54 protein-coding genes, 1 tRNA gene and 1 pseudogene (1 of these 56 cut by a window edge) are annotated in these 56,558 nt (G+C 62.5%); 35 read left to right on the top strand and 21 right to left on the bottom strand.

What is annotated here, in order from left to right; translation table 11 throughout:
* A protein-coding gene (locus CQ12_RS29455; RefSeq protein WP_057838787.1) for a hypothetical protein crosses the window boundary here: on the bottom strand, window positions 1-760 show its 5' portion. 47 nt of this gene lie to the left of the window's left edge; the window shows 760 of its 807 coding nt (coding positions 1-760); its start codon is at window positions 758-760; the stop codon falls past the left edge of the window.
* Between the two features lie 318 nt (window positions 761-1,078).
* On the opposite strand from CQ12_RS29455, the pseudogene CQ12_RS29450 reads away from it, so the two are divergent.
* Window positions 1,079-1,580 (top strand): annotated as a pseudogene (locus CQ12_RS29450) (adenylate/guanylate cyclase domain-containing protein); the annotation flags it as partial.
* A gap of 537 nt (window positions 1,581-2,117) precedes the next feature.
* On the opposite strand, the gene CQ12_RS29445 reads toward CQ12_RS29450, so the two are convergent.
* The 5 genes from CQ12_RS29445 to CQ12_RS29425 all read right to left on the bottom strand — a co-directional run bounded on the left by CQ12_RS29445 (window position 2,118) and on the right by CQ12_RS29425 (window position 7,686).
* On the bottom strand, window positions 2,118-3,134 hold the full coding sequence (locus CQ12_RS29445) for an NAD-dependent epimerase (RefSeq protein WP_057838802.1): 1,017 nt from the start codon (window positions 3,132-3,134) through the stop codon (window positions 2,118-2,120).
* A gap of 51 nt (window positions 3,135-3,185) precedes the next feature.
* On the bottom strand, window positions 3,186-4,505 hold the full coding sequence (locus CQ12_RS29440) for a UDP-glucose dehydrogenase family protein (RefSeq protein ID WP_057838786.1): 1,320 nt from the start codon (window positions 4,503-4,505) through the stop codon (window positions 3,186-3,188).
* Window positions 4,506-4,569: 64 nt separating this feature from the next.
* Window positions 4,570-5,358, bottom strand: coding sequence for an FkbM family methyltransferase (locus tag CQ12_RS29435; RefSeq protein ID WP_057838801.1), 789 nt, complete (start codon window positions 5,356-5,358; stop codon window positions 4,570-4,572).
* An 87-nt stretch (window positions 5,359-5,445) separates the two neighbouring features.
* A complete protein-coding gene (locus CQ12_RS29430) occupies window positions 5,446-6,885 on the bottom strand; it encodes a mannose-1-phosphate guanylyltransferase/mannose-6-phosphate isomerase (RefSeq protein WP_057838785.1) in 1,440 nt (479 codons plus the stop codon).
* Between the two features lie 36 nt (window positions 6,886-6,921).
* Window positions 6,922-7,686 (bottom strand): sugar transferase, encoded by a 765-nt coding sequence (locus CQ12_RS29425; protein WP_057838784.1) that lies wholly within the window; start codon window positions 7,684-7,686, stop codon window positions 6,922-6,924.
* A 451-nt stretch (window positions 7,687-8,137) separates the two neighbouring features.
* Between CQ12_RS29425 and CQ12_RS29420 the strand changes: the two genes are divergently transcribed.
* The 10 genes from CQ12_RS29420 (at window position 8,138) to CQ12_RS29375 (ending at window position 19,993) form a co-directional block, all read left to right on the top strand.
* Window positions 8,138-8,368, top strand: a complete 231-nt coding sequence (locus tag CQ12_RS29420; RefSeq protein WP_057838783.1) for a hypothetical protein — start codon at window positions 8,138-8,140, stop codon at window positions 8,366-8,368.
* Window positions 8,369-8,431: 63 nt separating this feature from the next.
* Window positions 8,432-9,166 (top strand): metallophosphoesterase family protein, encoded by a 735-nt coding sequence (locus tag CQ12_RS29415; RefSeq protein ID WP_057838782.1) that lies wholly within the window; start codon window positions 8,432-8,434, stop codon window positions 9,164-9,166.
* Window positions 9,167-9,316: 150 nt separating this feature from the next.
* Window positions 9,317-9,907: a polysaccharide biosynthesis/export family protein gene (locus CQ12_RS29410; protein ID WP_057838781.1), complete on the top strand. Its 591-nt coding sequence runs from the start codon at window positions 9,317-9,319 to the stop codon at window positions 9,905-9,907.
* 354 nt (window positions 9,908-10,261) lie between these two features.
* Window positions 10,262-11,632, top strand: a complete 1,371-nt coding sequence (locus tag CQ12_RS29405) for an outer membrane beta-barrel protein (protein ID WP_057838780.1) — start codon at window positions 10,262-10,264, stop codon at window positions 11,630-11,632.
* Window positions 11,613-13,925: an AAA family ATPase gene (locus tag CQ12_RS29400; RefSeq protein WP_057838779.1), complete on the top strand. Its 2,313-nt coding sequence runs from the start codon at window positions 11,613-11,615 to the stop codon at window positions 13,923-13,925. Before CQ12_RS29405 ends, CQ12_RS29400 begins: the two co-directional genes overlap by 20 nt.
* A 2-nt stretch (window positions 13,926-13,927) precedes the next feature.
* Window positions 13,928-15,322 carry a VpsF family polysaccharide biosynthesis protein gene (locus CQ12_RS29395; protein ID WP_057838778.1) on the top strand — a complete coding sequence of 465 codons (1,395 nt, stop codon included), beginning with the start codon at window positions 13,928-13,930 and terminating at the stop codon, window positions 15,320-15,322.
* Window positions 15,323-15,340: 18 nt separating this feature from the next.
* Window positions 15,341-16,414 (top strand): glycosyltransferase, encoded by a 1,074-nt coding sequence (locus CQ12_RS29390; RefSeq protein ID WP_057838777.1) that lies wholly within the window; start codon window positions 15,341-15,343, stop codon window positions 16,412-16,414.
* Complete coding sequence (locus tag CQ12_RS29385; protein ID WP_057838776.1) at window positions 16,407-17,504, top strand: acyltransferase family protein; 1,098 nt, start codon at window positions 16,407-16,409, stop codon at window positions 17,502-17,504. The genes CQ12_RS29390 and CQ12_RS29385 overlap by 8 nt, the downstream gene beginning before the upstream one ends.
* On the top strand, window positions 17,501-18,550 hold the full coding sequence (locus tag CQ12_RS29380; protein ID WP_057838775.1) for an acyltransferase family protein: 1,050 nt from the start codon (window positions 17,501-17,503) through the stop codon (window positions 18,548-18,550). Before CQ12_RS29385 ends, CQ12_RS29380 begins: the two co-directional genes overlap by 4 nt.
* Window positions 18,551-18,553: 3 nt before the next feature.
* On the top strand, window positions 18,554-19,993 hold the full coding sequence (locus CQ12_RS29375; RefSeq protein WP_057838774.1) for a lipopolysaccharide biosynthesis protein: 1,440 nt from the start codon (window positions 18,554-18,556) through the stop codon (window positions 19,991-19,993).
* A 22-nt stretch (window positions 19,994-20,015) separates the two neighbouring features.
* On the opposite strand, the gene CQ12_RS29370 is transcribed toward CQ12_RS29375, so the two are convergent.
* Window positions 20,016-21,116 carry an endo-1,4-beta-xylanase gene (locus tag CQ12_RS29370; RefSeq protein ID WP_057838773.1) on the bottom strand — a complete coding sequence of 367 codons (1,101 nt, stop codon included), beginning with the start codon at window positions 21,114-21,116 and terminating at the stop codon, window positions 20,016-20,018.
* 203 nt (window positions 21,117-21,319) lie between these two features.
* Between CQ12_RS29370 and CQ12_RS29365 the strand changes: the two genes are divergently transcribed.
* Genes CQ12_RS29365 through CQ12_RS29350 form a run of 4 tightly spaced genes read left to right on the top strand, consistent with a single transcriptional unit; the run spans window position 21,320 to window position 24,984 of the window.
* Entirely contained in the window at window positions 21,320-22,114 is a 795-nt protein-coding gene (locus CQ12_RS29365; RefSeq protein WP_057838772.1) for a WecB/TagA/CpsF family glycosyltransferase, read from the top strand.
* Window positions 22,111-23,388 carry a glycosyltransferase gene (locus CQ12_RS29360; protein WP_057838771.1) on the top strand — a complete coding sequence of 426 codons (1,278 nt, stop codon included), beginning with the start codon at window positions 22,111-22,113 and terminating at the stop codon, window positions 23,386-23,388. The genes CQ12_RS29365 and CQ12_RS29360 overlap by 4 nt, the downstream gene beginning before the upstream one ends.
* A gap of 10 nt (window positions 23,389-23,398) precedes the next feature.
* Window positions 23,399-24,574 carry a glycosyltransferase family 4 protein gene (locus CQ12_RS29355; RefSeq protein WP_083519529.1) on the top strand — a complete coding sequence of 392 codons (1,176 nt, stop codon included), beginning with the start codon at window positions 23,399-23,401 and terminating at the stop codon, window positions 24,572-24,574.
* Window positions 24,571-24,984 (top strand): hypothetical protein, encoded by a 414-nt coding sequence (locus CQ12_RS29350; protein WP_245310227.1) that lies wholly within the window; start codon window positions 24,571-24,573, stop codon window positions 24,982-24,984. The genes CQ12_RS29355 and CQ12_RS29350 overlap by 4 nt, the downstream gene beginning before the upstream one ends.
* Before the next feature lie 23 nt (window positions 24,985-25,007).
* On the opposite strand, the gene CQ12_RS29345 is transcribed toward CQ12_RS29350, so the two are convergent.
* Window positions 25,008-25,811, bottom strand: a complete 804-nt coding sequence (locus CQ12_RS29345) for a class I SAM-dependent methyltransferase (RefSeq protein WP_245310225.1) — start codon at window positions 25,809-25,811, stop codon at window positions 25,008-25,010.
* Between the two features lie 548 nt (window positions 25,812-26,359).
* Here CQ12_RS29345 and CQ12_RS29340 point away from each other — a divergent pair.
* Window positions 26,360-26,704 carry a hypothetical protein gene (locus CQ12_RS29340; protein ID WP_063799837.1) on the top strand — a complete coding sequence of 115 codons (345 nt, stop codon included), beginning with the start codon at window positions 26,360-26,362 and terminating at the stop codon, window positions 26,702-26,704.
* Window positions 26,705-26,722: 18 nt separating this feature from the next.
* On the opposite strand, the gene CQ12_RS29335 is transcribed toward CQ12_RS29340, so the two are convergent.
* On the bottom strand, window positions 26,723-27,259 hold the full coding sequence (locus CQ12_RS29335; protein ID WP_057838768.1) for a PAS domain-containing protein: 537 nt from the start codon (window positions 27,257-27,259) through the stop codon (window positions 26,723-26,725).
* A 153-nt stretch (window positions 27,260-27,412) separates the two neighbouring features.
* Between CQ12_RS29335 and CQ12_RS29330 the strand changes: the two genes are divergently transcribed.
* Window positions 27,413-28,474: an AraC family transcriptional regulator gene (locus CQ12_RS29330; RefSeq protein ID WP_083519528.1), complete on the top strand. Its 1,062-nt coding sequence runs from the start codon at window positions 27,413-27,415 to the stop codon at window positions 28,472-28,474.
* Here the strand turns inward: CQ12_RS29330 and CQ12_RS29325 are convergent.
* The 4 genes from CQ12_RS29325 to CQ12_RS29310 form a co-directional block, all read right to left on the bottom strand.
* On the bottom strand, window positions 28,471-29,664 hold the full coding sequence (locus CQ12_RS29325) for an ABC transporter substrate-binding protein (protein WP_057838767.1): 1,194 nt from the start codon (window positions 29,662-29,664) through the stop codon (window positions 28,471-28,473). The genes CQ12_RS29330 and CQ12_RS29325 overlap by 4 nt on opposite strands.
* Before the next feature lie 51 nt (window positions 29,665-29,715).
* Entirely contained in the window at window positions 29,716-30,453 is a 738-nt protein-coding gene (locus CQ12_RS29320; protein ID WP_057838766.1) for an SDR family oxidoreductase, read from the bottom strand.
* Window positions 30,454-30,498: 45 nt separating this feature from the next.
* Window positions 30,499-32,088, bottom strand: coding sequence for a class I adenylate-forming enzyme family protein (locus CQ12_RS29315; RefSeq protein WP_057838765.1), 1,590 nt, complete (start codon window positions 32,086-32,088; stop codon window positions 30,499-30,501).
* A 62-nt stretch (window positions 32,089-32,150) separates the two neighbouring features.
* Entirely contained in the window at window positions 32,151-32,816 is a 666-nt protein-coding gene (locus CQ12_RS29310; protein ID WP_057838764.1) for a 2-hydroxychromene-2-carboxylate isomerase, read from the bottom strand.
* A gap of 209 nt (window positions 32,817-33,025) precedes the next feature.
* Here CQ12_RS29310 and CQ12_RS29305 point away from each other — a divergent pair, with 209 nt between their 5' ends.
* Both CQ12_RS29305 and CQ12_RS29300 read left to right on the top strand, forming a co-directional pair.
* Complete coding sequence (locus CQ12_RS29305) at window positions 33,026-33,499, top strand: winged helix-turn-helix transcriptional regulator (protein ID WP_057838797.1); 474 nt, start codon at window positions 33,026-33,028, stop codon at window positions 33,497-33,499.
* A 226-nt stretch (window positions 33,500-33,725) separates the two neighbouring features.
* Window positions 33,726-34,631 carry an amino acid ABC transporter substrate-binding protein gene (locus CQ12_RS29300; protein ID WP_057838763.1) on the top strand — a complete coding sequence of 302 codons (906 nt, stop codon included), beginning with the start codon at window positions 33,726-33,728 and terminating at the stop codon, window positions 34,629-34,631.
* Here the strand turns inward: CQ12_RS29300 and CQ12_RS29295 are convergent.
* Window positions 34,628-35,701: a Gfo/Idh/MocA family protein gene (locus CQ12_RS29295; RefSeq protein ID WP_057838762.1), complete on the bottom strand. Its 1,074-nt coding sequence runs from the start codon at window positions 35,699-35,701 to the stop codon at window positions 34,628-34,630. The two genes, CQ12_RS29300 and CQ12_RS29295, sit on opposite strands and share 4 nt — an antisense overlap.
* Window positions 35,698-36,558: a sugar phosphate isomerase/epimerase family protein gene (locus tag CQ12_RS29290; RefSeq protein WP_057838761.1), complete on the bottom strand. Its 861-nt coding sequence runs from the start codon at window positions 36,556-36,558 to the stop codon at window positions 35,698-35,700. Before CQ12_RS29290 ends, CQ12_RS29295 begins: the two co-directional genes overlap by 4 nt.
* Before the next feature lie 80 nt (window positions 36,559-36,638).
* Here CQ12_RS29290 and CQ12_RS29285 point away from each other — a divergent pair, with 80 nt between their 5' ends.
* A complete protein-coding gene (locus CQ12_RS29285) occupies window positions 36,639-37,352 on the top strand; it encodes a TetR/AcrR family transcriptional regulator (RefSeq protein WP_245310223.1) in 714 nt (237 codons plus the stop codon).
* 91 nt (window positions 37,353-37,443) lie between these two features.
* Here the strand turns inward: CQ12_RS29285 and CQ12_RS29280 are convergent.
* Window positions 37,444-37,520, bottom strand: a tRNA-Met gene (locus tag CQ12_RS29280).
* A 326-nt stretch (window positions 37,521-37,846) separates the two neighbouring features.
* On the opposite strand from CQ12_RS29280, the gene CQ12_RS29275 reads away from it, so the two are divergent.
* From CQ12_RS29275 to CQ12_RS29260, 4 genes are all read left to right on the top strand, one after another.
* Window positions 37,847-39,454, top strand: coding sequence for a GMC family oxidoreductase (locus CQ12_RS29275; RefSeq protein ID WP_057838760.1), 1,608 nt, complete (start codon window positions 37,847-37,849; stop codon window positions 39,452-39,454).
* A gap of 294 nt (window positions 39,455-39,748) precedes the next feature.
* The gene (locus tag CQ12_RS29270; RefSeq protein WP_057838759.1) at window positions 39,749-40,264 is read left to right on the top strand and encodes a CvpA family protein; all 516 of its coding nucleotides are present in this window, start codon (window positions 39,749-39,751) and stop codon (window positions 40,262-40,264) included.
* Window positions 40,265-40,384: 120 nt separating this feature from the next.
* Window positions 40,385-41,167 (top strand): SDR family oxidoreductase, encoded by a 783-nt coding sequence (locus tag CQ12_RS29265; protein WP_057838758.1) that lies wholly within the window; start codon window positions 40,385-40,387, stop codon window positions 41,165-41,167.
* A 10-nt stretch (window positions 41,168-41,177) separates the two neighbouring features.
* Window positions 41,178-42,167, top strand: a complete 990-nt coding sequence (locus CQ12_RS29260) for an NADPH:quinone reductase (protein ID WP_057838757.1) — start codon at window positions 41,178-41,180, stop codon at window positions 42,165-42,167.
* Here CQ12_RS29260 and CQ12_RS29255 read toward each other — a convergent pair whose 3' ends face one another.
* Complete coding sequence (locus CQ12_RS29255; RefSeq protein ID WP_057838756.1) at window positions 42,168-42,581, bottom strand: DUF3775 domain-containing protein; 414 nt, start codon at window positions 42,579-42,581, stop codon at window positions 42,168-42,170. It lies immediately after the preceding gene.
* A gap of 117 nt (window positions 42,582-42,698) precedes the next feature.
* Between CQ12_RS29255 and CQ12_RS29250 the strand changes: the two genes are divergently transcribed.
* From CQ12_RS29250 to CQ12_RS29225, 6 genes are all read left to right on the top strand, one after another.
* A complete protein-coding gene (locus CQ12_RS29250) occupies window positions 42,699-43,547 on the top strand; it encodes an MBL fold metallo-hydrolase (RefSeq protein ID WP_057838755.1) in 849 nt (282 codons plus the stop codon).
* A 143-nt stretch (window positions 43,548-43,690) separates the two neighbouring features.
* Window positions 43,691-44,533, top strand: coding sequence for a fumarylacetoacetate hydrolase family protein (locus tag CQ12_RS29245; protein WP_057838754.1), 843 nt, complete (start codon window positions 43,691-43,693; stop codon window positions 44,531-44,533).
* A gap of 164 nt (window positions 44,534-44,697) precedes the next feature.
* Complete coding sequence (locus CQ12_RS29240) at window positions 44,698-45,312, top strand: glutathione S-transferase family protein (RefSeq protein ID WP_057838795.1); 615 nt, start codon at window positions 44,698-44,700, stop codon at window positions 45,310-45,312.
* A 22-nt stretch (window positions 45,313-45,334) separates the two neighbouring features.
* The gene (locus tag CQ12_RS29235) at window positions 45,335-46,528 is read left to right on the top strand and encodes a serine hydrolase domain-containing protein (protein WP_057838753.1); all 1,194 of its coding nucleotides are present in this window, start codon (window positions 45,335-45,337) and stop codon (window positions 46,526-46,528) included.
* Between the two features lie 17 nt (window positions 46,529-46,545).
* Complete coding sequence (locus CQ12_RS29230) at window positions 46,546-47,415, top strand: MBL fold metallo-hydrolase (RefSeq protein ID WP_057838752.1); 870 nt, start codon at window positions 46,546-46,548, stop codon at window positions 47,413-47,415.
* Window positions 47,412-48,215, top strand: a complete 804-nt coding sequence (locus CQ12_RS29225) for an enoyl-CoA hydratase/isomerase family protein (protein WP_057838751.1) — start codon at window positions 47,412-47,414, stop codon at window positions 48,213-48,215. Before CQ12_RS29230 ends, CQ12_RS29225 begins: the two co-directional genes overlap by 4 nt.
* A 6-nt stretch (window positions 48,216-48,221) precedes the next feature.
* Here CQ12_RS29225 and CQ12_RS29220 read toward each other — a convergent pair whose 3' ends face one another.
* On the bottom strand, window positions 48,222-48,764 hold the full coding sequence (locus CQ12_RS29220) for a methylated-DNA--[protein]-cysteine S-methyltransferase (protein WP_057838794.1): 543 nt from the start codon (window positions 48,762-48,764) through the stop codon (window positions 48,222-48,224).
* 187 nt (window positions 48,765-48,951) lie between these two features.
* Between CQ12_RS29220 and CQ12_RS29215 the strand changes: the two genes are divergently transcribed.
* Entirely contained in the window at window positions 48,952-49,776 is an 825-nt protein-coding gene (locus CQ12_RS29215; RefSeq protein ID WP_057838750.1) for an alpha/beta fold hydrolase, read from the top strand.
* Between the two features lie 4 nt (window positions 49,777-49,780).
* The gene (locus tag CQ12_RS29210) at window positions 49,781-50,605 is read left to right on the top strand and encodes an alpha/beta fold hydrolase (RefSeq protein WP_057838749.1); all 825 of its coding nucleotides are present in this window, start codon (window positions 49,781-49,783) and stop codon (window positions 50,603-50,605) included.
* Between the two features lie 10 nt (window positions 50,606-50,615).
* Here CQ12_RS29210 and CQ12_RS29205 read toward each other — a convergent pair whose 3' ends face one another.
* Both CQ12_RS29205 and CQ12_RS29200 read right to left on the bottom strand, forming a co-directional pair.
* The gene (locus tag CQ12_RS29205; RefSeq protein WP_057838793.1) at window positions 50,616-52,349 is read right to left on the bottom strand and encodes an adenylate/guanylate cyclase domain-containing protein; all 1,734 of its coding nucleotides are present in this window, start codon (window positions 52,347-52,349) and stop codon (window positions 50,616-50,618) included.
* Window positions 52,350-52,509: 160 nt separating this feature from the next.
* On the bottom strand, window positions 52,510-52,965 hold the full coding sequence (locus tag CQ12_RS29200) for a carboxymuconolactone decarboxylase family protein (RefSeq protein WP_057838792.1): 456 nt from the start codon (window positions 52,963-52,965) through the stop codon (window positions 52,510-52,512).
* Window positions 52,966-53,081: 116 nt separating this feature from the next.
* Here CQ12_RS29200 and CQ12_RS29195 point away from each other — a divergent pair, with 116 nt between their 5' ends.
* Window positions 53,082-53,939: a sigma-70 family RNA polymerase sigma factor gene (locus CQ12_RS29195; RefSeq protein WP_057838748.1), complete on the top strand. Its 858-nt coding sequence runs from the start codon at window positions 53,082-53,084 to the stop codon at window positions 53,937-53,939.
* Window positions 53,940-53,945: 6 nt separating this feature from the next.
* Here the strand turns inward: CQ12_RS29195 and CQ12_RS29190 are convergent, their stop codons facing one another.
* On the bottom strand, window positions 53,946-54,758 hold the full coding sequence (locus CQ12_RS29190; RefSeq protein WP_057838747.1) for a class I SAM-dependent methyltransferase: 813 nt from the start codon (window positions 54,756-54,758) through the stop codon (window positions 53,946-53,948).
* Between the two features lie 139 nt (window positions 54,759-54,897).
* Here CQ12_RS29190 and CQ12_RS29185 point away from each other — a divergent pair, with 139 nt between their 5' ends.
* Both CQ12_RS29185 and CQ12_RS29180 read left to right on the top strand, forming a co-directional pair.
* Entirely contained in the window at window positions 54,898-55,572 is a 675-nt protein-coding gene (locus CQ12_RS29185) for a GntR family transcriptional regulator (protein WP_057838746.1), read from the top strand.
* A 139-nt stretch (window positions 55,573-55,711) separates the two neighbouring features.
* The gene (locus CQ12_RS29180) at window positions 55,712-56,512 is read left to right on the top strand and encodes a phytanoyl-CoA dioxygenase family protein (RefSeq protein WP_057838745.1); all 801 of its coding nucleotides are present in this window, start codon (window positions 55,712-55,714) and stop codon (window positions 56,510-56,512) included.
* Window positions 56,513-56,558: the final 46 nt, after the last annotated feature.

Genomic DNA, 56,558 nt, shown 5'->3' with positions numbered 1-56,558 from the left:
CCGCCTTGGCATTGGCTTCGATGTTGCGGCCCCACCATGCGCCATAGATGCGATCGAACGCCAGCGGCTCGACCGCGCGCGCAATACGATGCACCGCTGTGGCATTGAGCGGAATGTAGTTCGGATAGCTGTACATGAAGCTGAGGGAGCGGCGGTCCATCGCCACCATCGCGACGTCGCCGGTGAGCAGCGCGCCCTTCCCTTGCGCGCCCGCGCGCCAGTGCAGGATCGTGCCGCCGGCGAAATGTCCGCCGGTTCGCACCAGCAGGATGTCGTCCGAAATCCGATGGCTGTCGCCGGTCCATGGCACGATGGCGGAATGCGGCCGCGTGACGAAGGCGCGATCGTCGCCATGCAGGTAGACAGGCACGCCGCCGAACGCCTCGCTCCAGTCGGCGACCGCGCCATAGTAATGCGGATGCGAGACGGCGATCGCCTTAAGCCCGCCGAGCGAACGAACGTAATCGATGCCCTCCCCTGTAGCCAGCGGCACGCAATCCCACATCACGCAGCCATCGGCCTCGGGCACCAGCAGCGCGCGCTGCCCGATCGCGAAACCCGGCTGCATGCTGATCCCGGGAATGCCGAGATCGTCACGCCAGACGAGCTTGTAGCGTTGCGCCAGTTTCTCGCGAGCGATCCACGTCTGGCCGTTCCAGTTCACATACTGCCGCTCATCCTCGCAGACGGGGCAAGCGGCCGGCGGCTCAGCAGTTTCGGGAAACTGGGCGCCACATTGTTCGCAGGTCCATAGCGGCATCGGCGTACTCCCATCTGATGGAGTGGTAACGCAAATGAAGCGATCGACCAACGGCCAGCCAGGGAGGGGCAAATCGCCGCCCTGCCGCTGTCGTACGCTTCGCCGCGCGCGATGCGATCGGGCAAAAACCGCAGCATTTCGGGTAGCTTACGGGAGGGTTCGGTATTGCGGCCTGGATGGACGGCGGATAGGCTTCGCGTGACGCCAACCGGATTGACGGGTTCCGCGAGTTATTTGCGCCGGCACCGCCGTCATATCCCGGTTGTCCTAACCTGGGAGCATTCTGCTGCGACCGATTTTGTTCGGGATGCCATCTTCATGAGGCGCAAGCTCGCCGCAATTCTGGTAGCCCACATTGCCGACTACGGCAGGTTGGTCGCCGATGACGAAGAAGAGACGCTGCGGCGATTGGCGTCCTGTCGATCCACCACCGACGACCTCATTGCGACGGGAGGCGGCCGCATTTTCAATACCGCAGGTGATGCGCTTCTTGCAGAATTCTCCAGCGCAGTCGAAGCGGTACGCTGCGCCATCGATATCCAGGAAAGCCTGCGCACGCGGAATCTTGCTTATCCGGGCAGCCGGCAGATGAGCTATCGCATCGGCATTGGCATCGGCGACGTGGTTGAGCGCGAGGGCGATCTGCTCGGCGATGGCGTCAATATCGCCGCTCGCCTTGAGGGCCTGGCGGAAGTTGGCGGCATCTGTATTTCACGCGCGGTGCACGAGCAGGTCGCCAACAAGCTGTCCACGCGATTTATCGACATCGGCGCGCGGAAGGTGAAGAATATTCCGGAGCCCGTTCATGCCTATATCGTACCAACATGGGACGATGGCCACGCTTATGGAGCGCCGCGGCCGGCAAAAACAAGATCAGCCAGGTGGCTTTCGGTCGCCCTCATTGGCGCCTTCACGCTATGCACTGCAGTCTTTGCTTTCCTTCTTGCAACCCAGAGGCCCGACGGCGGCGCTTTGCCGAACTCAACTGCTGCCGCGGCATTGCCGCCGGTATCGACGACACAACCTCCGATATCGTCATCACCTCCAGCATCGCCAACGCCTGCCCCAGCCATCCGTCGCACCAGTTCGACCAAAAACGAATCGGAAGTCACAAAGCGTTCCTTTCAATCCTGCAAGGATCTTGCAGCTCAACGCGGCTGGGGTAACAACGAGACGCCCGGAAAGACGGCTTTTATCGCCGCGTGCATGAAAGGCGATCTTGATTGAGATCGACGCTCGCCTCCGTTTCCGTCCAACGGCTCTGCCAAAATCTCGCCAGGTGCTTGAGCGCGCCGTTGCACTTGCGCATATGCCTAAGGTGACAGATCACACTGGTTCAGGCCTTCAGCATCATGCTCTAAGCCGCGCGATAGCCGCGGTACCAGGCCGCGAACTTCTGGATGCCGTCCTCGATCGGCGTCGCCGGGCGAAAGCCGACATCACGCACGAGGTCATCGACATCGGCATAGGTCGTCGGCACGTCGCCGGGCTGCATCGGCAGCAATTCCTTGTTGGCCTTGCGCCCAAGCTCCTGTTCGAGGACATCGAGCACATGCAGCAATTGCTGCGGCTTGTTGTTGCCGACATTATAGATCCGCCAGGGCGCGGCGCTCGATCCCGGGTCCAGGGCCCCGCCGAGGCCGATCTGCCCGCCTTGCGGTGCGCGATCGATCAAGCGAACCAGCGCTTCCGTTACATCGTCGATATAGGTGAAGTCGCGAAGCATCCGCCCGCCGTTGAACAACTTGACGGGATCGCCGCGGACGATCGCGTCCGCAAATACGAACAGCGCCATGTCGGGCCGATACCACGGGCCGTACACCGTGAAGAACCGCAGGCCGGTGCATGGAATACGGTAGAGATGGCTGTATGAATGAGCCATCAGCTCGTTGGCCTTCTTGCTCGCGGCGTAGAGGCTGATCGGATGATCAACGTTGTCATGTACCGAGAACGGCAGCTTCCTGTTGGCGCCGTAGACGGATGAGGAGGACGCGAACAGCAGATGACGGCAGCCATTGTGCCGGCATCCCTCCAGCACATTGGTGAAGCCGACCAGATTGGCGTCGACATAGGCATGCGGATCCTTCAGCGAGTACCGCACGCCCGCCTGCGCAGCCAGATGAATGACGACGGGAAACCGATGGCGCGCGAACAGCGCCGGTATCGCCACGCGATCCGCCACATCGAGCTCTTCGAACTGAAAGCGCGGATCGCTGCGGAGGATCGCGAGCCGGGCCGCCTTCAGTTGCGGATCGTAGTATGAATTGAGGTTGTCGATCCCGACCACGCGGTGGCCGGACTGCAGCAACCGCTGCGCCACGTGGAATCCGATGAATCCCGCAGCCCCCGTTACCAGAATTGCCTGATCCGCAATCATCATATGCGTGTATCCCTAGTCAGCCGATGCCATGACGGCTCGTGTCCTTCAGTACGCTACCGATTTCGGCCGCCCTACGCCGCAATACAGAAAGCCGTTCCGCTCCACTTCCTCCGGAGAGTAGATGTTGCGCAGATCGACGATGACGGGACAGGCCATCATGGCGGCCAGCTCCCTGAGGTCCAGCGCCCGGAATTGCTCCCATTCCGTGACGATGACGAGCGCGTGGCACCCTTTGGCGCAGCGGTAGGCGCTGTCGCAGAAGGTGACGTTCTCAAACACCTTCTTTGCCTGCTCCATGCCGACCGGATCGAACACGCGCACCTCAGCGCCCATGTCTTGCAGCGCCGTGATCAATGGGATCGACGGCGCGTCGCGCATGTCGTCGGTCTCGGGCTTGAAGGTGACGCCGAGCACCGCGATCGATTTGCCGCGGATGTTGCCGCCGAACGCGCCTGCAACCTTGCGCGCCATCGCCCGCTTGCGCTGGTCGTTGACGGCAACCACCGTCTCCACGATGCGCAGCGGCGATTCATTGTCCTGACCGGTCTTGATCAGCGCCATTGCGTCCTTTGGAAAGCAGGAGCCGCCGAAGCCCGGCCCGGCATGCAGGAATTTCTGGCCGATCCGATTGTCGAGACCGATCCCGCGCGCGACTTCCTGCACATTGGCGCCCACCTTTTCGGCGAGATCCGCGATCTCATTGATGAAGGCGATCTTGGTGGCGAGAAAGGAGTTGGCGGCATACTTCGTCAGCTCCGCGGTGCGGCGGTCGGTATAGAGGATCGGGGAAGCGTTGAGGTGGAGCGGCCGGTACACCTCGCCCATCACGCTGCGGGCGCGCGCATCATCCGTTCCGATGACGATCCGGTCGGGATGCTTGAAATCGCGGATCGCCGCCCCTTCACGCAGGAATTCGGGATTGGAGACGACGGCAACGCTAGCGGCCGGATTCTCTTCGCGGATGATGCGCTCAACCTCGTCACCCGTTCCAACCGGAACCGTCGACTTGGTGACCACCACCGCCCGATCGGGAAGAGCGCCCGCAATCTCGCGCGCTGCCGTGTAGACATAGGACAAATCGGCATGGCCGTCGCCACGGCGCGACGGCGTGCCGACCGCGATGAATACCACTTCTGCTTCGTTGACCGCGGATTTCAGATCGCTCGCGAACGACAGGCGGCCCTGGTCGACATTTCGCGCCACCAGCTCGGCAAGCCCGGGCTCATGGATCGGCATCTCTCCGTTGTTGAGGCTTGCAACTTTCTCCGCGTTGCTATCAATACAGACGACCTGATGCCCAAAATCGGAGAAACACGCGCCTGACACCAGCCCGACATAGCCGGCGCCGATCATTGCTATATGCATTAGGATTCCTGTCTGAACAGCTACGCGGCCAAGGCCGCGCCGGCGGGATAGGCGAAACGAGGAGCTAGCTGCTCAATATCGATTCGCCGTCGAGATGGCGGGGAAAGAAAAAGAAGTTGTTGACGTAGAACTGACCGTCCTTGCGACCGCCATCCGGCCGTAACGCATCGGCATCCTGAAGCGTTCCAGGATCGAACGCCTCGACGTCAATCACTTCATTGTCCTTCAGGAAGAATCCCCGATAGGACCTGCTGCGAAAGAACTCGAACACCGAGCGCGTCGCCGCGGCACGATGGCGGTCCTCCGCCTCCACCAAGAATACCGGCTGGCACCGGTCCAGGAGTTCGACGGCGCCGTTGAGGACGTTCAACTCGTGGCCTTCGACGTCGATTTTCACGAACGCCACGTCCTGATTGATCACCGCGTCGAGCCGCGCGATCGGCACCTGGGCGGAGACCATTCTGGCCGATGGCTCAGCTCGCGTTTCCAGCGAGGCAAGGCCATAGACCAGGCCGTCTTCGCCTTGCGGAATGAACAATTCGGCATCGCCGTCATGGTCCGACAGCGCAATCTCGTGGACACTGACGTTCCGCGCCGAGGTCCGACGCAACAGCCTCGCCATTTCCTGCGAGGGCTCGAAGGCATGGACCTGCCGGGAAAGGCGCGCCAGCCGCCTTGTGTAGAGGCCGCAATTCGCGCCGACGTCGACCGTCACCGCGTCATCGGGGATCACTTTTTCGAGATAGGACAGTTCCCGCTCCGCCGATTTCGGGCGCTTCATGAAATGCCACTGCAGCCAGATCGAGGGAAACGCGTCCTTCACCAGCTCCTTCACTTGCTGTTTTGCACTCATGGCCGCCTCCTTTGGTGTCGCGCGCATACCCTGTGCTGCGGCGCGCGCCGTCCCCGATGCGGATGTTGCCTCTCATCCGGCCGCGCCTCAGACGCGATCATAGATATCCTGCACGCGAACGATGTCGTCCTCGCCGAGATAGGCGCCCGACTGGACCTCGATCAGATTGAGCGGAACCTTTCCGGGATTCTCCAGCCGATGCATGCATCCCAGGGGAACGAAGATCGACTCGTTCTCGCGCAGCAGAATCTCTTCGTCGTCGCGCGTGACGATCGCGGTGCCGTTCACCACGACCCAGTGTTCGGCACGGTGATAATGTTTCTGCAGCGACAGCTTGGCGCCGGGATTGACGGTGATGCGCTTGACCTGAAACCGCTCGCCGGCGTGGATCGACTGATAGTAGCCCCAGGGACGATGGACGCTGTGGGTCTGCGTCGCCGAACGATGGCCGTTTGCCTTCAGGCGCTCGACCAGTTTTCCGACATCCTGATCGCGCTTGCGGCTGGTCACCAGCACCACATCAGGCGAAGTGGCAATGACGAGATCCTCGACGCCGAGCGCCGCGACCAGTTGTCCGTCACCACGGACATAGCAACCCGATGCATCCTCGACGACTGCGTCGCCGATGACGACGTTGCCTGATTGATCCTTATCGGCCATCGACCACAGCGCCGACCAGCTGCCGACATCGCTCCAGTCGAACGTGGCGGGAACGACCACCGCGTTTTCGGTCTTTTCCATGATCGCGTAGTCGATCGAGATCGCCGGGCAGGCCTCGAAGGCGCGCTCGTCGAGGCGAAGAAAATCGAGGTCGCGGGTGGCGCCCGTCAGCGCCTTACGGCAGGCGGCCAGGACTTCCGGCGCGCGCTGCGCCAATTCGTCGATGAACCGACGCGCCGGCAGCAGAAATATCCCGCTGTTCCAGACATGTTCGTCGCACGCCAGCAGGCGCTCGACCGTCACCAGGTCGGGTTTCTCGACAAAGCCGGCGACGCTACGAATGGGGGACGCGGCATCCAGCTCATCGCCCATCCGGATATAGCCGAACCCGGTCGCCGCCGACGACGGCCGAACGCCGAACAGGACGAAGCGGCCGTAACGCGCGGCGGCAATGCCTGTCGAGATGGCGGCGCGGAACGCAGCGTGGTCACTCACCCAGTGGTCGACCGGCATTGCCAGGATCACAGCGTCAGGATCGGATTCGCTGGCGAGCAATGCGGCAATCGCCACCGCGGGCGCGGTGTTTCTGCCGAACGGTTCCAGCACGATGGTTGGACGATCGACGCCGACGGCGCGCAACTGCTCGCCGATCGCGAAGCGATGCTCGGCGTTTGCGATCACCATCGGATCGGTAAACAGCGCGCGATCCTCGACCCGCAACGCCGTTTGCTGCAGCAGGGTGTTTTCGCCGAGCAGCGAGAGCAATTGCTTGGGGTAGGTTTCGCGCGAGAGCGGCCATAGCCGCGAGCCGGCGCCGCCTGACAGGAGAACGGGTACGATACGGCCGCGCCGCTCGATCGTCGCCATTGCATGGTCCTTCGATGTTTCTTGAGTGAGGGATGATCAGAATCCGCTTCCCGACAGGAATTCCTTACGGATCGTGCGGATGATGATCATGATGTCCATGCGCAGCGACCACCGCTCGATGTAATCGAGGTCGTAATCGATCCGCGAAACCGCAGGCCCGAACTCGGCCGTGCTTCCCCTGCAGCCGCTGACCTGCGCCAGCCCCGTGATGCCCGGCCGCGCGGTGTGCCGCTGAAAATAGTAGGGCACGAGGTCTTCGTAAGGCAGATCAGCCGCCAGCATTCCCGGCACATGTGGCCGCGGCCCGACCAGCGACATATCGCCCTTGAGAACGTTGATGAGTTGCGGAATTTCGTCGAGGCTGGTCTTTCGCAAAATTCTACCAACCGCCGTCACGCGCGCGTCGCCCTGCACGGTCTGCTTTACGCCGCGGACATCGCCGGCGTCGTTGCGCATCGTGCGGAACTTGTAGATCTTGAAACGACGGTTGCGATACCCGTAGCGGTACTGAAAGAACAGCACCGGGCCCCGCGACGTCGCCTTGATCGCCACGGCGATCGCAATCAACAGCGGCGCAAAGAACAGCAATGCGCCGCTTGCTGCCGCAATATCGAAGATCCGCTTTGCGATCGAGGACGACGGTTCGATCCGCGCTCGCTTGCGCGAACGCCGGCGCGCTCGATACGCGCCATGCGTACTGCCGCCGGCAAATTCGACAGGACGGACCGATATCTGAGTTCGCTCTCTTCGAATCGGCGTAACGTTGTTCCGATCGAAGCTCGCTGTCACAATGGAGGCCATGCGTCTCCTTTCTTCTGGAACCAAACTGTGATCGAGCATCTCGAGTTGCTCGACAACGAGCGTGACGATTTCGCAGCAGCGAATGTCCGCACTTCGCGGTCGCTAACACTTTCCAGAATCTTGAACGAAATTTGGCGAGAACGCGAAAGCGCTTTCGCAGACGTGCGGAACTGACTCGTTAATGAAGTTTGTGCGACGCGATATTCCGGTTTGTTCGGAGACGCTTAGAGTCGATTTGCCTGGTTAATGATCTGCGCGTCGTTTGACGCTGCCATGCATAATCAAAAATCACGGAACAAAATCCATTGTCCGGTTCTGGACATATAGTTGAACACACTCGGCGCTACCGCGCGGGCAACAAATGCCCGTCACGTCGTTATTTTGAACGAGATTGTTCATCGAAAGCTGAAGCGATCAGCCACAGCCTGTCGAAAGGCAGTGATTGAGGCGCATGATGATTGCCAAGCTTCGGAAGGAAACAGAGACGGCAGCGATTCGCCAGCCGTCCACTTCGCGGAACAGTTCCGGGGAGGCGCCCATGATGGCCGAACGTCTGGAGAGCCGCGCGCTGGTGCAACACGACAGACTGTTGCCCGACCGCAAACTCAGAAACCGCATCATCATCGGGAACATGATTGCGTGGGTGACGATCGCGGTTCTTGTTCGTCTGATCTTCTTCTAGACGTATCGACGCACCGAGTCGTGGATTGACCGTCGCCTGGTTCCATGATCGACATCTTGTATCATGCACCGACCATTGGCAGCACCTTCGCGCTCCGTAGCCGCTTCAGCGCCAGCCGGCACACGCATCTATGCGGTCGGCGACATCCACGGCCGGGCCGATCTGTTGAGCGAGATCACCGCACGAATCGACGACGATATAAGGCGCAGGCCGATCGCACGCACAGTTGAAGTCTATCTCGGCGATTACGTCGACCGCGGATCGGACTCCAGGACGGTGCTCGATCTGCTCGCGGTGCGACTTGTTGTCCATGGTGCAGTGTGTCTGCGAGGCAACCACGAAGCTGTGATGGAAGGGTTCCTGCAGGACCCGACGATTCTGCCCTACTGGCTGCAATTGGGCGGAATGCAGACGCTTGCATCATACGGCGTCGAACTGCGCGACGAGAATGAGACGGCCTTCAACCCGCATCGCCACTTTGTTGACGCGTTTCCTCGTGCACACGAATTGGTCATGCGATGCCTGCGCGATCAGTTCAGTTGCGGCGATTTCTTGTTCGTGCACGCCGGCATTCGTCCTGGTGTCCCGATCGAGCATCAGGATCCCAATGATCTGATTTGGATTCGTGATGAGTTCCTCGACTCCACACAGAGTCACGAACGCTTCGTCGTGCACGGTCATACACCGGTGCCGCATCCGGATATCAGGCAGAACCGAATCAACATCGACACCGCTGCATGGCGTACGGGAACTCTGACGTGTGTTGCGATCGAAGGATCGACGATCCTCTTCTTGTAATCGCTGCACACTCTTTGTGATCGCTGCACACTCGATGATGTCGAAGTGACTCGTTCACCAAATGTGACGGAACTCTCGCCTTCACATTCTTTCGCCGCTTTTGCTTCTCAATGATCGCAAGCTGTTACGTGCACTCATGGAGATGCAGCCATGCAGCAACGGTCGTCCAGCGCCGGCCTGACGCTTCCCCTTCTCTTCGTCCTTGCGATCGCCGGCATCAGTGCCGGTCTTTCGGTTCAAGCTTCAGCACAAACGTCGCCATCCGCATTGTCATCGTCGGCGGACAGTTACGTTCTCGGTCCGAACGACCGAATCAGGCTCAAGGTGTATGGAGAACCTGACATCACCGGCGAGTATGAAATCAGCAATAGCGGTCAGGTCTCGATTCCGCTCGCCGGCCATATCAAGGCTGCGGGTGCGACGACGCGGCAGCTCGAAAAATCGATCGCATCCGCGCTCGCAAAAGGAATCGTGCGTGATCCGCGCGTCAACGTCGAGATCGCGCAGTATCGCCCGTATTACATTCTCGGCGAAGTGAAGAAGAGCGGCGAGTATCCTTACCGCAATGGTCTGACGGTGATGGATGCCGTCGCGAGCGCCGGCGGATTCACCTACCGCGCCAACGAGAACAAGGTCTTTCTACGCCGCGCAGGCGCCGGCGCAGAAGAGACTTATCCTCTTAATGCTCCCGTTCCGGTCTATCCGGGCGACAACATTCGAATTCCGGAGCGCTACTTCTAGCAATCCACGAAACTACAGATGAGGTGAATGCCGCTCACGAGCGGATGACAGCGTTCGTGTTGCGCTGTCATCACAGAATTTTTTGCGATTGCGAAAAATTTTGCAGCGCGGGGAAACTTTTCCGGCAAGACGCGTTGCAGGCGTGCGCATCACTTCCATCTCACCAACTCAAAACCTTGCGCCCGCGTACCGAGTATGAGGCCTGCCGTTCTTATGCGCAGTCGACGATCATTATTTGAGCGATGGGCCTCGCCCAATATGTGTTCGCCGCCTTCGCGTTCCCGCAAGGGATGGGTGATGGGACTGGAATCTGCATCTGCATCGTTGAATGCGTCTGGAAGAAGCGGGGAACGATTGCGTTCGATACGCCTGCTCGACCTGAACCGCATCAGCCTGTTGCCCGCGCCGGCGGCTGCCATCTTGCTTGGCCTTGGCTCGTCGGCGAATGCACAGGCCATTCCGTGGACCAGCGGGGAATTCGCTTCGCCCTGGAACGCGACGAAAATCTTTGAGCCGTCATCGCTCCCGGACAGGACCGATCCGGAAACCCGCGAAGAGATACCGCCCGAGGACATGCCGGTGAAGAAGCGACAACAACCCGGCTATGAACCCGTCGGCATTCGCTCCGGCTCCTGGATGTTCAACCCGTCGCTAACCGCCGGCACTTTCTACGACAGCAACGTCTTTGCCTCGAACACCAACCAACGTTCCGACATCGCAGCGGTGGTCGAGCCGACCCTACGCGCGCACTCCTTGTGGGGACGGCATGGCGTCGATCTGAAGCTGGACGCGCAGCAGACGAACTATAGCCAGAATTCGAGCCTGAACCAGACCAATGGCAGCCTGAAGGGCAACGGCTGGTTGGATATTACGAAAGACACGATGCTGCTGGGCAGCTTTCAGATCGCGCATCTGAACGAGGGCGTCGGCACGCTCACCTCGCCTGCCAACGCCATATCGCCGACGCCATACAATCTGATGTCCGGCGACGTCACGCTGCGCAAGGAATTCAACCGGCTGACGACGTCGGTCGGCTTCCGCACCGATTCCTACGACTACGGTTCGACGCGCGCGCAAGACGGCACCGTCATCAATCAGGATAGCCGCGACGGACAGGTCTATTCGCTGCACAGCCGGATCGACTATGCGATCTCTTCCACGCTCGGCTGGTTCGGCGGCGTGGAAGGCAATCAGCGCGACATCAGGGGAACACCGGGCCACACCCTGGACTCGCAGGGCTATCGCGCGCTGTCCGGCATCACTGTCGGCTTAAGTAATCTGGTCACCGGCGAGTTCGGCGCGGGTTACGTCCAGCAGCGTTTCGACGATCCGTCGATCGGCAACATCGAGGGCCCCTCCTATCGCGCGCGGCTGACATGGCGGCCGACGCGCCTGCTCGACGTGCACTTCAATGCCGAACAGCTCGTCACCCAGACCACCGACACCAGCGCCACCGGCGTGCTGGCGAATGCGGTTCAGCTCGGTCTCGACTACGAACTGCGGCGCAACGTCATCGTGTCGCTCGCGGGCGGTTACGAGAACGACAAATTCTTCGGCCAGCTCCGCAAGGACAACGTGCTGACGTCAGACACGCGCGTCAAATATCTCGTCAACCGTTTCGCGGCCGTTTCCGCCTACTACCGCTACACCAAGCGCGACAGCGACGTTCCGGTCTTCACCTTCGACAAACACCTGGTGGGAATGAATGTTACAGCGCAATTCTGACCTGCCCTTTGTGATCGCCGACGAGCCTCCGGTCCGTCCGGCCGAGAGCCCGCAGTATCCGACTGTCGATCTGCGCGAGATGGGTCGTATCCTGCGCCGCCGCTACCGCATGGTGGCGTTCCCGGCGATCGCCCTGCTCGGCCTGGCAACGGTCTATCTGCTGTTCGCGACGACTTTATATACGGCAACCTCGACCGTGCTGGTCGATCCGCGCCGCGCCAACGTGGTCGAGACCAACCAGTCGGTGCTGTCGAACTTCGGCACCGACGACGCGACGATCGAAAGCCAGACGCTGCTGATCCAGTCGGTCGCCATCCTGACGCGCGTCGTCGGCAAGCTGAAGCTGACGGAAGACGAGGAGTTCACGCCGAAACCCGGCCTGCTCGATCCGATCAAGAACCTCTTCCGCAGCAGCGGGCCGAGCGACGGCGCCAACCCGGAGGAAGCCGCCAAGTCGCGATCGGTCGATATCCTTCAGAAGCGGATGAAAGTGACGCGCCAGGGAACCACTTTCCTCGTCGACATCGCTGTCAGTTCGCGATCGCCGCAAAAGGCCGCCACCATCGCCAACGCGATTGCAGACGCATATTTCGACGAACAGGTTCGCGCCAAATACGACGCCACGCGGATAGCCGCGACCTGGCTCAATGGGCAGATCGACGATTTGAAGTCGAGAGTCGTCGCGTCGGAAAAGGCGGTCGAGGATTTTCGTTCCGCCAACAATCTGATGGTGTCGCAAGGCGTGACGCTCAACGACCAGCAGATCACCGACCTCAACGGCAAGCTGATCGCCGCCCGCGCACAAACGGCGGAAGCGCGAGCAAAATACGAGCAGGTCCAGGATATCGCGAAATCGGGCGGCGACCCCGGCGGCATCAACGCAGCGATTTCCTCGGAAATGATCACAAAACTGCGGACCCAGTACGCCGACATCGCCAAGAACGAAGCCGAACTCTCGAGCAAGTATGGCGCGCGTCATCCCTCCGTCGCCAATGTCCGGGCGCAGCGGCGCGACACGCAAAAGCTCATCAACGAGGAAATAAAGCGAATACTGGAGAGCACGAAGCACGATTACGACGTCGCGCGTTCGAGGGAAGCGTCGCTGCAGCAGAGCCTCGACCAGCTCCAGGGTGTCTCCACGTCCTCAGGGCAGGCCCAGGTGCGCTTGCGCGAGCTGCAGCGCGAGGCCGAGGCCAACCGCACGCAGTATGAGTCCTATCTCGCACGCTCCAAGGAGACGACCGCGCAAGAGAGCCTGGAGATGCCGGATTCGCGGATCGTGACCAAGGCCAGCATTCCGATCAGGCCATCGTCGCCCAAGACAATGCTGATCCTCGGCCTCGCCATCATGCTCGGCCTCGGCGCCGGCAGCGTGCTGGCGTTCCTTGCCGACTATCTCGACGATCGTGTGAAAACACTCGAACGGGCCGAAGCCATTGCGGGCGTGCCGGCCCTCGCCGCGGTCCCCTTGATCGGCTCGCGCGAGCTCGCTGGTCTCGCCCGGCGCGGACGAAAGGAACTCGGCCGCTATGATCCGAAGACCACCAAGCTGCTGCCGGCGCCGCTGCAGCCGCCCCTGACACGCTACGCGATCGACGAGCCCGGCACGTTCTTCGCAGAAGCGATAAGGGCCGTTCGGCTGGCGCTGCAACGGACGATGCGTTCGCAGCCGGTGAAAGTCGTGCAGGTCACCTCCGCGCTCGACAGCGAAGGCAAGACCACGCTGGCCATCAACCTGGCGCAGTCGCTGGCCACGCTCGGCATCCGAACGCTGCTCATCGATGGCGACCTCCGCAACCCGCAAGTGACCCGCGCACTTTGTCCCCGCGCCGATGCCGGACTGCTGGAAGTCGCGATCGGCCAGGCCGCGCCGGAGCACGCCGTGCTGGTGGATCACAGCACCGGACTGTCTGTGCTGCCGTCAACCAAGATCCAGCAGGTCGAGTACATCACGGAGCTGATGTTCTCCGACCGGATCGTCGATGTGCTCGACTACTTCCGCCACCGGTACGAATTGATCGTGATCGACTCGCCGCCGCTGGTGCCCCTCGTCGATGGCCGCGCGCTCGCTGAGCTCGCCGATCGCATCGTTGTGGCAGCGGCGTGGGACCAGACCCCCGGCGAAGTGCTGTCGCATGCCATGGATCTGCTGTCCCCGGTCAGTGACCGGATCATGGGGACGGTGCTGACCCGCGTCGATCTCAGCCGCCTGCAGTTCTACGACTATTACCGCAGCTCGGCCTATCTGAAGCCGTACGGCGCCGCGAGCCTGAAAGTCGGAGCGGCGCGGTGAGAATGCGCGGACCGTTGAACGGACCGGCCGGCGTCGCGCACATGCGCCGCCGCCCCCCTGTATTGGAGGCGGTGCGAGCGGGTTCCCATACATCCGCGCGCGCCACGCGTGCCGATGCGTTCATCGAACGGATCGCGACCGGCTTGATGCTGCTCGCCGTCATTGCAACCTTCACGCTCTCGTCCTCCGTCCTGACCAACTGGAAGATCCACTATCTGACAGCGGGCGGAAACTTTTACGAAAAGCTGCATCCGGCGACCTATTTCACGGTGCTTGCGTTCTCCCTGCTGTGCATGCGCAGCCGCGGCCCGGTCGGCGAGCTCAACCGGATGTTTTCCGAATCGAAGCTGCTGCTGGCGTATCTGCTGTGCTGGCTGTTTCTGCTGGTCCAGGTGATCGTGCTCGAACGCCCGTTCACGGTGATCATCGACACCTTCCTGCTGCCGATCCTGATTGCGATAGTGATGTGGCAGTTGTCGTCGGCGCAACGGCGCCCGCTGGTCTGGGCCATTCATTTCACGATCCTGCTGAATGTCGTGCTCGGATACAATGAGTATTTCTCCGGCCATCGGCTGATCCCGCTGACGCTCGGCGATGTCGTGGTGATGGGAGAATGGCGCTCTGCCGCGCTGCTCGGCCATCCGCTGACGGCATCCGGCATCGTCGGCGCCTACGTGCTCACGCTGGTGCTTCGCCCGGCAATCTGTCCGCCGATTCTGCTGCGGTTGCCCTTGATCGCATTCTGCCTGGCATCGCTGATGGCGTTCGGCGGCCGAACCTCGCTGGTCACGGTGCTGGCGATCATCGGACTGCTCGGCGGCTTTGAGGCGCTCCGCCTGATGCGCGGCAAGCGAACGCAGCTTCCCGCGGCCATTCTCGCCATCTGCGTGCTGTTTGCGGCCGGAGCCATCGTATTCGCCGCACTCGACCTCGGCATTTTCGACAAGATGCTGCTGCGCTTCTCATCCGACAAGGGCAGCACACTGGCGCGCTATGCCACCTTCAGCCTGCTCTCGCATTTCGACTGGAATGAACTGATCCTCGGCCCCAAGCCGGTCCGGGTGAACGCGCTGCAGTCGCAGCTCGGCCTCAACTACGGCATCGAGAACTTCTGGATTTCATCCGTCGTTCAGTTCGGCCTCATCCATACCACCCTTCTGACGATCGGACTGGTGTGCTTTTTCGTCGAATTGCTGCGCCGTTCGAGCCCGGCGGCATGGGCGATCATGCTGCTGATCGTCATCATCGCGGCGAGCTCAGTGAGCTTCTCGTCGAAGAACATTCAGCTCGCGCAGTTCGTGATCCTCATCTTGATGCTGCTGCCGCGCGAGCCGCGGCGCGTTACTGCGCCCTCGCAAATTCGCCCGCACGTCACCTACCGGTCCGTTGCGGCATAACTTCAGGATTCTCTACGCATGGCCATCTATATCGACAATACCCATCTCGGACGCCACGTCACCGGCCTGGAGCGCATTACGCTGGAGCTGTTCTCCGCCAAGGCGCTTGCGCCGCTCGACGTCGTTCCGGTGCGGGCGCAAGGTCTTCGCCAGATGCTGACGACTCAGACGCTGGGGCTGCCGATGCGGCTCGCCGCTTCATCCTCCATCCTGCTCTGCCCCGGCTTTCCGCCGAGCCCGCTGCTGCGGCCGTTTGCCTCGCGGGTGCTGCCCTATATCCACGACGACTTCCTGATCACGCGGCGCGCCGAGCTGAATATGCGTGCGCGGCTCTACATGGCCGGCCCCTTCAAGCTCGCGCTGCGCCACTATCCGCGCTTTCTCGCAAACTCCGGCGACACGAGGCGCAAGCTCGCCGCGCATTGCCGATCGGATGCCGAGGTGACGCTCTATCGGCCCGCGGTCCGCAACGTATTCGGCCTCGATCCGGGGCAACGCAGCGAACGAAGCGCGGAGCCCCAACCGCTTCGGCTGATCGCGCTGGGGACGGTGGAGCCGCGCAAGAATTTTGCCGCGGCGGCGAAAGTCCTCGATGCGTTGCGGATGCAAGGATTCCCGGACGCCACGCTGGATATCGTCGGACGGCCGGGGTGGGGTAGCGACTGGCAAGCGCTCGAGCAGCAGCCGGGCGTCACGCTGCACGGATACCAGTCCGCCGAGCGGGTCAATCAACTGCTTGATGCCGCCGACCTCTTCATCTGCACGTCGCATGACGAAGGCCTGGGATTGCCGCTGCTGGAGGCGCAGTATGCCGGCCTGCCGATCGTCGCCCCCGACGCCGCGATCTTCCGCGAGGTGCTCGGCGAGTCCGGCATCTACATCGATACCGCCGATCCCGCTTCCGCCGCCACGCGCATCGGGGCTGCGCTCTGGCACGAGAATTGGCGCGCCCGATACGTGGCTGACGCTGCTAGAAATCTGGCGCGCTGGAACGATCTGGCCCGCGGCGACCGCGAGAATGTCATCAGCCTGATCGCCCGTCTCGCTCATCTCGAGGGAAACGCTGCTCCGGAGTACCGCCGCCTTGCATGATACCAGCGCCACGAGGCACCAGGACGGGTTACGGATCATTGCGGCCGGCGCCGTGGTGATCCTGCACTATTCCGATTACTTCAAGGACGTGCCCGCCGGCCGCTTCATGGTCGCCTACACCTGGCATTTCAACCTGTTCGTGGATCTGTTCCTTGTGGTCTCCGGCTTTGTCATCGCACGACAGTATTTCGGCCGCGTCGACGATGCCGCATCGATCGGTCGCTTCCTCTGGCGCCGCCTCGCCCGCATCTACCCGCTGCATCTCGCTACCCTCGCCTTCTATGTGGCCCTTGCCGGCGCGCTTCATTTCGGCGCGGCCCGGACGGACAACCCCGCCCGCTATCCACTTTCCGACCTGCCCGCGCAGTTCCTGCTGCTTCACGCCTTCATCGGCGAACGCCTGACGTTCAACTTCCCGAGTTGGTCGCTCTCGGCGGAAATGTTCTGCTATCTGCTGTTCCCGGCCGTCGCTCTGGTCGCGCAGCACCGCAAAGGGGCGGTCATCGCGCTCGTGGTCCTCGCTGCGCTCGCCAACTCCCTTTGGGTGGTGGCCGCTGGAACGACGCCGTGGGCCGACTGGATCAACCAGGGCGGCGCCTTCCGGGCGCTGCCGGCCTTCAGCCTCGGCGTCGCCTGCTACCTGTTCCGCGACCGGATCGCGCGTTGGCCCGTGATTCCGGGCGCGCTGGCCGCGTCACTGGCGGCGTTTATCGTGCTTGGTTCATGGCTGCCGACGATGACCGCGCTGCTCGCGATCTACGCCATCGCGCTGCTGGCCGTTCAGGCGGACTGCGCCGGGCGCGATACATTGCTGTCGCGGCTCCGCTTCGATCGCTGGTCGCCGCTGACCTATTCCTGCTACATGCTGCACATTCCGGTTGCGACCGTCATCATCACTTTCGGATCGCGGCTGCTTTCCCTGTCGCCACATGAACGACTGGTTCTGGCACCGGTGGCGATCGTCGTTCTCGCCATCGCGAGTGTCGTCTCGCTGCGCACGTTCGAAACGCCGCTGCGGCGATATCTGACGGAGGCTTACGACCGCCGCGCCATCAGGCCCACGGCATCGCGGCAGGAGAGCGCACGATGACGGTTGTCGAGCGCATATCGGCAAGTCCGGCATCCCTGAGCGTCCCGCAAGCGCCGGCGAGAGCCCGTGACAGCGTCGTCGACGCCATGCGCGGCATCGCCATTCTGATGGTGATCGGAATTCATTCGCTGCCGCAACCGCTCGACGCCGTCTGGGCGAAGTCGCTCGACGCGGCGCTGCGACCCTGCGTGCCGGTGTTTCTGTTCGCGTCCGGATACCTGACGGCGCTCTCCAGCCGCGTGCCGCTCGCGAAGCGGTTGAGGGCGGCCTTGATCCCCTACGCGATCGCGTTCGTTGCCGCCTATGCCTACATGGCGCTGCATAATCCAGCGATGGACCACCGTATCAGCACGACGCTCGCCCGGTTCGCACTCGGATACGTGTTCGTCTACTATTACGTCTTCGTCTATGTGTGCTGCACGATCGGCCTGTGGCTCGTCTTTGGGGCCGGCGGGGATGGACCCGCTTCAAGGCAACGCATCGCGACGCTACTGATACTGTCGATCGGTTGCGGATTGCTGGCCGGCAGTTATCTCGACCCGGCCATGTCCAGGCTCGGTACCTCGGAAGCATTGCTCGACGAAGTTCGCACGCGCGACATTCCGTTCTGGTTCTCGTTCGTCGCGCTTGGCGCATTGACCGCGATGTTCGCAGATCTGACTGATCGGGGGGTGCACCGCTTGCTGCTTGGCGCCATGCTGGCGGCGTACGCGCTCTATGCCGCGGTGCGCATTTTCAACCTGGGCGATGCCGCCACTTACGATTCGCTCGCCTTCTTCCTCTACGCAGCCCTGTTCTGCATTTCACTGCTCGCCATCCAGCCGAAATCGCCGCTGCTCGGGTGGATCGGCTCGGGCAGCTACTTCATCTATCTCTGGCATATCTTCGTCGTCATGGCGCTGCGCGATCACGCCGGGCTGCGCCAGCTCGGCGGTATCGCCGGCTTTGCCGTTACCTGTAGCGTGACCGCTCTTGTCAGCACCGCCGCACTGTTGACGGTGAGGCAACTGGCCTCACCCCGAATCTGCCGCTGGTTGGGGGCTTAAGCGATGCTCCTCAAGCACACCCTGCTCTATCTGCCCGCGCAATTCGTCGGACCGTTGTTCCAGCTTCTGGCGATGATCGTGTGGACGCATGTCGTCGACGAACACACGCTCGGCGTCATCACGCTGATCACGGCCACGCATGAATTGCTGCAGATCGGCTTCCTCGCCTGGTGGTCGCAATATGCACTGCGTTTCCTCGGACGCTACCAGGACGCGGGCGACGGGCCCCGCTTCTATCGCACCGAAAACGCGGTGCTGCTCGCGTCCGTCGTTCTGCAAAGCGCAGCCGTGGTCGGAATTCTGCTTCTGGTCATCGCGCCCGGCGCCGGAACGGGCCTTCTGCTCGCCACCATCGCCTATGTGATCACCCGCTCGCTCAACCTCTACATCGGTGAACGCGCCCGCGCGCGCCAGCAGATTCGGGTCTACACGATCCAGCAGGTATTCGGACCATCCGTCGGGTTCATCGTGGGCCTGTTGCTGATCAAGCTGATCGGCCAATCGCCGGAATGGCCGCTGGCCGGCTACGCGCTGGCGCAACTCATTGCGGCCATCATCGTCCTGCCCTGGATCGGCTGGAGCCATCGCTTGTGGCCGATCGACCGGGAGATCGTGGTCCACGCCCTGCGCTATGGCCTTCCCCTGATCGTCGGCGGCGCGCTCGGCTGGGTCGGCCTCAATGCGTCGCGCTTCATCATCAGTCAATTCTCGGGCGTGGCCGCCGCCGGATTGTTCGCGGTCGGTTATGGACTCGGCCAGCGGGCCGCTGCGGTCGCGGCCATGCTGGTGACCGCGGCCGCGTTCCCGCTGGCAGTGAGGAGCATTGAGCAGGGCGGCAACCAGGCTGGTATGCGCCAGCTTGCCACCAACAGCGCGCTTCTTGTCGCCATCCTGGCGCCGAGCCTTGCCGGCATCATCATGCTGCGAACGGAGATCGTTCATCTCCTGATCGCAGCGCCGTTCCAGGCGGTGACGCTCGCGATCCTGCCGCTCTCGACACTCGCCGGCGCTATCCGCAACCTGCGCGCCCATTTCGGCGACCAGGTGTTTCTCCTGCAGAATCGCACGCGCTGGATGATGGCGATTGCCGCGATCGATGCGTCGACGACCGTGGTGCTGAGTGCCCTGTTCCTGCCGCGTTGGGGATTGACCGGCGTCGCCGCCGCCACGGTGCTGGCGGCGCTGGCCGCTGCCATCGTGAGCTTTTCGATCGGCTTCTCCAAATTCGGCCTGCGCCTTCCGATCAGCCATCTCCTGCGCATCGCATTGGCGACGATTGCGATGGCCGCCTTGCTGCGGATCTTCCCGGAAGCCCGCAGCCTTGCCGTGTTGGCGGCACATGTCGCAGCAGGCGCCGCCGCCTATTTCGGCGCGCTGGCTCTGCTCTACGCGCCGTCACTGGTGCGGATGCTCCGCCCACGCCCTCAGCATTCGCGGGCGTGAACGCACCGAAAATGGTCGGCGGCTACGACTTCCTGGTATTCTCGAACGCGCGCGCCATCGCATACCACAGCTGCTTCTTCTGCATCGACGAATCGAACGGCAGGGGTCGTGGCAGCCGCTGCGCGAGAGGGTCCTTCTTCTTCGCCGCATCGGTATAGAACGAGTAGTTATCGGCCAGTTCCCACGCGATCACCATCTTGACCGCCGGAACCCGCAGCGCGTTGTTCAGGTACTTCTCGGCCGTCTCCGCAATCATGGCGTCGCGCGCCGCGATGTCGTCCGGAAAGGTGTCGTCGCGCACGTCGAATTCGGTCAGGTAGATATCGACGCCACGTTCGGCGAGCGCGTGCAAAAATTCGGCAAAGCGGCCGGGATCATGCGGATAGCGCGGCTGCAGGTGACTTTGCAGTCCGACGGCATGCAGCGGCACGCCGGCATGCTTCAGTTCGTCGACCAGTTGCAGCAGGCCTTTGCGAACCGTGAGCCCGACATCGTCGTCGCGCTCGCTCTGCGCCTCGTTGAGAACCAGCTTTGTCTTGCGGTCGACCATCGCCACGCGTTCGAAGGCGCGGCGCACGTAGCCGGTTCCGAACGTGTCGTACCACGGGCCAAGCCGATAGCCGCCGGGCGCCTTGTGCCCTGGCCAGAACGGTTCGTTGACGACGTCCCAAGAATGCAGCTTGCCGACATAGCGGGCGGCCACCTCCTCGATATAGGAATCAAAGAACTTCTCGCGCTCGGCGCTGCTCATGCTCTTGATCCACTGCGGAACCCATTCGTTCCAGATCAGGCAATGACCGCGCATCGGAATGTTGTTGCTTGCACAGAATTTCAGCAGACGGTCGGCGCTATCGAATCGCTTCGGCCCCGGTTGCGGCGCGATGGTTCCCATCTTCATCGCGATATCAGTCGTCACGATGCGCGTCTGCGTCTGATACAGCTCGCGATAGGCAATATCTTTCTCGATCACCGGTCCTGCAGCCGCGCCGAACACAATGCCGTTACGAGCCGCAATGGCGCCGAGACTCTGCGCTGACTGCGCGGCGAGTGCGTCCTTCCCGTAAGAAGCAACACCTGCTCCTGCGATGAGAGCGAGCGCATTTCGCCTCGACCACTGCTGCATAGCTGATCTCCATCATGTGAACGCTTCGCCGCCATGTCTCTTCGTTCGCAACGCGGCATCGCCATCGTTGCGTCGCATTAGTTCGATTTCGTGACGAATGCCGGTCGAGAAAAAATTCGGCGCGCAGTTCCAGTTGCGATGCGCATGTCGATGAGTCCCCCGCCACTTGCGTCTCTCGATCACATCATCAGCAGGAGATCGACATGTCGGAACCACCAGCGCAGTTGCAGCCGCGTCTCACTGTCGATGGCATCACGATCAATGTTCCCTCGCTTCCGGAAGCTGTGTCCTCGATCGTGTCGGCCGCGCAACATGGCGACAACTTCAGCGTCTGCACGCTCAATCTCGATCATGTCGTGCAGTTGCAGCAGCATGCCAATTTTCGTGCCGCCTATCGCCGCGCCAGATTTGTGACAGCCGACGGGTTCCCCATCGTCGTACTGAGCCGTCTCTTGGGAACGCGCATTGAGCGTACGACCGGCGCTGATCTTGTCGAACCGGTTTGCGCGGAAGCCCGCAAGAAGGGGCTCCCGGTCTTTCTGTTCGGCGCCAACGAACTCACGCTGGAAGTGACAGCGCGTCGCCTTGTGGAACGATTCCAGGGATTGCAGATCGCCGGATACTTTGCGCCGGGATCGGGCTTCGATCCCTATTCCAGTGAGGCAGACGCTGCAATCGAAAGCATTCGTGCTTCTGGCGCGAAACTCTGCTTCGTCGCGCTGGGCGCGCCGCGTCAGGAACTGTTCGCGGCGCGATGCCTCGACGAACTGAATGGAACCGGCGTGCTGTGCATCGGGGCCGCGCTCGATTTCATCGCCGGCACGCAGGACCGCGCGCCATCCATCGCGCGCAGAACCGGGCTGGAATGGGCGTGGCGCATGCTGCGTGAGCCGCGTCGGCTCGGTCCCCGCTATGTCAAATGCATGACGGTGGTTCCGCGGCTCGTGGCGCGAACCATTCCGCAGATCGTCCAGGCACGCATGAGGAAAGCGGCATGACTTCAACATTGACCCTGGCGCTACGCGCGCGAAATGCCAACCGGATCAAGCCACGTTACCAGATCTGTCTGATTCATCCGTTCGATCCGCGCGGCCAAAAGGTCGGCGGCCTCGAAACATACATCCGCGACTTCATCACCTTTCATCCCGTCGACACCGATATCCTCTTCATCGGCGTCGACTCGACGGGCGAGCTGGAGCTCGGGCAGCTTCACCGGCTGACGTTCCGCGGCCGCGGTTTCGACTTCCTGCCCATTCTGCATTATTCGGACCAGCAAGCCCGCGAAGCGGCCCGCAGCATCCGCAGCTCGCTGACCGGGCAATTCTTCATGGCGCTGCTGCGTCATTTCCGGCCGATTGCGAAACTGATCCGTGCGAGACGATGCTCGATCGATCTGCGACGGGTGGAATTCTCCTGGCTGCCGGCGATCCTGCGGCGTCCCTTCGTGCAGATGCTTCACGGCGAGGGTGCGCCGAAGCTGCAGATGGATTCGCTTCTGCGGAAATATTCCTTCGTCCACAACACCGGCGAGCGGTTTGCTGTCGCCATGAGCGAGAAGTTTCTCTGCGTCAATCCGTTCATCACCGAACGGCTGCAGCAGACCTATCCGCGGCGCAAGGACAAGATCGACACGCTCTGGACCTGGGTCAACACCGATATCTTCAAGCCGCAGGTCTGGCCGCTGAACGCTTCGCCGTTCCAGATCGTGTTCGCCGGCAGGCTTGACGAGTTCAAGGATCCGCCGCTGATGTTTCGCACCATCGACCGCTTGCGACAACGATTGAACGGCGATGTCAGGTTTCACTATATCGGCACCAGTGACCCGCACCGGTTCGAAGAGTTCGCCGCGATCGAGGACATCACCGTGCGCCACGGCTTCAAGGATGCCGCCGGCATGGCGGAGACGCTAGCGAGCGCGCATGCCGGTATCCTGACCTCCGAGTTCGAGGGCATGCCGCGCTGCGTGCTCGAAACCCTGGCGGTCGGCCGGCCCGTCGTCGCCATGCACCTGCCGCAGCTCGAATCCGTGATCCGGCCCGGCTTCAGCGGCTATCTCGTGCCACGGAGCGACAACCGCGACGAGATGATTGATGAGCTGGTTCAGCGGTTCGTCGATATCAGGGATGCCATCGAGATGGGTGCGATGAACCCGGTGCAGGTCGCCGACACCATCATGGCGTTCACGCCTGGCACCCAGCTCGCGCGGGTCTTCCGCTATCATCATGAAATTCAGGATGCGCGCGGACTTGCCGCTGCGGCGCCGACCTATTGAGGGCGCCGGCTTGAACATCCTTCTGTTGACCAGCGAGTTCGCTCCCGCGATGGGTGGAATTGGGACCTACGCCCGCGAGATTGCCGCGGCCGCCAGCCGGCTCGGCGCTGAGGTCACCGTGATGGCGCCGGACTACGCGCAGCACACGGACGACCGCTCCCTGCCCTTCGAGGTGGTTCGCTTTCGCGGCGGTCTTCATTCCATGCGCGACCTGCCGCGCAAGATCATGCTGGCGCGCCGCGGCGTCCGCGGCGACCGATATGACGTGGTCCATGCCGCCGATTGGCCGTTTTTCATCCCGCTCGCGCTTTCCAGATGGCGAACGCCCGCGCGGGTATTGATGACGGTGCATGGCACCGAGATCAACGAAACGCAGACGACGCTGAAGCGCATGGCGATCCGCGGCGCAGGCGTATTCGGGCCGCGGACGGAGGTCGTCGCCAACAGCCGCTTTACCGAGACGCTGTTCCGCGAACGGTTTGCCGTTGACCCGCGCCGCATCAGCGCGATCAATCTCGGCGTATCGGAATTCTGGTTCGGCGGACGACGAACGCGTCGGGAGATTCGCCTGGCCCATCGCCTGCCCGAAGACCGCGTGGTGATGATCACGGTCGCGCGCATCACGCGCCGCAAGGGGCATCACCTGACCATGGCTGCACTGTCACGGCTTCCGGACGAACTGCGCCAGCGTATCACCTGGCTCGTGGTCGGGCCGGACGGCGAAACCGATTGTGTCGACGGTCTGCGACGCGCCGCCGGCGAGGCGGAATGCGACATTCGTTTCCTTGGGTCCCAATCGAACGAGGACATCCGCGATCTCTACGGAGCTTCCGATTTCTTCTGCCTGACGGGGACGCCCGATGCGAGCGGTCGGGTGGAGGGATTTGGATTGGTCTATCTCGAAGCCGGAGCCGCCGGCCTGCCGAGCGTCGCGACCGACGTCGGCGGGGTGGCTGACGCCGTGCTGGCTGACGAGACCGGCATTCTCGTGCCGCCGTCGGTGGAGGGCATATCGCCGGCGATCGCAGAGCTGGCCGCGGACCGGGGTCTGCGCGCCATTCTCGCGGCTGGCGCATCCGCCCATGCCCGCGCCCTTTCATGGGAACGATGCGCGGCGACAACGTACGGCCTGGCCTATGCCGGCAAGCGGGCATCTGCGAACCATGTCATGGGAAGGACGGCATGAGGCTATGGGTCGCGGCCGCGATGCTGCTGGTGCTCGCGACCGGTGCGGCGCGGGCGGACAACGAGAACTGCCGCAAGAGCCGCGAGTATCTGATGGCAACGCCCGGCGGTGACCAGGCCCTGACGCCGCAGGCCTATAATGACCTGTTCAGGATCTGCATCGCAACGACAGCCATGCCCAACGTGAAGGATGCGTACATCTTGAAGGACGGCGGCATCGCGGTGATCCCCAAGCAGGACAGCGTTCCGGCAACCGCCTCGACGCTGGCGCAGTTCTGCGACACCTATCCACACGGCGTCCTGCGCTTCATCACCCGCAAGGAAAAACTTTCGATCCGCTCTGTAACCGACGTCGCACGGATGTCGTCGACCTCGTCGACGCCATGCAAGAAGATCAAGGGCATTTCGTAGGGCAGCCCGTCAACCGTCTACGCTCATTTCTGTCGATTGTAATAATCCGGCATGGCGTGCGGATCCATTGCCCGTTCGGCCCTGCGCCCGAGAAAGAAGAAGCCGCTGGCGGCGTCTGCGGCGGCCCGGCCTCGGCCGAATGCATCGAGATACCTGATCCAGAAGAACGGCAGCACGATCAGCCGCGACAGCTTGTTGCCCGCGCCGAGCGCGCGCACGAAGTAGCGGATCGACCATTCAAGCGCCACACCGGCGCCGCCGACCGGCCCGGCGCTCACTTCCAAGAATCGCCTGAACAACCAGCGGTGGCCGCTCTGGGTGAAACGCGAGAAGTCATAGGCCTGCTCATGCACCTGCTGCATGAACGGCGTCTCCGCATAGACCAGGCCTTCGGCGCGCAACACCCGGTGCAACTCGGCAACGACCGTTGCGGGTTCCAGCACATGTTCCAGCACCGCCTGCACCCAGACGCCGTCGAACACGCCGTCTTCGAACGGCAGACTGTGGGCGTCGGCCACCAGCGCGGTATGCGGCGAGGCGTAGACGTCGGTGCCGACGAGCTCGATGGAATCGTCGCGGTAGAGTGCGTCTGCGCCCAGACCGATCGTCCCGCCTCCGATCACGAGCACAACCGGCCGCCGCGACTCCCGCTTCAACAGCTCGATGAATTTTGCGCTGTTGGAAACCGCAACCGGATTGCCGCCGAAGGTAAAGCGATGCAGACGTGATCCGAGGGAACGGCGGCTGACGTCCCGCTGCAGCGCCGAGCCGCTCTCGGCCTCATACATCCTGCGCTCAAAAATGCTGGCGGCAAAATCGATCAGCACCGGCTGTGCGCCGGCAACCGGAAATCCAGCCCTGCTATAATCGCAGGCGCGGTTCGAACAGGACGGCTGTGACCAAACGTTCCGCAGCGCCGCCGAACAGTGAGGGCAGCGAAGACGTTGCTTCCAGTGCGCGGGTTCCGTATTCGCTACCGAATGATCGACGGCAGAAAGCTGCAAAGAAGGACCTCGTATTCATTTTTCTGCCCTGCCCGTTCCTGACTTGCGATCGATGCTATTTCGAACGCGATGACAGCGCAACAATGCGGGGTCGGGAACAATTTGCATTGCAATTCGGATGTCGCGGCAAGCTGGCCAGACGCCCCATGTGGGGCTGGCAGGAATGCAACGCACGAGCCGCCCCGCTGTTTCGAGCAAGTTTAGGATTTCTCGAACTGCGTTTCAATGGCCCGCTTCACACAGCCAGCTGGTCACCGCCGTTCGTAACCCGGCATTGATGACGCAGCGATTGGGGATTTGACAATTCCGCCCCTTCCGGAAATCTTGATCCGCCGGCCCGGCTTGCCACCTAATTGATCGAGGAGTTGCTGGTGTCAGTCCGCGAACAGCGACCGGATGGATCCGGCCCGCTTCAGGTTTTTGTTCTCGACATCGATCGAAGGCCAACGCTGGCGTTCGAAGCGAACGACCTCGCCGAGGCGCAGGAAATCTGTCGCGACGCCGACCTGCGGGCCGATCTGAGCGCGCTCACTTCGGATGGTATTCCCGTCTGCACGCCGGGCTCAACACTCAGCCCCCGGGCAGCAGCGCAAGAGGAGATCGCTGCATTCCGGCATGCAGCCGAACGGGCGCCGGCATCCGATCAACCGACGATGGCGTTCCTGATCAAGATCGATGGCGTCATGGTCGTAACCGTCGGCCCCGATCACGCCTGAGCCGAAGCGTCAATGCGGTCAGATGAAGAGCAGACGCTGTGCTATCAGGGACGCTACGCCGGTCAGCATATCCGATGCTTGATGACCGGTATCCATGACGGCGGCGTGGCCGGGACGACGCGCAGCATCTGCAGCGATCATGACATCCCGCTGGGTTTGCTCCGCCGTTACGTCCGTCATCAGCACCAGCAGCGCGTCCGGGGTGCCGTTCTCGTCGAACAGAAATTCGCCGCTGGCGCGCATCCAGCGAATGCGGCGATCCCTCAGGATGACGCGAAACCTGTCGTCGAAGGATATTCGCCTTTGCAGCGCAACATTGACTACCTCCCGATCCTTCCGATCTGCGGGGTGCATCCGTTGAAGGAGGGCGTCCCGGGAAGGCTGAACGCTGCGGTCATGATCGAACAGATCGTAAATGCCGTCGGACCAGACCATCCGCCTCTCGGACAAATCGACGCGGCAGATTCCGATGTTCAGGCGATTCTCCAGAAAACGGAGATGATCGTTAAGTTTCTCAAACACTTTAGGAAAGTCGAACCTTGCTGTTGAGCCCACCCGACGGATCGGGAATTGATCATCCGACCCCTGGATGCATTTAGGAGACAATGCCGGCAATATCTTGCTATGTTGCGCCAACGATTTGGGATTTGGTGCCAGACGGCCTCGACGACCCGCCCTCCCCTGGATGGCACAACGAGGTATCTTCCCATGGGCGCTCCCGGACAGTCACCGTTACATGCGATACCGAGCACAAGTGGAGGCGCAGCACGGCTTGCTTGTGCGAAGTTGCGCGCAGCCGGGATTCCGCTCGCTCCTCTCCTGTCGAAAGCAGGACTGAGGGCAGAGCAGATCGATGACACGGCCGCCCGTATCGAGGTCAGGGTTCAAGCCCGAATTCTCGAAATCGCCGCCGAACAACTCAACGACGACCTGTTCGGCTTTCGAATGATGCAGGATTTCGAATTTCGCGAAATTGGTCTGGCTTACTACATACCGTCGTCTTCCAGCACGCTTGCCGACGCCTTGCGCGATGCCGAACGATACACTCGAATCGTCAACGACGGCATCCAGCTCCGCATCGATCTGGACCAGAAGACTGCGATCGCTCTCGACTGCGCCGGAGTTGAGCCCGGATCGGGCGCGCAGCAGATGGAATTTTGGCTGTTTGCGCTGGTTCGCATGTGCCGGCAACTCACCGACACCCGATTGGCACCACGCCGGTTCAAGGTCAGGCATCACCGCCCCGCACCACCGGTCGAATTCCGCACGTTTCTGGGATGCGATGTCGAGTTTGCATCGGACGCCAACGAAATCATTTTTCCCGGAATTGTGAGCTCGCTTCCGGTCGTAAGCGCCGATCGCCATCTTCACGAGCTCCTCGTGAAGTACGCAGACGAGGCGCTCACCGGTAAAGCACCAGCCAGGGTAACCATTCGCTCACGGGTGGAGAAAGCAATTGCGCCGCTGCTTCCTCACGGAAAAGCACGTGCGACGGCAATTGCCCGAGAACTTGGCATGAGCCGTCGTACACTCGCGCGTGCGCTTGCAGCCGAAGGCCTGACCTTCTCGGCACTGCTGGATCAGTATCGCATGGAGCTGGCCAAAGCATACCTCACGCACGGCGAACTGACGATCTCACAGATCGCGTGGCTTCTGGGATACCGGGAGGTGAGCACCTTTACCCATGCCTTCAAGCGTTGGACGGGAACGACGCCGCGACAATTGCGCTTCAAAAAGCCTTCCTGCTCGTCGTCCGCGGTCCGGGTCTAGTCAGCGCTCAAGACGTCACCGAACTGCTCCCACGAAGTTCCGGTCCAGCGCTGAAGCTGCAACTGCGTGTAAGCCATGCTGTTGTCAGGTCCGGTACTGACGGCGATTCCCGGAATCAGCGTCGGAAGCGAAAGCCCGCGGATGCTGCGCGCCTGCTTCATGACGTTCTCGCGCGAAAGATCATCGCCGCATTGCTTCAGCACCTGTTCGAGGATCTGGCCCTGCTGGGTTCCGAACAGATAATTGGCGTCGCCGACATCCGCGCCCGGCAGATATTTCTCGAAGTGAGCGCGATACCATTTCATGCCGGGGTCATCAGCCCATTTCCTGTCGTTCGCATCCTTGAGCATCGTGGCGGCGATAATGCCTTTGGCCTTCTCGGGCCCCGCGGGCACGATGGTGGACGACACGGAAGTGGAAACCAGATTGATGAGGAAGAGCGGCTTCCAGCCGATTTCATCGGCCTTCCTGATCGCCTGGGCGGCAAACTTCGGTGTGCCCGCAAGCAGAAACGCTTCCGCTCCTGACGCCTTGAGCGTGACGACCTGGGAATCGATCGTGGGTTCGGTGACCTCATACGACGAGGCAATCACCTTCTTGTCGTAGTCGCCCTTCAAATGCTCCTTGAAGGCCGCGACAAAATCCTTACCCAAATCGTCGTTCTGATAGAGGATCGCAATCCTCGCATTGGGGGCGGTCCGCGTGATGTAGCGGGCGTAGATCGTGCCCTCGGTCCGGTAGCTGGGCAGGCCGGTGGTGGTCATCGGATAGTCGGAAAAATTCGAAAACTTGGTGACGCCGCTGACCACGAAGAGATGCGGGATCTTTTTGGAATTGACGTATTTGATCGTCGCGCTGATGCCGGGCGTACCCAGTGGACCGAACAGGAACGCGACCTCGTCGCTCTCGACCAGTTTCCTGGTCTGTTCGACGGTCTTCGGCGAACTGTAGGCATCGTCGTAGCTGATGTAGTTGATCTTGCGACCGTTGATGCCGCCACGCTCGTTGATGGAGGTGATGTAGGCGATCAGGCCCTTGGCGGTATTGCTGAGCGCCGAAGCAGGACCGCTGAACGGAAACGTTCCGCCGATCTTGATCTCGGTGGCGGTGACACCGACGGTTTCGGCATTGGCCGGCGCAGCCGCGAACGCGAGCGTCAACGCAGCCGCAACGGCGGCTTTCCTTATCATGCTTCCCTCCCCCTTGTTGTCAAATGCGCGCCGCGTGCAAGCAGGCGCGGTTCACCACGTCTCCTTGAAGGGCCGGATCTCCATTTCGAACGTCCAGGCGCTGCGCGGCTGCTCGTAGAGGCTCCAGTAAGCGTTTGCGACCGACGCGGGTGGCATCAGGGCGTCGGGGTCATTCAGCGCGTCCGGGCCATGGGCCTCGATGCGCCGTTGCCGAACCCATTCGGTGTCGACGCCGGAATCGATGATCAGGTGGCCGACGTGGATATTTTTCGGCCCAAGTTCGCGCGCCATCGCCTGCGCCACCGCGCGCAACCCGAACTTGGCGCTGGCAAAGGCCGCATAGCCGCGCCCGCCGCGCAGGCTGGCCGTCGCGCCGGTGAAGAAGATGTTGCCCTGGCCGCGCGGCAGCATCAGGCGCGCAGCTTCGCGGCCGGCCAGGAAGCCCGAATAGCAGGCCATCTCCCAGACCTTGCGAAAGACCCTTTCAGTCGTATCGAGGATCGGGAAGTTGACGTTGGCGCCGACATTGAAGATGCAGACTTCGAGCGGCGCTTCCTTGTCGGCATCGCTCAGGAAAGCGGTGATCTCCTCTTCCTTGCGGGCGTCGAGCGAGCGCGCGAAAATCTTGCCGCCGCTGGCCTGAACCTCGTCGACCAACGGCGCGAGCTTGTCGCCGTTGCGGCGGCCGGCGAAGATCGTAAAACCCTCGGCAGCGAACTTCTTGGCGATCTCGGCGCCGATATAGTCTCCCGCACCGATGATCGCCGCGGTCGCGTTTCTCTTGGCCATTGATTATCTCCTGTTGTCTACCCGAACGGCGCGGCGCCTTATGCATCAGCCGGCGGCCGTCGCCGGGTCGATCTTGCTCCCGTTTGCCACTTCCCGCAGCTTGTGTTTCAGGATCTTGCCGGTCGACGCCGCGGGCAATGCATCGAGGATCACAATCTCGCTCGGCCGCTTGTACGAGGTCAGGAGCCCTGCCGAATAGGATTTGAGCTCCTCCACGCCGATCTTCGCCCCCGGCAGAAGCTGGACGAACGCGACCACCTCCTCGTTGCCCTCGGCGTTGCGTCCGACGACGGCCGACTGCACCACGAGTTCGTGCGCATTGAGCACGGCCTCGACCTCGGCGGGATAGACGTTGAACCCGGAGCGGATGATCAGCTCCTTGGTGCGACCCACGATGTAGAGGTCACCCTCGCCGTTGATGCGAGCCAGATCGCCGGTATTGAACCAGCCATCGGCATCGATGGCGGCGCGCGTCTGCTCGGGAGAGCGATAGTATCCGAGCATCACGTTGGGCCCCCGGACATGCAACTCGCCGACGCTGCCGGCCGGGACTTCGTGACCGTTCCTGTCGACGATCCGATGTTCGACACCCGGCAGGATCGGTCCCACGGTCTCGTCGTGGGCAGGCCGGTTCTCGCGCACGCCGGCAAGGCCCGGCGAGCATTCCGTGATCCCGTAACCGTTGAGCAGGGGAATGCCGAACTCATCCTCCATCCGGCCTTTCAGCGTCAGATCGAGCGGCGCGCCCGCCACGCACATCATCCGCAACCGGCCGCGATCGAGGCGCGATATGCTCTTCACGGCCTTGTATTCGAGCAGGCGCTGATAGGTCGCAGGCACGCCGTAAAGCGTCGTGATCCCGTCCTTCGCGATCGCTTCCGCCAGCGCGGCAGGATCGGCCTTCGAGACGACATGCAGCGTCGCGCCGTGCATCAGGGTCGAGATCAGGAGGATCGAGTAGCCGACGATGTGCGACATCGGCAGCACGCCATAGATCCGGTCGGCGGGACCGGTCTTCCGCAGCACGCCGGACGTTTTCGCCGCGACCAACAGGTTACGGTGGCTGAGCATCACGCCTTTCGGCGCACCCGTCGTGCCCGAGGTGTACATCAGCGCCGCGACCTGACGCGCGGCATCGGCTTCGACGGGCTCAGCCCGCGCCTCCTCGTTCAGCGGCCCGACGCCGATGCCGCCGAACGGCCCGATCGAACCCGTGGCCGCGCCGCTGCGCGCGGCATGATCGGTAGCCTCGCTGGAGAGTGACGAATTGAACAGCACCCGGCGGGCGCCGCTGTGGGACCGGATCTGTTCGAGTTCGCGCGCGCTCAGGCGCGGATTGACGGCAATCGCCCAGGCGTCGAGCTTGCCGATGGCAAACAGGATTGCGCCGAGGGCAACGCTGTTTTCGCTCGCGACCATCACCCGGTCGCCGGCCCTGACCTGCAATTCCCGCAGATCGCGCGCGACCGCCTCCACCGCCTCCGAGAATTGCCGGTAGCTCCACGAGCGTCCGGCTTCGACAAATGCAGGATGTTCAGGCGTTTCCAGCGCAAACCTGGCATAGACATCGTGCACCCTCGAAGGCAGGCCCTCGATCAGATCGTTCACGCTGATGTTGTCGAGAACAGTCTCCACGATGGCCTCCCTCGATGACGAACCGTTTGGTCCTTGTTGGCCTTCGAACCCGGTAAGCTGAATCAGGACGCGCGGCGGCTCTTGGACGAGCCGGCAGTCTCAGTTACGCGCTGCTGCGCCAGGATCTCCTCCTCCACGTCACGAAGCTGGTCCTTGCCGAAGAACATCTCGTCGTTGACGAAGAAAGTCGGTGAGCCGAAAGCGCCGCGATCGACGGCGTCCTGCGTCAACGCCGCCAGCCTGTTCTTGACGGCGGGATCCTGCGACCTCGCGACAATCCTGTTGGCGTCGATCCCCGATGAGGCCAGCGCCTCCAGCATCACGTCGAGGTCGTCCATCTTCTTGGGCTCCTCCCACATGTGATGATAGACCGCCTGGAAATACGGCCAGAAGATACCCTCGGCCTGCGCAGCGATGGCGCCACGCATCAATTGCAGTGTGTTCACCGGGAAGAATGGGTTGCGCCGGTAGTTGGTGATGCCGTGACGCCTGAGGAAGCGTTCGGTCTCCAGCGCCATGTAATCGGGCTTGTTCCTGACGCCCTTGAGGTAATCGGCGGGCGAGCTGTTGCCGGTGAGCTTGTAGATGCCACCGAGCAGCACCGGCACGTAGTCGAACTTTGTGCCCGTGCGCCGCTCGATATCAGGGATGAGGCGCGCCGCGAGATAGGCGTTCGGGCTGCCGAAATCGAACAGAAACTGGACCTTCAGCGCGCCGGCACTGTTCATTTGATCCTCCCTCGCCCCGAATTTGCCGGACATGGTCGTCCGGCCGGGTTTCGATCTAGATGGGTTTCTATAGTTCTAAAAAAGAACTGTCAAGCCGAAGGCTACTTCCTGTTGGCTGAATTGCTGTAACAGATGCCTATTTTATAAGTTCCGATATAGAATTTATTGTGCTATGCCATTGTATCGATTGATCAATGCCGGAGAGCGCGATGCGCTGGGACACGCTTGAGGAAGAACAATGCTCGCTGGCGCGCACAGTTGCGGTCATTGGCGACCGGTGGAGCCTTTTGATCCTGCGCGAGTGTTTTCTGCGGGTACGCCGCTTCGAAGAATTTCAATCCAGGCTCGGCATTACCCGGCATTTGCTGGCCGACCGGCTGAAGAAGTTCGTCCGCTACGGCGTGCTGCGACGCGCCCGCTACCAGGAAAGCCCGGCGCGCTATGAATACATCCTGACGCAGCGCGGCCTCGATTTATATCCGGTGGTGATGTCGATCGTGCATTGGGGCGACACCCACATGGTGGACGAGCGCGGCCGCCCGCTGCTGCACCAGCACAAGAACTGCGGAAAACTGTTCGATCCCGTGATGATCTGTTCGGAATGCGGCGAACCCGTTCATGCCAAGCAAGTCCACACCCATCCGGGGCCGGGAGCCGCGAAGACTGCTCAGGCGTCGAGCTGAACGGGTAGTTTTTAGGTTTGTAGATGCCCTCGATCCAGACGTGCGGCGTCCGCGTTGAGCACCCGCCGGATATGCAGCGTATCGATAAAATTGTTTGATAGCTGGTAGAAGCAAGCTTTGATATCGCGCGAGAACAATCTTGGCTAAGACCAAGCGATCGTGTTGCTACGGGTCGATGTACTCAAGGCCCTCACAAGAACGACCGATATCCAACGGAGTGAACTCAATGCGCCTGTCTGCGATCATGATTGCGGCGGTCCTCACGACGACGTCTGTAAATGCGAGCGAACTGACCGGAACGCTGCAGAAGATCAAGGAGACCAACAAAATCATCCTTGGCATTCAGGAAGCCTCGGTGCCCTTCAGCTACCTGGACGGCGATCAAAAGGCGATCGGATATGCCGTCGACATCTGCTTGAGGATCGTCGATGCGGTCAAGCGCGAACTCAAGGTCGCGAATGTTGCCGTCGAGACGCTTGCCGTCACGTCGTCCAATCGCATTCCACTGATGATGAATGGGACGGTCGACCTCGTCTGCTCTTCCACCACCAACAATGCGGAGCGGCAGCGCCAGGTGACGTTCACAAATTCGCATTTCCTGTCGGCCACGCGGTTTGCCGCGAGGAAGTCCGACAACATCGCGACAATCGACCATCTGAAAGGCAAGCCTGTCGTCGCCATATCGGGCTCGACCAACATGGTGCAGCTCAACCAGGTCAATACTGCACGAAATCTCGGCATCGCCGTGCTGGCCGCCAAGGATCAGGCCGAGGCGTTTCTCATGCTGGAGACCGGCCGCGCGGCCGCCTACGTCCTCGATGACGTACAACTCGCCGTCGCGATCGCACGATCAAAGGATCCGTCCGCCTACGTGATCAGCGAGGAAGCCTTGTCGAGGGCCGAACCTTACGGGATCATGCTGCGCAAGGACGATGCACCGTTCAAGGCCGTGGCCGATCGAACGACCGCGGATCTGTACAAAAGCCCGGAGATCGAAGCGATCTACAGGAAGTGGTTTGAATCGCCGGTGCCGCCCAACGGCCTCAATTTCAAGACTCCGATGCCGGCGGTCTTGCGCAAGGCATTCGCGCATCCGTCTGATAGCCCGGACCCGGCAAGCTACGAGCGCTAAGGACTTGCGGCCGACCCGAGTGCCGCGTAGCGATCGCGCAGGTCGATGCGCCGGCCGGCGGTTGCGGCCTCGGCAATGGCAAGCGTTGCGATCAGGGAGCGGGCGCCATCCTCGACCGGCTGCAGCGATGGCGCCGTTCCGCTGATCACGTCGCGAAAATGGTCGAGCTGCGCGACATAGGGATCGATCGTGCCGGCATGGATGTGCTGAGCCTGGATCGGCTGGTTCCAATCCTGCGCGCCATCAGCTTGCGCCCATTGCACGAGGTTCGGAAACTCGAGCGCACCACGGCGGCCCATCAGGCGGTAGCTGCCTTGTCCGCTGAACGGAAATTCCACGGCTTCGCCCAGGCCCTGCTCCATCGTCCAGGGCGTGACCGCGCTGTCGCTGATGAAGAAGGTGCCGAGCGCGCCATTATCGAATTCAATCAGCGCGGCGGCGGTATCCTCGACCGCAAAGCCGCGCCGGCGGTTCGAGGCAATTGCCTCGACGGCCCGAATTTCGCCGATGGTGAAGCGAAGGAAGTCGATCTCGTGGATCAGGTTGATCAGGACCGGGCCGCCACCGGCCTGGCTACGCCACGGCGCGACCTCAAAATAGCTTTGCGGTTTGTGCGTGGCCCAGATCGCCGACACCCCGACAATGTCACCGATCCGCCCCTCGCCGAGCAGGGACTTCAGCGTCCTGACCTGCAGATGATGGCGGCGGTGATGACCGACCAGCGATTTGATGCCGTGCTTGCGCACCTCAGCCAGCAGGATCGCCGCGCTCTCCAGCGTATCGGTGACCGGTTTCTCGATCAGGATATCGATGCCGCGCCGGGCGCATTCGATGCCGGTCCCGGCGTGAAGCTGGTTCGGAGAAGCAATGATCACGGCTTTCGGCCGCGCCTCGTCGAGCAACTGACGGTAATCCGCGAACACGCGCGTGTTCGGATACTCGGCTGCGACCTGATCGAGGTTCACGTCAGCGATGCCGACCAGATCGTAGTCGCTCCGCTCGGCGAGTTTTCGCAGATGCTTGCGTCCGATCAGCCCCGCGCCGATCACGCCGATGGTGATGCTGTTCACGTCTGGTGTCCTGTCGGTGAATTTTCGCGGCGTTCGCCCGGCCGCCTCGTGCCGCGCGAGTGGCGATCAAGCAGCCGCCGGGTCGCGTCAAAGGCCGCGGTGATCCGTGCCCGCGTCTCCAGCGCCGGCATGGGCATCTCGACGCTGAGGAAGGCGTCGGCGGGGAGCGCTTCCAGAAGATCGCCTAACGGCAGCGAGCCTTCTCCCGGCGGCAGCCGTCCTTCGCGCGCTTCGGCGATGATGGCAGCCTCAGTCGAAGGCGTGTCCGCTCCGGCGTCACAGATTTGCGCGGCGCGCAGCCATTCGTCGCGGATGGAAATCAGATCGCCTGCCTTGCCGCCGGAACGAGTGAGATGCAGGGCATCGACGAGAATGGCGCCGTTCGATTTGCCGGCCTGGCGCACGATCGCGAGGGCCTGCGGCAGCGCCCCGATCGCGCGCCAGCGCATGAACTCGATATCGACGCGCAGGCGGAACGCTAGCGCGAGGTCGCAGAGTTCGGCGAAATGTGCCGTCAGCCGGGCATGGTCGTGATCGTCGCCGGAGGCAATGACCGAAGTGGCACCGAGGTCGGCGGCGGCCTCGAACATGCCTGCGAAGGCCTGCACGTCGATGCCAGGCGTGAGCTGAATGAATTCGATATCGCTCACCCGGACACCCTCGGCGATGAGGATTTGTTTGAGCGCACGGTGGGCTTCCGTCCCGACTCGCGTGGGATAGGCCGGACCACCTGCTGTCGCCGGGACAAATCGCAGGCCAACCGCTGTGAAGCCGGCGCGCGCCGCTGCGGTGACCAGCGCGGACGGCGACAGTTCGAGCGCGGTCAGATGGGCAAGGCCAAGCACCAAGCGCGTCATCTCCTCCGCCCTAATTAATCCACAGGATAATTATAATTATCCTATAGGGTAATTACTGTCAATGGCGATCGATTCGGTCCATGATGGCCGGCGAGCGCGCACTCGCCCGCGCGGAAGGACCGGACGGCCCGATGGAGCCTGCGAAAAAGCCAGCGAATGCGAAGAAGCCGCCGATCCGGCGGCGCGACCGCGAGCGGACCAGACGTGAAATCCTTGAGATTGCATTTGCGGAGTTCGCCGAAAACGGCCTGACTGGCGGCAACACCGACGCGATCGCGGCACGCGCAAACATCACCAAGCGGCTGATCTTCTATTACTTCAATTCGAAGGAAGAGCTGTTCATAGCCGTGCTCGAGATGGCGTACGCCAAGATGCGCCTTGCCGAAGAAGAGCTGCATCTCGGGGCACTGGAGCCGGAGGCTGCGATCCGAAGGCTTGCGGAATTCACCTTCGATTTCGACCAGGCCAACCCGCAATATATCCGCCTGGTCACGATCGAGAACATTCACCGCGGCCGGCACATCAGCGCCAGCCGGAAGCTGAAAGAAATGACGCGGCCCATCATCAACCAGATCGCGGCGGTGCTGGAAAAAGGCGTGCGCAGCGGCGCGATCAGGCCGGGCATCGATCCGAACGAGCTGCACATGACGCTCAACGCGCTCTGCTTCTTCTCAGTCGCGAACCGCCACACCTTCGAAGCGCAATTCGGCTGGGACATGTCATCGCCCAGAGCCAAGGCGCAACGCCGCCGCGAAATCGCCGACCTGCTGTGGCGCCACGTGCGGAGGGACTGATCCGAATGGCCAGGCGGCAAGCCGGCGGGCGGCTCCGATACGAAAAAGCCCGCCAAAGGCGGGCCGTTTCATCTCATCCGGTCGAGAGATTTGGTTGCGGGGGCAAGATTTGAACTTGCGACCTTCAGGTTATGAGCCTGACGAGCTACCGGGCTGCTCCACCCCGCGTTAAACCGTTGCACTGCCTTCGAAAAAACCGAACCCGAAACGAACCCGGCCAACGCGTGTTTGCGCCGGTCGATCCGTCCGGAGGCTTCCTGAGAAGGCAACCCGGGCAAAGCCATCGGGCGCGAGGGGTATGTATCAACGTCGTCCTGCTTTGGAAAGGGGCAAGAGAGCGCTTTTGCAGATTTTATGACAGCAAAAACGAGCACTTGGAGCGCCAAAACCACCCCCTGGAACCGCTCTTGCCATAAACGCCGCAAAAGCGGACTTTTGCGGCCCAAAGGCGCGGCCCGTGAGGCCGCCAGACAAAAAATCCGGGGGGAACAGACGTGGCGGAAGCTTACGATTTCGTGGTGGTGGGCGGCGGCTCCGGCGGCTGCACGGTGGCGGGCCGGCTGTCGGAAGATCCGAAGACGTCGGTGGCGCTACTCGACGCCGGCGGCCGCAACGACAATTGGGTGGTCACGACGCCGTTCGCACTCGTGCTGATGGTTGCCGGTAACGTCAACAACTGGGCCTTCAGCACCGTGCCGCAAAAGGGCCTCAACGGCCGCATCGGCTATCAGCCGCGCGGCAAGGGGCTCGGCGGCTCCTCCGCCATCAATGCGATGGTCTATATCCGCGGCCACCGTGCCGATTACGATCAATGGGCGTCGCTCGGCAACGCCGGCTGGTCGTTTAGCGACGTGTTGCCCTACTTCAAGCGCGCCGAGGACAATGCCGATTTCGGCGGCGAATATCACGGCAAGGGCGGCCCCCTCGCCGTCAACAAGTCGCGCACCGGCAATCCGGTGCAGCAGATTTTTCTGCAGGCGGCGCAGGAAGCGCAGTTTCGGCTGCGCGAGGATTTCAACGCCGACGAGCACGAAGGCCTCGGCATCTATCAACTGACGCAGCGGAACGGCGAACGCTGCAGCGCCGCGCGCGCCTATATCCACCCGCACATGGCAAGCCGCGCCAATCTGCGCGTCGAGACCCACGCCCACGCCACCCGCATCCTGTTCGAAGGCAAGCGCGCGGTCGGCGTGGAGTACCGCCAGGGCAAGGAGCTGAAGCAGATCCGCGCCCGGCGCGAGGTGATCCTCTCCGCGGGCGCCTTCCAAACTCCGCATCTCCTGATGCTGTCGGGCATCGGTGACAGCGCCGAGCTCGGCAAGCACGGCATCGCCACCGTGCATCATTCGCCCGGCGTTGGGCAGAATCTGCAGGACCACCCGGATTTCGTGTTCGGCTACATGTCCGACAACCCGAACTTCAACGGCATCTCGCTGAAAGCGCTGCCGCGGCTGTTGCGGGCCATCCGCCAGTACCGGCGTGAGCGTCGCGGGCCGATGACGTCGAATTTTGCCGAGTGCGGCGGCTTCCTGAAGACCCGACCCGATCTCGACATTCCCGACATCCAGCTTCATTTCGGCATGGCGCTGGCCGACGATCACGGCCGCAAGCGTCACCGCGGCACCGGCTTCACCTGCCATGTCTGCCTGCTGCGGCCGAAGAGCCGCGGCAGCGTTTCGCTAGGAAGCGCCGATCCGTTCGCGCCGCCGCTGATCGATCCGAATTTCTTTGGCGATCCGGACGATCTGGAAACCATGGTCGCAGGCTTCAAGACCACGCGGCGGCTGATGGAAACGCCGGCGCTGCGCGCGTTGCAGAAGAAGGAGATGTTCACGGAAGGCGTGCATAGCGATGACGACATCCGCAAGCTCCTGCGCGAGCGTGTCGATACCGTCTATCACCCGGTCGGCTCCGCCAGGATGGGCGTCAACGATCCCATGGCCGTCGTTGATCCCAAGCTGAAGGTCTACGGCGTCGAGGGATTGCGCGTGGTCGACGCTTCGATCATGCCGACGCTGATCGGCGGCAACACCAACGCGCCGACCATCATGATCGGGGAGAAGGCCGCGGATATGATCAAAGCGGAAATGCGGGCGGGTTGATCGGCGCTGTCATTGCGAAGAGCGTAGGGTGGGCAAAGCGACTTGTCCGCCGTAGCTCGCAGAGCGAAGGCGGAAGCGTGGCCAGCATGGCAGTACCGGTGCGGATGGATGGTGGGCACGGCGCAAGCGCGCCTTTGCCCACCCTACGTTTCCTCGCATAACGGGGAGAAAGCGGAGCTCACCAGACACAGCCGATTTCCAGCCGCCTCGGTCCGCCAATACGGACGATTTTAGCGATCGCCCATCCGATTCATTGACGAAGCATCGGTATCGAAACCCGGTGGAATTTTCCCGATGAACAGTTTCGACGCCGTCGTCTATCTCGGTCTGGCTATCGCCGTGGTCACCGGTTTCAATACCGGGCTGTTGCGCAGCGCGATTACGATTGTGGCCTATCTCGCCGCGATGCCGATCGCGATAGGGCTGGTGCCGCTATTGTCGCCGCAGATGGGAAACAAGCTTGCCTCGCCATTCGCGCAGAATTCGCTGCTGTTTTTCGGAGTCTTTCTGGTTACCGGCATGGTGCTCGGGAAGTTGGCGCGTATAGCCCTCGACGACGCCATCGGCCCGCGAGCCGGCATGGTAGACCGCGTTGGCGGCGCCGCCCTTGGCGCGGTGCGCGTTGGCCTGATTGCGACCACCCTCGTACTGTTCTTCGACCGGCTTCTGCCAACCAACCAGCAGCCGACATTCATGACCGGTTCGCCGTTGCGTCCGCTGCTATCGGCCGCCGGGCAATTGGGCATCAAATCCCTTCCGCCGGATCTCGTGGCCACGATCGACCGCCTGAGGAAAGACCGGCACATATAATCGGCGTGGTCTCCCTGATATGCGTTTCGGCGGTAGCCGCTCTCTTATCAGGGCCGCTCGACTTGGCTACAGTGGCCGCATCACCTTTCAAACATCACCTGACACAACGGGAGAGAAACAGTGGATCTTGGGATCAAAGGCCGTCGCGCCATCGTCTGTGCATCGAGCAAGGGCCTGGGCCGCGCCTGCGCCATCGCGCTCGCCAATGAAGGCGTGCATGTCACGCTGACCGCCCGCGGCGCGGAGGCGCTGAAGAAGACGGCCGACGAAATCCGCAAAGCCAATCCCGGCGTCACCGTGACCGAGATCGTCGGCGACATCACCACGCCGGCCGGCCGCGAGGCGGTGCTGAAGGCCTGTCCCGAGCCGGATATCCTCGTCAACAATGCCGGCGGCCCGCCGCCCGGCGATTTCCGCAACTGGACCCGCGACGACTGGATCAAGGCGATCGACGCCAACATGCTGACGCCGATCGAACTGATCAAGGCGACGGTGGACGGCATGATGGCGCGGAAATTCGGCCGCATCGTCAACATCACCTCGGCCGCGGTGAAGGCGCCGATCGATATATTGGGGCTTTCCAACGGCGCGCGCGCCGGCCTCACCGGCTTCATCGCCGGATTGTCGCGCAAGACCGTGATCAACAACGTCACCATCAACGGCCTGTTGCCGGGACCGTTCGTTACCGACCGCCTGACCGGAACGGCCAAGCCGGAAGCGGAGAAGCGCGGCATCCCGATAGACCAGGTGCTCGCCGAGCGCGCCAAGCTCAATCCGTCGGGACGCTTTGGCGACCCCGAGGAATTCGGCCAGGCCTGCGCCTTCCTGTGCAGTGCCAAAGCCGGCTTCATCACCGGGCAAAACATCCTGCTCGACGGCGGCGCATTCCCGGGCACGCTCTAAGGGGCGCGGGATGAAGGCAGTCTGGTACGAACGAACGGGGCCAGCGCGCGAGGTGCTGGCCCATGGCGAGATGCCGACGCCGGTGGCCGGCCCGGGCGAAGTCCGGGTGCGGCTGGAGGCGTCCGGCATCAATCCAGCCGATGTCGGCCGCCGCGGCGGCGGCTATCGGCCGATGGAATATCCGCGCGTCATTCCCAACAGCGACGGCGCCGGGATCATCGATCAGGTCGGCGACGGCATCACCCGGCTCAAGATCGGTCAACGCGTCTGGCTGTTCAACGGCCAGCGCAACGGCCGCGCGTTCGGCACCGCGGCCGAATATATTGCGCTCGCCGAACATCTGGTGACGCCGCTACCGGACAATCTGTCGTTTGCGGAAGGCGCCACGCTGGGCATTCCCGCCATGACGGCGTGGACCTCCCTTTATTGCGATGGTCCGATCGTGGGACAGACCGTGCTCGTCACCGGCGGTGCCGGCGCAGTCGGGCACTACGCCGTGCAACTCGCCAAATGGGGCGGCGCGCAAGTGATAGCGACCGTCAGCTCAGCGGCGAAGGCCGAGCAGGCGCGGCTCGCCGGCGCCGATCTCGTCGTCAATTACAAGACGGAGGACGTCGTCGCGAAGGCAATGGCCTTCACCGGGCAGCGCGGCGTCGATCGCGTCGTCGACGTCGATTTCGGCGGCAACATCGAGACCACGCTGAAGCTGATGGGTGTGAATTCGACGATCGCGGTCTATGCCACCAACGGTAACCGCACGCCCGTGGTGCCGATGCGCGAATTGATGGAGAAATGCATCGCGCTTCGCACGCTCGTGCTGTTTGCGCTGCCACCGCCGCTATTGGCGGCGGCGCAGGCAGACATCACGAAATGGCTGGCGGCAGGCCCACGCATCCATAACGTCGCCGCGCGGTGCGCGCTCTCCGACACCGCCGAGGCGCATCTTGCGGTGGAGAAAGGCGACAAGCTCGGCACCGTCATCGTGGACTGCGCCCGATAATCACTGGATCGGCGTGGTCCGCTCTTGGGTCCAGGAGAGACCGAATTCATCGAGCCCCTCGGCGAGAAGATCGCCGAGCATCGGCTCGCCCAGCAGATAGCGCGCGGTGGGGCCACTGCGTCCTTCCGCGGCCTGCCGCCGCAGATCTTTCCATTCCTCGATGGTTCCGTCGCCGCGGCCGAGCCGCATCAGCGCGACGAGGTCGATCTGCTCGTCCTCGCTCAGCGCATTGATGAAACCGGCGATCTCGCGTGCGACGGGATCGCGCCCATCATCCTCCAGCACATCGATCATGTCGTCATCGGCAGGGTTCGATCCGGAGTCTGGATCGGACGCCGCTTCCTTGACGTCGAACTGCCGCGCCTTCTCGATCAGAAAGCCGACTTTCTCGGGTGAAATCATCAGTTCTGGCATCGCATGTTCCTCATACGGGCCATGCGATAACGCCAAACGCCGCGAGATGATCCGTTGCGCCGGAAACAGGAAACCCGCATCCTTGGCTCAACAAACAGAAACGGGAGGAACCGCCGGATGCAGTGGAACGTGGGCAGGGTCAGGATCACGAAAATCGTTGAAATGGAGACCGTGGGCAGCACCCGCTTCATCCTGCCGCTCGCAACCAACGAGGAAATTCAGAAACTGCCCTGGCTGATCCCGCAGTTCGCCACCGAGGAAGGCCGGCTCAAAATGTCGATCCACTCGTTCGTGGTGGAGACATCGTCGCGCCGCATCATCGTCGATACCGGACTCGGCAACGACAAGCAGGGCCGCAAGGTGCCGACCTGGAACAATCGCAACGATCCGTTCCTCGACACGCTGACGGCGGCAGGCTTTCCGCCCGACAGCATCGACACCGTGCTGTGCACGCATCTGCATGTCGACCATGTCGGCTGGAACACGAAACTTGTCGACGGCAAATGGGTGCCGACCTTCGCCAATGCCCGATACTTGTTCGGCAAGACTGAATACGACTACTGGCGCGACCACAGCGATGAGCCGGACAAGCGCGCCGTGTTCGACGATTCCGTGCAGCCGATCACCGACGCCGGGAAGGCCGATCTCGTCGCCGGCGATGCCAGGCTTTCGGATGAGATCATTCTGATCCCGACGCCCGGCCACAGCCCCGGCCATATGAGCGTCCATATCAGGTCGGAGGGCGAGGAAGGCTTGCTGACGGGGGACGTCGCCCACCATCCCTGCCAGATGGCCCATCTCGGCTGGTCCTCGACCGCCGATTCCGATCCCCGGCAGTCGGCCGAGACGCGGCGCAAGTTGTTTGCACGCTTTGCCGACACGCCGGCGCTGGTGATCGGCGGGCACTTTGGCGCCGGCCATATCAGGCGCGATGGAGACGCGTTCAGGTTCGTATCCCTGGAGTGATTTTCTGGGTGATGTTGGGCGCCTTTGCCCACCCTACCCTGCGCTTTCGGCAGTTGAATTTCCTGCGCCGCTGTTCCAAGAAGCGTCTGAAGTTTAGGGAAATTCCCCGAATTCCCAAAGAAAACCCCGCAGGGAGCGATAAAATGAAGCTTGTACGTTACGGCGCCAAGGGCGCGGAAAAGCCCGGCCTGATCGACAAATCCGGCCAGTTGCGAGATCTTTCCGCCCAAATCAGGGACCTCGACGGGGAGGCCTATGCGCCGGCCGCGCTGGCCAAGCTGGCGGCGCTGGATACCTCCAAGCTTCCCGCCGTCGACGGCAAACAGCGCTTCGGTGCACCCGTCACCGGCATCTCGAAATTCGTCGCGATCGGCCTGAATTACAGCGACCACGCCAAGGAGACGGGATCGCCGATCCCGACCGAGCCGATCTTCTTCATCAAGGCCAACACCTCGCTGTCGGGCCCGAACGACGCGGTCGAAAAGCCGCGCGGCTCCACCAAGCTCGACTGGGAAGTCGAGATCGCCGCCATCATCGGCACCCGCGCCAAGTATGTCTCGGAAGCCGACGCTCTCAACCACGTCGCCGGCTATTGCGTCTGCAACGACGTCTCCGAGCGCAATTTCCAGCAGGAGCGCGGCGGCCAGTGGACCAAGGGCAAGTCGCACGACACGTTCGGGCCGGTCGGGCCCTGGCTCGTCACCAAGGACGAAGTCCCTGATGTGCAGAAGCTCGGCATGTGGCTCGACGTCAACGGCCAGCGCCGCCAGACCGGCAACACCTCGACCATGATCTTCTCGATGGCGAAGTGCATTTCCTATGTCTCGCAGTTCATGACGCTGTTGCCCGGCGACATCGTCACGACAGGCACCCCGCCCGGCGTCGGCCTCGGCATGAAGCCGCCGACCTTCCTCAATGTCGGCGACGTCGTCACACTCGGCATCGACGGCCTCGGCGAGCAGCGCCAGGAAATCATCGCGGCGTGAGCGGAATAGCCGCGAGCTAATTCGTCATGCCCGGCCTTGTGCCGGGCATCCACGTCTTGGCTCTCGACGCGCGAAAGACGTGGATGGCCGGGACATTTAGCGCGAAGACGCGCTTCGCGCTTCTGCCCGGCCATGACAGAGAAAAAATCGAAGGAAGCAAGAAAATGAAACTCACCTTCTCTCCCGCCTCCCCCTTCGCCCGAAAAGTCCGCATCGCCGCGATCGAGACCGGCCTGATCGACAAGATCGAGCTTACGCCGGCCACCGTCGCGCCGGGGCAGCCGAACGAGGAATATTCCAAGATCACGCCGCTGAAGAAGCTGCCGGTACTGATCCTCGACAATGGCGACGTCATTCTCGATTCTTATGTCATCGTCGAATATCTCCACGAACTCGCCGGCGGCGGCAAGCTGATCCCCGCATCCGGGCCCGAACGCTGGAAGGTGAAGAGCGATCATTCCCTGCTGCAGGGCATGCTCGATTCCATGCTGCTGTGCCGCTACGAAAAGATGGTGCGGCCGGAAGGGCTGCGCTGGGATGCCTGGCACGACGACCACTGGAAGCGCGCCTGGGCCGGCATGGCACGGTTCGAGAACAGGCCTGACGTGCTGTCCGGCCCGTTCAACATTGCGCAGATCGGCCTTGTTTGCGTGCTCGGCTATGCGGACTTCCGCTTTGCCGATTGCGGCTGGCGCAAGGCCTATCCGAAGCTCGACGCGTTCCATCAGAAGATGCTGGAGCGGCCGTCGGTAAAGATCTCGGTGCCGCCCCCGGCGTAACATCCAAAAAGGAGACAGCGGCATGCGCGAGGGTGGCAAGGTATTGCGGCGCCTCGGGCTTGCCGCCGTCGTCGCGCTCGCGGCGTCTGCCGCCGCGGCGCAGACCCATCAGTTCTCGACCGACCAGCGCAATCTCGCCTGCGGAAGCCCGACATCACTCAACGATGGCTGGCCGACCGCGACACCGGAGAGCGTCGGCCTCGACGGCCCGCGCCTGTGCGGCATTGCGGCGCGACTTGCGGCTACCAATGCCAACGTTCATGCCGTGGTCATCGTTCGCCGCGGCAAGCTGGTATTCGAGCAATACTTCAATGGCCCTGACGAGCTCTGGGGAACGGCCAGGGGACCGTTCGAGTTCGACGCGACCACCAAGCACGACATGCGGTCGGTTTCGAAAAGCGTGACGTCGCTGCTGGTGGGGATTGCGATCGATCGCGAACTGATCAAGAGCGTGGATGACCCCATCCTCAAATTCTTTCCGGACTACTCGGCGCTGAAAACGGCGGGCTGGGACAACATCACCCTCCGTCATCTCCTGACCATGACGTCGGGCATGCAATGGGATCAGAATCGCCCCTGGGCCGATCTGCAAAATGACGAACGGCAACTCAGCATGGACGCCGACCCGTTCCGCTATGTCCTGTCGAAGCCGATCGTGGCACCTCCGGACACCGTCTGGAATTACAATAGCGGTGGAACGGACCTGCTCGGCAACGTCATCGAGCGTGTATCGGGTAAGTCACTGGAGGCGTTCGCGGGTGAGGCGCTGTTCGCTCCCCTCGGCATCTCGGACTGGGAATGGATGAAGTACCGGAACGAGCATATTTCGTCGGCCGCCGGCCTTCGCCTCCGCCCGCGCGATGCCGCAAAGATCGGTCAGCTCGTGCTCAACAAGGGCGCATGGGGCGGCCGGGAAATTGTCTCGGCGAAATGGGTCGAGCAATCGGTCACGCCGCGCTTCCAGGCGATCGGCTATTTCGGTGGCCTGTTCTATTACGGACAGCAATGGTGGATGGGTCGCACCCTATCCGGCGACAAGGATGTGAAGTGGATTGCGGCCCAGGGCCTCGGCGGCCAGCGGATCTTCATCATCCCCGAGCTCGACCTTGTGATGGTGACGACTTCAGGGCTTTATGGCAGCCCCCGGCAAGGAAGTGCGGCGCTCGACATCCTCGCCAATTTCATCGTTCCCTACATCAGGGACAACGCGCGATAGTTCAGCCAGGGGCAAGCATGAGCCTGAAATTTACCGTCGGCGATCTCACCATTCACCGCATCATCGAACAGGAAACCACCTTCCTGCCGGCCCTGGAGATGCTGCCAGGCCTGACACCGGAGCTGCTGGCGGAGAACCGGGCGTGGATGCAAAAGGCCGGCGCGCTGGACGACAAGGACGTGCTGATCCTGTGCTTCCAGTCCTATGTGGTGAAGACGCCGCACCACACCATCTTGATCGATAGCTGCATCGGCAACGACAAGCCGCGGCCGCAGCGTCCGAAATGGAACATGAAGACCGACGACACCTATATGCGCGGTCTCGCCGCCGCCGGATTCTCGGTCGACGACATCGACTATGTCATGTGCACGCATCTGCATGTCGATCATGTCGGCTGGAACACGCGGCTTGAGAACGGCCGCTGGGTGCCGACCTTCCCGAAAGCGCGCTACGTCTTCGACAGGACCGAATTCGACTACTGGACCGAGACGCACGCGAAAACGCCGGTGCCGCCGTTTGCCGACAGCGTGCTGCCGGTCGTGGAATCCAGGCAGGCCGAGATCGTCCGCAGCGATTTCGCGATCGGCGATCATACCCGCATCCTGCCGACGCCGGGCCACACGCCCGGCCACGCCGCCTTCACCTTCGGCCGCGGCAGGGATGACGCGGTATTCTCTGGCGACCTGATGCATTCGCCGCTGCAGACGCTTTATCCGGAACTATCCATGAAATTCGACGTCGACCAGGCGCAGGCGGCGAAGACACGGCGCAGCTTCCTGGAACGCTATTGCGACGCCGAGACGCTGTGCTGCACCGCGCATTTCCCGTCGCCTTCGGTCGGAAGAATCCGGCGCGCGGGCAGCGGATTTACCTGCGAGGCGATATGAATCAAAACCCAACCGCCTTCGAAACGCTCTCGGTCGAACCGGTCGATGAACACGTCACGGTCGTCCGGCTGAACCGTCCGGATGCCTCCAACGCGCTCAACACCCAGATGGGCCGCGATCTCGTGCGCTGTTTCGAGGATGTTGCGCTCGATCCGAAGAGCCTGCGCTGCATCGTCCTGACCGGCACTGGCGACAAGGCGTTCTGCGCCGGTGGTGACTTGAAGGAGCGTCGCGGCATGACGGACGAGGCGTGGACGCGCCAGCACGTCATTTTCGAGCGGATGGTGCGAGCGCTGATCGACTGCCCGGTCCCGATCATCGGCGCCATCAATGGCGCCGCCTATGGCGGCGGCTGCGAGATCGCCGGATGCTGCGATTTTCTCTATGCGGCGGAAGGCGCGCGCTTTGCGCTGACCGAGGTGACACTCGGCATCATGCCGGGCGGCGGCGGCACGCAAACCCTGCCGCGTGCCGTCGGCGAGCGCCGCGCCAAGGAGCTGATCCTGACGGGCAAGCCGTTTACGTCAACTGAAGCGCGTGAATGGGGCTTTGTGAACGAGGTGTTTCCATTGCCAGAGTTGTTACCCTCGGCCCAGGCGACCGCGTCGCGGATCGCCCGCAACGCGCCGATTTCCGTCCGCCAGGCAAAGCTGTCGATCCATCGCGGCCTGCAACTATCGCTGCGCGACGGCCTCGCGCTCGAGATCGAGGCATATAACCGCGTGGTGCCGACGGAAGATCGCCGCGAAGGCGTGTTGGCCTTCAACGAGAAGCGCACACCCAATTTCAAAGGCAAGTAGGGCCGGTCAGTCGAACAGGCTCGGCGTGTGGTTCACCACCGCACCTTCAATTTCTAGCATCTTCAGCTTCGTCACCACGCCGCCATTGGCGGAGAAGCCGCCGGGCTTGTTGCCCGCCGCCAGCACGCGGTGGCACGGCACCACGATCGGACAGGGGTTCCGGCCAAGCGCCTGACCGACGTCGCGCGACAGCTCGACGCCGCCGAGTCTTTTGGCGATGTCACCATAGGTCATGGTCTTGCCCGGCGGAATGGTGCGCGCGATGTCGTAAACGCCGCGGTTGAATTCGGGCACGCCGTCGAGGTCGAGCACGACGTCGGCGAGATCGTTCGGCTTGCCGTCGAGCAGTTCGATCATGCCGTCGATCGCGGCCTGCACCTTCGCCGGTGGTGGTGCCTCGATCATATCCCCATGGCGCTGCTGCAGGCGGGTGCGGGTCTTGTTCTCGTCGCCCATCGGCAATTGCACCGAGGTGATGCCGCGCTCGCCCCACACGATGCCGCAGCGGCCGATCGCGGTGTCGAATATCGTAAAATGGTGCCCGGTCATGGCTGGCTCCATAGTCTTCTGTTCAGTGCCACCCCGTTTCGCATCTGGCCCAAATCTAGGCTTGGAGATTATTGCTATCCACCCGAATTCCGGGGGAACTTGACGGCATGAACAACTTCCGCTGATCTGGGGCTCCCGCCCAAGGCCTGCAATGGCTTGAGCCCTATTTCATCCCTCACGAGACCGCATGCAGTCCTTTCACGTCAACGGCTATGACATGGCCTATCTCGACATCGGTCAAGGCACCAGCGACGACCCGCCGCTGGTCTGCGTGCACGGCTCGCTGTGCGATTTCCGGATCTGGTCGTCGGTGCTGGGACCGCTGACACGCCGGCACCGCGTGATCGCCCCCTCGTTACGGCACTTCTTCCCGGAGCAATGGGACGGCGTCGGCGACACCTATTCGATCGCGCAGCATGTGGATGACGTCATCGGCTTCATCGAAAAGCTGGATACCAGGCCGGTCGACCTGATGGGCCATTCCCGCGGCGGCCACATCTGCTTTCGCGTCGCACAGCGCCGGCCCGACTTATTGCGCAAGCTGATCCTGGCGGAGCCCGGCGGCGAACTCGACGCCACGCTCGATCCCGCCTACAAGCCCGGTCCCTCGCCGCTCGCCGGCATGATCTCGGCTTCCGCCGAGGTAATCGCCAGGGGCGATATCGACGGCGGCTTGCAGATTTTCATCGATGCGCTGGAAGGTCCCGGCGCGTGGAAGCGCCTGCCGGCGACACCGAAACAATTGCTGCGCGACAACGCCACGACGCTGATCGGCCAGATGCGCGACCAGCGCCCGCCCTTCTCGAAAGCGGATGCAGAAGCGATCAAGACGCCGACATTGTTCATCGGCGGCGCCAACACCAAGGGCACGCTGCCGAAGGTGCTGAAGGCGCTGGCGTCCAGCGTAAGTGGATCGCGCACCGAGATGATTTCGGGAACCACCCATCCGATGTTCGAGCAGGCGCCGCAGAAATATTGCGAGATCGTTTTGGCGTATCTCGCGGAGGACTGATCTGATGCAGACCTTGAGCGTCAACGGCTATGACATCGCCTATCTCGATGTCGGCCGCGGCACAGCCGGCACACCGCCGCTGGTCCTCGTGCACGGTACGCTCGGCGATTTCCGCACCTGGAACGCTGTGCTCGGACCGCTATCCAAACAGCACCGCGTGATTTCGCTGAGCCTGCGGCGCTTCTTTCCCGAACACTGGGACGGCGTCGGCAACGACTATCTGATCGCGCAGCACGTCGCCGACATGATCGGCTTCATCGAAAAGCTGAACGCCGGCCCGGTCGATCTGATCGGCCATTCCCGCGGCGGCCATATCGGCTTCCGCGTGGCGCAGGCGCGGCCCGATCTGCTACGCAAGGCTGTTCTCGCCGAACCCGGCGGCGATCTCGAACCGGCGCTGCAGCCGGCCGATGCGCCTTCCGGCCTCACTCCGCTTGCGGCGCAGATGGCATCAGCTGTGAAAAACGTGCGGAATGGCGACATCGAAGCTGCGCTTAGATTATTCGTCGATGCGATCGACGGCGACGGCGCGTGGGCGCGGTGGCCGGCAGTGCAGCGCCAGCAATTGCGCGACAATGTTTACACGTTGCTCGGTCAGGTCGGCGAAAACCGCAAGCCGTTTCTGAAGAGCGAAGCGGAATCGATCAGGACGCCGACGCTGTTGATCGGCGGCGGTGACACCAAGGGCACGCTGGCGACGAACTGGCGCGTGCTGGCCGAACATATTCCGGGCGCACGGACGGCCGTGATCCCGGGCACGCGTCACTGGATGTTCGAACAGGCGCCACAGGAATTTTGCGACATCGTGCTGGAATTTCTGAAGGCGTGAATCCGTCGCTTCACTTCTGATCGAGACGCCATGCGCCGTCCCAATCGGCGGGCGGCGGGTTGACCCGAAACGTCTCGACCCGCGCAGCCATCGCCATCGACGGCCCGTCGCCGGGGACGGCTTCGAGTGCCGCCTGAAACGCCAGCCGCGCCTCATCCCAGCGCCGCGCGCGATAGGCGGCGAGCCCTTCGGCGTACCGCGCCAGCAGCTCAAGTTGCTGCTCGGTCAGTTCTCCCGCGCGCCCGATGATCTCGAACACCGCTTCGGGATGGGTCTGGCCAACTACCACGAGCCGATCGACCTCGCGCGATTCAATCGCGTCGCCGGCAGCCATGATTGCGGCCTCCGAGGCCAGCGAATGGCTGCCATAGACCTTGTTGGCATTCTCCAGGCGGGACGCCAGATTTACCGCATCCCCCATCACGGTGTAACTCATCATGAATTCCGAGCCGATGCTGCCGACCAGCACCTCGCCGGTGGCAATACCGATGCGGACTTCGCAGTCGCTCGGAACCGTGCGCACGCCGATCAATTCGGGCAGCTCGGTTCGCAACGCCTGGCCGCGGTTGGCCATCTCGACTGCAGCAAGGCAGGCCAGCCGCGCCTGCTCGCTATGCTCGGTAAAGGGAGGACCCCAATAGGCCATGATCGCGTCGCCGATATATTTGTCGATGATGCCGCGATGGCTGCGGATCGGCCCCGACATCGTCGACAGATAGTGGTTCATCACCTTGACGAGACCTTGCGGCGTCATGCCCTCGCTGAGGCTGGTAAAGCCCTTCATGTCGCAGAACAGCACCGTCATCACCCGCCGCTCGCCAGCGCTCGCGGTCAGCGACTGCGGGGCGATCAAGCCCTCCACGACGCGCGGATCGACATAGCGACCGAAGGTTTCGCGCAACCGTTCCTTGTGGCGCAATTGCTCGACCATGTTGTTGAAGGCGGTCGTGAGCTGGCCGATTTCGTCGCGTGTGGTGACGTCGATCGATCCGTCGAGCCGGCCGGCTTCCACCGCACGGGTGCCTTCCAGCAAACGCCGGACTGGTCCAGTAATGCCGGTGCTGATGAAAAGTGAAAATATCAATCCGAGGATGCTCGCAAGCATGGTCAGGACAACGGAGATGAAAATGGCCGTGTTCTGGTCGCGCATCGTCATCAGGGCATCGCCGCGAACCAGCGCAAGCATGTCGGTGCGGATAACATCGATCCTCTGGTTGAGGTCGTCGCGCAACGTGTCGGTCCTGGCCAGGCTGGCCCGGGCTTCAGGGATATTGCCGGCCTCGAGCAGCAGCAACAGCCGCTTGTATTCTTCACCGAGGTAGCGATGGAGATCGCTGATTACGCGCTCGATTCGATCATCGATCCGGCCGAGCCGGGCATTATCGGATGCAGTCGAGGTATCGTCGATGATCGCATTGATCAGCGCACGCGCCGCTTGCGCTTCCTGCTCTATTTCCTGCCCCTTCGCTTCATAGATTTTTCGCTGATCCGCAACGGATGACTCGTCGGGCGGCGACTGCATCCTGCCGATCATCATCCGGCGCAGCGCCAGAGCCTGCTCCAGCGAACGGATATTCATCCGCGCCAGATGCCCATACGCTTCGACATATTTGCCGCTGAACTCGTCGAGCTGGTGGGCGATCTTGCGCGTCATCACCGTCGACAGCGCCGACGTGATCGCCATCAGGAAGATCAGACCAAGCGCGATGCCGAGGATCCGCTTGCGGATGGTCGGTCGCAGCATGGACAGGCGTTCTAAAGGGGCGGCCATGATCAAAGCGGCATGAAGGGCAGGATCGAAAAGCCCGGCCGATCTGGCCGGGCTCATCTGTTTAGCGCGAGCCGGTCAATTTAGCACGATCCGGCACGCTAAAATTGACGCTAGTTTGGGGATTATATTCCCCCTAGCTTTTCCATACACCGACGGGCTGGCGCACCGCGACGTTGAGCCTGTTCCAGACATTGATGTTGGCGATCGCCAGTATCAGCGCGGCGAGCTCCGCCTCGTCGAAATGCTTGTCGGCCTCGCCCCAGACCTCGTCCGGTACCGGGTCGGCGCGATCACTGATCCGGGTCAGCGCTTCCGTCAACGCCAGCACCGCCCGTTCGCCCTCGGTGAAATAGGGCGTGTCGCGCCAGGCCGCCACCGCGAACAGGCGCTCGTCGGTTTCGCCGGCCTTCCTGGCGATTTTTGGGTGCATGTCGACGCAGACGCTGCAGCCGTTGATCTGGCTGGCACGCAGATGCACCAGTTCGAGCAGTTTTTCCGACAGGCTGCTTTTGGTCAATTCGCCGAGTGTGTGCAGCGCCTTCATGGCATCGGGAACAACCATGACCGGGTGGTTCATTCGGGCTTGCATCATTTTACGCTCCATATGGTTTGTTCTGTTTTGACGCGGCCGCGCCGATTTGCTGTCACATCGGCGCGCTTTCGTTCGTCATAGCCATGACGGAACACGACATGGGAATGTGACCGATGGACGAGAAAAAGTTTCTGGCTGAAAAGTTCGAGGCCAACCGGGGCCATCTGCGGGCGGTGGCCTACCGGATGCTGGGTTCGACCGCAGAGGTCGACGACGCCGTGCAGGAGACCTGGTTGCGGCTGAACCGCTCCGACACCAGTGCCGTTGAAAACCTCAGCGGCTGGCTGACCACCGTGGTCGCCCGCGTCTGCCTCGACATGCTGCGCTCGCGCAAGTCACGACGCGAGGAACCGATGGGACCGCATGTGCCGGAGCCTGTCGCTGATGATGCATATGGGCGGGACGCCGAGATGGCCGATTCCGTCGGCGCGGCGTTGCTGGTGGTGCTGGGAACGCTGGCCCCGGCCGAACGGCTCGCCTTCGTGCTGCACGACATGTTTGCCGTTCCCTTTGAAGAGATCGCACCGATCGTCGGCCGCACACCTGCCGCAGCGAGGCAATTGGCCAGCCGCGCCCGCCGGCGGGTGCAGGGCTCGCCGCCACCGGACGCAGACTTCGACCGGCAGAAAAACATCGTCGACGCCTTCCTCAAGGCCTCCCGCGACGGCGATTTCGAAGGACTGCTCGCGGTGCTGGATCCGGATGTGGTGGTGCGCGCTGATCAAGCGGCGCAGCGGCTCGGTTCGCAAGCTGAAATCAGGGGCGCCACCGCGGTCGCGGAGTTCTTCAAGGGCCGCGCGCAGGCCGCCAAGCCGGCGCTGGTCGACGGATCTCTGGCGCTCGCCGTTATGCTCGGCGGGCAATTGCGCGTCGTGGTGCGCCTGACCATCAGCGGCGACCGGATATCGGCGATCGAAGCCGTGGCGGACGCCGAACAGATGGGCGAGTTCGACGTAGCCCTGCTCTCGTGATCAGGGTTATCTCTTCGTCGCGGAAAACACGATCGCTTGAATAGACATCCGGCCAGGCTTATCGCCGAATTCCCGGCGATATTCCTGCGCCAGTGCCTCGACAATGCGCCCCGGATCGGCGCCGCCGCGCGCCCGGATCTGATCGATCAGCGGGTTGCCAAACACCGCTGCACGCGCGAAGTGCGCAATGTCAGGCAGCTCCCGCTCCTGCCTGATCACGGCAATGCCGACGTCACCGAAGCCCGCAGCAATCAAGAACTCCTTGACCGGATCGATCTGGTGGCAGGAGAACGGCACGCTGTAAAACTGCGGCGGATCGGCCGGAAAGAAACGCCCCGCCACCTCGTGCGCGATACGCCCAAACGTATTGTAGCGATGCGAATCCCAGACGCTGAGCAGATAGCGGCCGCCGGGAACGAGAACCCGATAGACCTCGGAAAAGGACTTTGACTTGTCGGGAAAGAACATCAGGCCAAACTGACAGACGACTTCCTCGAAGCTTTGATCGGCGAAGGGAAGCGCGATCGCATCGGCAGGCTGGAAAGCGACCTGCTCGCCGGGCCGAAACTTGGCGCGGGCAATATCAAGCATCGGCGGATTGAGATCGGTCGCGATCAGTTGCGTGCCTTCGGGCAGCGCGTCACGCAGTTTCCGGGTCACGATGCCGGTGCCAGCGGCGGTCTCCAGCACCCGCGCCGGACGGCTATCGGCTGCGCGCCTGGCGATATCGGCGGCGTATTCGGCGAAGATGATCGGGCCGAGCCCCTGATCGTAATGCTGGGGGATATTGCCAGTGAAGCCGGCTGCGTCGCTGCTCATGCGCGGACCTCCCATTGCTTCGGGCTGAGAATAGGCCTCACCACCCCACCCCGACACCCCGATTTCTGCCTTGACGAGGACGCAGGCTGGGGATTAGATTTGAATTCGGAATTCCGTATTCCAAAATTGGATAGCCGGCATGATCCCCTTGGATCCGCTTCCCAACCTGATCGACCAGGTCTACGCCCGGATCCTCGAGGCGATCACAGACCGTTCGCTGCCGCCTGGGCATCGCATCCGACAGAACGAGCTGGCGGAACGGCTCGGCGTTTCGCGCCAGCCGGTGTCCCACGCGCTGCACCTGCTGCACCGGCAAGGTCTGGTCGCCGAGAGCGGCCGCCGCGGCTTTGAGGTGACCCGGCTCGATCCCGAGCGCATTCGCCAGCTCTATGAGGTGCGCGGCGCCATCGACGCGCTCGCCGCCCGGCTCGCCGCCAGCCGCGCCAGGACCGATACTTCCAGCCGGACGCAACTCGAAGCGGCGCTGCAGGCCGGGCGGACCATCGATGGGAATACGCCGCTGGCGCGCTTGATCGCGCTCGATGTCGACTTTCACAGCGCGGTCTATCGCCTCGCGGGCAATCCCGCGATCGAGGAGATGATCGCCCCGCAATGGCCGCATATGCGCCGCTCGATGGCGACCGTGCTCGCCGAACTCGATTACCGGGACAGCGCCTGGGCCGAGCATGAGGCAATCGCCATGCACATTCTCGCCGGCAACGCCAAGGCCGCGGAGGCAGCCGCGCTGGCGCATGCGCAGACGGCTGGACGAATGACCGAGGAGAGACTGAGGGCAACCGACAAGGCGGCGTAACGACCTCATCCTGAGGAGCCGCGCAGCGGCGTCTCGATGGATGGGTCGCAGAAAAGATTGGGGCCTCATGGTTCGAGACGGCGCTGCGCGCCTCCTCACCATGAGGAGATGGAAACAAAAAACCAAAGGAGAGAACGCCATGAAACTGACGCCACAGCAGATCGAGTTCTTCAACCGCGAAGGCTGGCTGTTTCTGCCGGAGCTGTTCAGCCAGGAGGAAGTGGATTATCTGGCACGCGAAGCCGTCAGCATCTATGACGCTGGCCGACCTGAAGTGTGGCGCGAGAAGAGCGGCGCGCCGCGCACCGCTTTTGCCGCGCATCTCTACAACGAGGCCTTCGGGGTTCTCGGCGCCCATCCGCGCATGATCGAGCCGATCGAGCAGATTTTTGGCGAAAAGCTCTACATGCACCAGTTCAAGATCAACGCCAAAGCCGCGTTCACCGGCGACGTATGGCAGTGGCACCAGGATTACGGCACCTGGAAACGCGACGACGGCATGCCGCTGCCGCGCGCGATGAACATCGCGATCTTCCTCGACGAGGTGATGCCGATCAATGGTCCCCTGATGCTGGTGCCGAAGAGCCAGCACGCCGGCGACCTCAAGGCCTCGCACGACCTCGAGACCACCTCCTATCCGCTGTGGACGCTGGATGAGGAGACCGTCACCCGGCTCGTCAAGGAAGGCGGCATCGTTGCGCCGACCGGCAAGGCGGGCGGCATGCTGATGTTCCACGGCAACCTGGTTCATGGATCGAGCGGCAACATCACGCCCTACCCGCGCAAGATCGTCTATCTGACGCTGAACGCGGTCTCGAACTACATCCGCACGCCGACGCGCCCCGAATACATAGCGCATCGCGACTTTACGCCGATCCAGCCGGTGGATGACGACGCGCTGTTGCGGCTGGCGCGTGCCCCGCGTCAAGCTGCGGAGTAGAGCGGCGTATTTCCATTTTGAACACTCGTCATGCCCGGGCTTGTCC

This window comes from Bradyrhizobium jicamae, from assembly GCF_001440395.1.
GTDB lineage: Bacteria > Pseudomonadota > Alphaproteobacteria > Rhizobiales > Xanthobacteraceae > Bradyrhizobium > Bradyrhizobium jicamae.
This window is presented reverse-complemented; position numbering and strand designations above follow the sequence as displayed.

Bases quoted from the DNA above. Each gene is read 5' to 3' on its own strand.
- CQ12_RS29440 (WP_057838786.1), bottom strand. From the start codon at position 4,505: ATGCATATAGCAATGATCGGCGCCGGCTATGTCGGGCTGGTGTCAGGC.
- CQ12_RS29435 (WP_057838801.1), bottom strand. From the start codon at position 5,358: ATGAGTGCAAAACAGCAAGTGAAGGAGCTGGTGAAGGACGCGTTTCCC.
- CQ12_RS29430 (WP_057838785.1), bottom strand. From the start codon at position 6,885: ATGGCGACGATCGAGCGGCGCGGCCGTATCGTACCCGTTCTCCTGTCA.
- CQ12_RS29425 (WP_057838784.1), bottom strand. From the start codon at position 7,686: ATGGCCTCCATTGTGACAGCGAGCTTCGATCGGAACAACGTTACGCCG.
- CQ12_RS29420 (WP_057838783.1), top strand. From the start codon at position 8,138: ATGATGATTGCCAAGCTTCGGAAGGAAACAGAGACGGCAGCGATTCGC.
- CQ12_RS29415 (WP_057838782.1), top strand. From the start codon at position 8,432: ATGCACCGACCATTGGCAGCACCTTCGCGCTCCGTAGCCGCTTCAGCG.
- CQ12_RS29410 (WP_057838781.1), top strand. From the start codon at position 9,317: ATGCAGCAACGGTCGTCCAGCGCCGGCCTGACGCTTCCCCTTCTCTTC.
- CQ12_RS29400 (WP_057838779.1), top strand. From the start codon at position 11,613: ATGTTACAGCGCAATTCTGACCTGCCCTTTGTGATCGCCGACGAGCCT.
- CQ12_RS29395 (WP_057838778.1), top strand. From the start codon at position 13,928: ATGCGCGGACCGTTGAACGGACCGGCCGGCGTCGCGCACATGCGCCGC.
- CQ12_RS29390 (WP_057838777.1), top strand. From the start codon at position 15,341: ATGGCCATCTATATCGACAATACCCATCTCGGACGCCACGTCACCGGC.
- CQ12_RS29380 (WP_057838775.1), top strand. From the start codon at position 17,501: ATGACGGTTGTCGAGCGCATATCGGCAAGTCCGGCATCCCTGAGCGTC.
- CQ12_RS29375 (WP_057838774.1), top strand. From the start codon at position 18,554: ATGCTCCTCAAGCACACCCTGCTCTATCTGCCCGCGCAATTCGTCGGA.
- CQ12_RS29370 (WP_057838773.1), bottom strand. From the start codon at position 21,116: ATGCAGCAGTGGTCGAGGCGAAATGCGCTCGCTCTCATCGCAGGAGCA.
- CQ12_RS29365 (WP_057838772.1), top strand. From the start codon at position 21,320: ATGTCGGAACCACCAGCGCAGTTGCAGCCGCGTCTCACTGTCGATGGC.
- CQ12_RS29360 (WP_057838771.1), top strand. From the start codon at position 22,111: ATGACTTCAACATTGACCCTGGCGCTACGCGCGCGAAATGCCAACCGG.
- CQ12_RS29350 (WP_245310227.1), top strand. From the start codon at position 24,571: ATGAGGCTATGGGTCGCGGCCGCGATGCTGCTGGTGCTCGCGACCGGT.
- CQ12_RS29330 (WP_083519528.1), top strand. From the start codon at position 27,413: ATGGGCGCTCCCGGACAGTCACCGTTACATGCGATACCGAGCACAAGT.
- CQ12_RS29325 (WP_057838767.1), bottom strand. From the start codon at position 29,664: ATGATAAGGAAAGCCGCCGTTGCGGCTGCGTTGACGCTCGCGTTCGCG.
- CQ12_RS29320 (WP_057838766.1), bottom strand. From the start codon at position 30,453: ATGGCCAAGAGAAACGCGACCGCGGCGATCATCGGTGCGGGAGACTAT.
- CQ12_RS29310 (WP_057838764.1), bottom strand. From the start codon at position 32,816: ATGAACAGTGCCGGCGCGCTGAAGGTCCAGTTTCTGTTCGATTTCGGC.
- CQ12_RS29305 (WP_057838797.1), top strand. From the start codon at position 33,026: ATGCGCTGGGACACGCTTGAGGAAGAACAATGCTCGCTGGCGCGCACA.
- CQ12_RS29300 (WP_057838763.1), top strand. From the start codon at position 33,726: ATGCGCCTGTCTGCGATCATGATTGCGGCGGTCCTCACGACGACGTCT.
- CQ12_RS29290 (WP_057838761.1), bottom strand. From the start codon at position 36,558: ATGACGCGCTTGGTGCTTGGCCTTGCCCATCTGACCGCGCTCGAACTG.
- CQ12_RS29285 (WP_245310223.1), top strand. From the start codon at position 36,639: ATGATGGCCGGCGAGCGCGCACTCGCCCGCGCGGAAGGACCGGACGGC.
- CQ12_RS29270 (WP_057838759.1), top strand. From the start codon at position 39,749: ATGAACAGTTTCGACGCCGTCGTCTATCTCGGTCTGGCTATCGCCGTG.
- CQ12_RS29260 (WP_057838757.1), top strand. From the start codon at position 41,178: ATGAAGGCAGTCTGGTACGAACGAACGGGGCCAGCGCGCGAGGTGCTG.
- CQ12_RS29255 (WP_057838756.1), bottom strand. From the start codon at position 42,581: ATGCCAGAACTGATGATTTCACCCGAGAAAGTCGGCTTTCTGATCGAG.
- CQ12_RS29250 (WP_057838755.1), top strand. From the start codon at position 42,699: ATGCAGTGGAACGTGGGCAGGGTCAGGATCACGAAAATCGTTGAAATG.
- CQ12_RS29245 (WP_057838754.1), top strand. From the start codon at position 43,691: ATGAAGCTTGTACGTTACGGCGCCAAGGGCGCGGAAAAGCCCGGCCTG.
- CQ12_RS29240 (WP_057838795.1), top strand. From the start codon at position 44,698: ATGAAACTCACCTTCTCTCCCGCCTCCCCCTTCGCCCGAAAAGTCCGC.
- CQ12_RS29235 (WP_057838753.1), top strand. From the start codon at position 45,335: ATGCGCGAGGGTGGCAAGGTATTGCGGCGCCTCGGGCTTGCCGCCGTC.
- CQ12_RS29230 (WP_057838752.1), top strand. From the start codon at position 46,546: ATGAGCCTGAAATTTACCGTCGGCGATCTCACCATTCACCGCATCATC.
- CQ12_RS29225 (WP_057838751.1), top strand. From the start codon at position 47,412: ATGAATCAAAACCCAACCGCCTTCGAAACGCTCTCGGTCGAACCGGTC.
- CQ12_RS29220 (WP_057838794.1), bottom strand. From the start codon at position 48,764: ATGACCGGGCACCATTTTACGATATTCGACACCGCGATCGGCCGCTGC.
- CQ12_RS29215 (WP_057838750.1), top strand. From the start codon at position 48,952: ATGCAGTCCTTTCACGTCAACGGCTATGACATGGCCTATCTCGACATC.
- CQ12_RS29210 (WP_057838749.1), top strand. From the start codon at position 49,781: ATGCAGACCTTGAGCGTCAACGGCTATGACATCGCCTATCTCGATGTC.
- CQ12_RS29205 (WP_057838793.1), bottom strand. From the start codon at position 52,349: ATGCTGCGACCGACCATCCGCAAGCGGATCCTCGGCATCGCGCTTGGT.
- CQ12_RS29200 (WP_057838792.1), bottom strand. From the start codon at position 52,965: ATGCAAGCCCGAATGAACCACCCGGTCATGGTTGTTCCCGATGCCATG.
- CQ12_RS29195 (WP_057838748.1), top strand. From the start codon at position 53,082: ATGGACGAGAAAAAGTTTCTGGCTGAAAAGTTCGAGGCCAACCGGGGC.
- CQ12_RS29190 (WP_057838747.1), bottom strand. From the start codon at position 54,758: ATGAGCAGCGACGCAGCCGGCTTCACTGGCAATATCCCCCAGCATTAC.
- CQ12_RS29185 (WP_057838746.1), top strand. From the start codon at position 54,898: ATGATCCCCTTGGATCCGCTTCCCAACCTGATCGACCAGGTCTACGCC.
- CQ12_RS29180 (WP_057838745.1), top strand. From the start codon at position 55,712: ATGAAACTGACGCCACAGCAGATCGAGTTCTTCAACCGCGAAGGCTGG.